This is a genomic window from Hahella sp. NS-SX17 (genome assembly GCF_057367735.1).
In genome coordinates this window covers 3,634,625-3,689,717 of the sequence record NZ_CM170632.1, presented here as the reverse complement: position 1 = coordinate 3,689,717, position 55,093 = coordinate 3,634,625, and the positions used below count along the sequence as shown (strand labels likewise).

The window sequence follows — 55,093 nt, the reverse complement described above, 5'->3', positions numbered from 1 at the left end:
CCAGCAAAACCGTCCTGCGGGAACAGGCGCAAGAGCGTTTTCGTCGCGGCGGCGCCCACGTCATCATAGGCAGCGTGGCGGATCTGCCCGCCGCAGTAGAGTATATCGAACGCTGGCTGGCGCAAGGCCACGGCCCGGACACGACCGGTCTGGCGGGCGTCACCTTAACCGCAGCGGGAGTTTCCCTAAGGTGACATGGACGGCTTTGGTTTTGGTGCTGATTTCCGCTGTCGCCCATGCGGGCTGGAACTTCTACGGTAAGAAGTCCAGCCCCACCATCGCCTTTTTCTTTCTGGTGACCCTGTTTGGTTTTCTGCTGTTCGCGCCGATTCTGTTCGCGCATACACAGCTGATCGCCGCCTTTGACGCCCGGATTCTGCTGCTGTTGCTGGCGACTGGCTTGTTCAGGCCGTGTATTTGAGCGCCCTGGCGGCGGCTTATCAGGCTGGGGATATGTCCATTGCGTACCCCATTGCGCGCTCGTCGCCGCTGATTATCGTCTGCCTGACCGCCTTCGCTCTCGGCCAACGCGATAGCATCAGCGCGCAGGCGATGGTCGGCGTGGCGTTGATTGTAGGTGGGTGTCTGTTTATCCCCATGACCCGTTTCAGCGACCTGCGCTGGTCCAATTACGGCAACCGCACCACCGCCTTCGCCCTGCTGGCGGCGTTGGCCACCGCCGGATACTCCATTGTCGACGACGCCGCCACCAGTCAGATGCGAGGACTGCTCGATCCCATCAGCGGACGGCCCTGGGCGGACCCGCTCCAGGTGTCTCTGGTCTACGTCACCTTGCAGTGCCTGAGCGCGGCGTTATGGATGTCCTTGTTAATCGCTGTCGTCAGCAAAGAACGAGAACGCCTGAAGCCGTTACTGCGTCACTCTTTGATGCGTTGCGCGGGTACCGCCGCCTTTATGACGGGGGCCTATGCGCTGGTGATTCTGGCTATGGCGTTCGCCAGCAACGTCAGCTACGTGGTGGCGTTTCGTCAAGTCAGCATTCCCTTGGGCGTGCTAATGGCGGTGGTGGGGTTCAAGGAAAAACTCTATCCCCCCAAAGTCGCGGGGGTCTTCACCACCGTATGCGGGCTGGTCGCAGTGGCGCTTGGGTAAGGGCTGTTAACGTGATCGATGAAAAATGATGAGTACCACAAACCGACATTTTGACGTCATTGTCATCGGCGCCGGCATCCTCGGATGCGCCAGCGCCGACTATTTAAGCGCGAAAGGACAGAAAGTCCTGTTGCTGGATCGACGCGCGCCCGCCAGCGCCACCACCAGTCAGGCTGCCGCCTTGTTGGGACGCGCCCGCGGCGACGCCACCGGGCTGGATATGGTCGACGAAACCTGGCGTGCGATTGAACGTCTGCAAACCAACCTGAAGGAAGACCTGGACCTGCGCGCCTGCGGCAGTCTGCACGCAGGCGTCAGCGCCGCCGCCAGCGCCAAAATTCACGCCCTGGCGGACGAGACGACCAAGCGTCACCGCGCCGCCCGTTATTTGGACACCCATGATTTGCAGGCGCGCCTCCCCTGGTTACAAGCGCCCAAGGACGCCGTGGCGGTATTCGTCGCCGGAGACGGCTATATCGACCCCTATCAACTGGCCAGCGCCTATCTGCGTCATGCTCGTCGCTGCGGCGCCAGGTTACAGCTCAATGCCGAGGTCGCGGAAATTCTGACGGACAGTCAAGGCGTCTGCGGCGTACGGTGCGCGGATAGCGTCAGCTATTATTCTCGACAGATTGTGGTGACGGGCGGTCCCTGGAGCGCACTGCTATTGCGCCCTTTAGGACTGGCGCCCGCCATGGCGCCGGTACGCAGTCAATATTGGATCTCAGCCCCGGACGCACACATCCAGGCGGATACGCCAGTTCTGGTTCTACCAGACGCCAACGCCTATGCGCGTCCAGAAGTTGGCGGACTGTTATTCGGACTGCGTGACCGCCAGCGTGTGCATTGTTCGCCGGAGCAACTACCGGAGGACATCCATCGCTTTAGTTTTGATCAGGACAGCGATGGTCTCGCCTCATTGGAAGACGGCTATGAAAGCCTCCAGCGTTGGCTGCCCATGCTGGACGAGTTAAGGGTCGCCGCCTATGTCAGCGGCGTATCCAGCTACACCCCGGACGGACGTTTCCTGATCGGCGCCTTGGAAATCCCTGGATTGTGGCTGGCGTCCGGATGCTGCGGCGGCGGTGTTGGCGCATCCGGCGGCTTTGGACGTCTGATCGCCGAACTCGTCAGCGGCGTCAGGCCCTTTACCAACGCCAGCCTGTATGACCCGAATCGTTTTGACGCCCACGACGTCAATCCATTTGATCCCGCCTTTCGACTGCGTTGCGCTTTAGCCCGTGAAGGCAAAATCTCAGGCTAATATTTGTTCTTTTTATGACTTACGATTTTAGGTTTTTCTATGCCCTTAGCGCTTTTTGATCTTGATAACACCCTGCTCGCCGGCGACAGCGCGCAAGCCTTTTCCGAATTTCTCGCCGCCCGGGACGACATCGTCACGCCGCCCAACTTCCTGGAGCGCAATCAGGCTTTTATGGATGACTACGAAGCCGGGGCCCTGGATTTCAACGCCTACATGTCCTACACCCTCGCGCCCCTGGTGGGAATGCCCCCTGCGCAGCTGCAAACGCTGATCCACGCTTATCTGGACACCCACATTAACGCCATGATCCCCTCACGCGCTCGCGCTCTTCTGGAAGAGCACCGCCGCGCCGGCGACCCTATCGCCATCGTTTCCGCCACCGGCGCGCATCTGGTGGAGCCAATCGCCGCGCGCCTTGGCGTGGAGCATGTGCTGGCGGTGGACATTGAGACTCGGGACGGCGTCATTACCGGAGCCCTTATCGGGACACCCACTTTTAGAGAAGGCAAAGTCACCCGGGTACAGGCATGGGCCGCCCAGCAGGGCTGGGAATATCACAGCGCCGCCTTTTACAGCGACTCCCATAACGACCTGCCGCTACTGGAGGCTGTCAGCCGCCCAGTGGCGGTTGATCCCGACCCGGTGCTGCGACGCATCGCCGCTGAGCGGAGCTGGGAAATCCTGTCGCTAAGAGATGACAAGGCGCATTCATGATAAGCCATCAATTTCTGACTGAACTGGAACGCCTGTTCAGGCTCTATGGAAACAGAAGCTACGGCGAACACTGCACACAATACGAACACATGGCGCAATGCGGCTGGTGGGCGCAGCAACAAGGCGGCTCAAACGCGCTCATCGGAGCCGCCTTTCTACACGATGTCGGACACCTGCTGGCGGAAGATCGCGACCTGCCCGGCCGGGATCAATGGGGCTATGTCCATCACGATAGTCTCGCTGAGTCCTGGCTGCGGGAACACGGACTACCGGAGAGCCTTGTCAGGCCTATCGGTATGCATGTGCAGGCGAAACGTTATCTGGTGGCGACCCGGCCTGATTACGCCAAAGGATTATCCATCGCCAGCCAGGCCACCTTGTCTCAACAAGGCGGTCCGTTCACCGAAGAGCAATGCCGCAAGTTTGAGGCTGACCCCGCCTTTCATGACGCCATTCGCCTGCGGGAACTGGATGAGTTAGGCAAGGCGGAAGAGTTTGAATTGCCGCCGCTGAAAGAGTGGGTGTCCTGGTTAGAGCGACATTTTAGTCACCAGGCGCAATGAACTATATTGGATAGTTTAAATCATTTATATTCAATAGATTAACAACACAACTTAAACCTATTTATAACAATAGATAAGACCCCTTTTTCTGGCTAATCGCTGGTATGGCTCGACTAGTCACCGCCACTTTAAGATGGGTGTCCGGATAAGCGTTAAGATGGGTGTCCTGATAAGCTGGGGTTACAGGTTGAGGTTCGTTAGCGTTCGATTTTTGAACAAATCGTCCTCGACCAATTTGCAGATCTTGCCCGATTGGACATTGAAATTGACGTAACCAACAGACTCCAGGGGCATCTTGATCCACCAGGCGATAACAAAGGTAGCGGCGTAGGCGTGGGTGGAGATGATGGTTTTGTCCCCCAGGGTCAGGCCGTCGAGAAAGTCATAGATGCGGGAGACGAAGTCTCGTTTGGTTTGGCCGCCCTCAATGACGGCATGATCCAGGCGATTGTCTCCCGCCACAGGAACGATTCGCTCATCCAGCCATTGTTGCGGTCGCCCTTCCGCCACGCCGTAGGACATTTCTCTCAGTTGTGAGGTCAGCTCAACGGTTGAGTTGGTCGCTGCGGCGATGCGGTCTGCGGTTTGCGCTGCTCGTTTCAGGTCCGATGAATAGATATCCGCCCTCTGCGCGCCCAAGAGTTGCAGGCGCTGTCCTAGCTCATCTGCATCCTTGCGCCCCTTCTCAGTCAGCTCTGAGTCGTACCAGCCTCCCACCCGTTTATCGACATGATGCTGGGACTCCGTGTGGGTGACGACATACAGTTCTTTCATTGTGAATCCATAAATATCATAGAGTTAGATGACAAATTGAAAGCCAGACTACGATAGTCCGCGCCCTTGTGAAAGTTTTTTTGAATCGAATGAACTAGAAATGCCGCCGATAGCTCAGTGAATAAAGCGCGACATAGAGCGCCGCGCGACTGGCTGAGTCAAGGCGTTGGCGGAGATTGCGGAGCAGCCATGGGGTTGTACTTAGCGAACAGGCCCTCCTCCCGCATCGCGGTCAACGTCGCCTCCAGTGCAGGGGCAAGGTCTTGGTTGCTCTTATGCAAATACAGATAGGAGGGCACGGTTTCCAGCACGCCGGCTTTGGTGACGCCAGTATGGGAAAACTTTTCTGCGTGCAGCAGCGGATCGACAACGAAGTCGAGATCAATGTACAGGTCCGCCCGCCCCGCCAATAGCCGACGCAAGCCCAGGTTAGCATTGGCGACAAATTCCAGCGCCCCTAAGCTTTCTATCTTTCTCGCCTTTTCCTCACAGTTACTCACTCCCAGACGACAGTCCACTCGCAGCCCACCAGCGATGCTGAGCCAGCCATCCACCTGCAACCGGGGGTTAGTCGTGTAGGCGATAAAGTTAACATCCCATAGCGGAGCATTAATTCTGATCAGATTTGGATACTCCGCCTCGTATCCCGCCGCACGACTGGGCAAACCATCCACTATGCCAGAGTTGGCCAGCGCGCCGCAGCGCTTGGACGGGAAGGTCTTCATTTCAAAATCCAGATTGAGCCGGCGAAAAACCTCGGAGTAAAACTGATGATAAAGGCGCCCCTGCTCCGTCTCCGCCACTTGCGTAGATTGCACCAATACGATTTTGCGGGCGGCGTAGGTTGGCTTAACGTCAAGTGAGGACAGACAGGCAATCAACAGCATCAGGCGCAGCGTAAGCAGACTGCCTGCGCGGCTTACATACATGGACATGGGTGATTCACTGCATAAGAACGACGAACAGACATACTTTCAGCATAGTTGGAAAATGGCCAGACGCCATCCCGACCGGCTGCTTTCTCATACGATATCCCGCCAGCGACGGGGCCAACTCCAGACTCCCAGCCCCGTCGCCACCAACAGCGACGAGGCGAGAATAAGCCTACGGCGGTTCATAAGATTCGTAGCAGCCCCTTCTCCCTAGGTCCCTCGCCAGCATGGCGAACATCTGCTGCAACCCCAGGAGGACACCCATTCTAGTTAAAGCCCTCAGTTCTATCCTGCACCGCCGCGCAAGTGTGAGGTCACTCATAAGGCGCCATCAGGCTGCGCTCAGGTTCAGCTCCTCCTCCGGCGCTTCAAATACGTGGTAGGCCTCCGGACTAAAAGGGTCGAGTGCGGTGTCCAGGTAACGGTATTCTTCCGGCACCGGCTCACCGGACATCACGACGTAAAACAGTCGGGGCTCAGAGGGAATTTCCACCGCCAGGGGCTCCTCTACCCAGATAAACACGGCTTTCTCCGTCACCAGGTATTCAGATCGGAGTATACGGCTCCCCTCTCTCAACATGATCCGATTGGCGGTTTGCGGTCCTTCGAGTTGATATTTATGGATAGCTTTCATCATAGCGTCTCCCTGTTGCTTGCTTCAGATTCAGTCTGACAAAGCCCAAGGTTCGATAAAAGCAGTTTTAAGCGTCGTTTCAGTACGCTTTTTTCGATGTTTACGAGGTTTTACCGGTTTCAGGAGGCCGTATACCGCAGACAAATCGCTTCAATCGCGGGGTTACCTGAACGGGCGCTGCGGGTGACCGCGTAGAGCCGCTCCGTCACCGCTTCAATGCGGCCCACCACTTCCACCTGATATTGCGCCAGAATTTCCTCACAGATAATGGTTGGCGCTGCGAACACTCCCAGCCCACGTGCGCCAAATACTTTGAGCAACGCACTATCGTCTATTTCCGCTTTAATCACTGGTTTGACCCCGTGATCTCCCAGCCAGCGCATGAGTTGTTGGAAATAAGGCGAGTCCAGGGTAGTCGCTAATAATGGCTGTCCATCCAGGCTCAACGGGAAGTTCTTGCGCAAGGTGCGGGCCAGATCAGGTCTCGCGAACAGGCTGATGCCGGAGCTTTCCAGTTCACGCCAGTGGGTCTGGCTGTCCCGCTGCAGGGGCGGTAGTCGATCCGCCAGCACGATGTCCAGGCGATAGCTGAGCAGCTCCTGCACCAAATGCTCAACCGTACCAGACCGGCACGAGAATTTTACCTCCCGATCCAGATGTAAAGCCGGCTCCAGCATGCGATACGCGAACAACTTATGGATAGAAGCGGAAATGCCCACCGCCAGACTGATCGCACGTCCACTGGTCACCAGCAGCGCGACTTGCTGTAGTTCTCCGGCGACCCGGAACATATCGTCGGCGTAGCTGAGCACCAACCGACCAAGCTGGGTCAGCGTCATGCGTCGCCCCTTGCGATTAAACAGCAGGCCGCCCAATGACTCCTCAAGAGAAGATAACTGTCCACTAAGCGTCTGCGGCGCCAGTTTCAGCTCTTTACTGGCGGCGACCAGCGAGCCTTCCCGCGCGATCACCCAGAAGTAATAAAGATGTTTGAAGTTCAGCGATTTCAGCATCAGAGCGGCTCTCCCTTACCTTGTCTGTCCCCTCTCTGTTTAGCAGAAGCGAGAGGTTGTTTAAACCAGGAGAGCCTTTTTACAGAACAGCCTTTGTTTCAGGCGCTTATGATGGGTGTCTTGTTAAGATGAGTCGGGCAGTGATGGCTCCTTAGAATTTGACGGCCGCCTCCAGAGCGATTTCCACCATGTCGTTGAAGCTGGTGCGTCTTTCTTCCGGGCTTAGCCTTTCGCCACTCAGCAGGTGATCGCTGACAGTGCAAAGCGCCAGGGCTTTGCCGCCGCACGCCGCAGCGACGCCGTAGAGGCCAGCGGCTTCCATCTCCACCGCTTTGACGCCATGTGCGGATAAGCGCTCTGTTAAACCGGGATCGGCGGCGTAGAACAAGTCTGTGGTGAACAATGCGCCGACATGGTAACGCACTTCCCGGCGGCGGGCGGTCGTCACCACTGGCTCCAGCAGGTCATAGTCAGCGATGGCGGCGAAGTCATAATGGTTCAAACGCACCCGGTTCACCAAAGAATCCGTCCCTGCTCCCATGCCGATGACGATATCGCGCACTTTTACTTCATCGCGAATGGAGCCGCAGGACCCGACGCGAACGATATTTTTCACGTTGAACTGAGTAAACAGCTCATGGGCGTAGATGGAAATGGACGGCACGCCCATGCCTGACCCCATGACCGACAGCCTGCGTCCATGGTATTCGCCGGTGTAACCCAACATGCCGCGTACATCGTTCACCAACACGGGATTAGCCAGGTAAGTCTCCGCGATGTGTTTGGCCCTGAGGGGGTCGCCAGGCATCAGAACGGTATCTGCGAAGTCGCCGGGATTAGCGGCGATATGAGGAGTAGCCATAATCGTCTTCCTTATGTGATGAGGTGTAGCAGATGGGCGCGTATCCCGGCGCCCAGAAGTTATCTATTAGCTAGGCAGTCAAATTGCGGCCTTCTATCTATTTGACTGCAACGACAGGGTCCGCCCAGGCCATGCCCTGTCTTCCGCGGCTCGCCGGTGCGAGAAAAGATTCGCCGAAATCCAGTCGGTCCAGCTGAAAGTATTCCGCCAGCGTCTGACCGATATCAGCAAAGGTCTTTCTGGCGCCGATAAAGCCATGTGGCGCGCGTTTGCCGTACATAAGAATGGGAATATGCTCCCGGGTGTGGTCGCTGCCGGGCCAAGTGGGATCACAGCCGTGATCCGCCGTTAGAATCAGCAGGTCGTCATTTCCCATGGCGCCGAGAATATCCGGCAACATCCCGTCGAAATCTTCCAGCGCCCGCGCATAGCCAGTGACATCGCGACGGTGGCCGTACAGCATGTCGAAGTCCACCAGGTTCGTGAAGATCAGGTTATCCTGATCAGATGGGGCCTCTTGAGTTTCGTTCATCGCCTCCAGCGTGGCTTCCACCAGCGCGCGCAGTCCGTCCGCTTTGATGGAGCGGCTGACGCCCTTGCCGGCATAGATATCGGAGATTTTACCAATGGCGACCACCTGCCCTCCGGCCCGTGTTAACTTATCCAGCAGCGTCGGCTTGTGAGGGGGAGTAGCGAAGTCGCGGCGGGCGCCGGTGCGGCGGAAGTCCTCCGACGATGCGCCAACAAACGGACGCGCAATAACGCGGGCGATGTTGTAGGGGTCAATGTGTTTGCGGGTGATTTGGCAAAGTTCATACAGCCGCTGCAGGCCAAACGATTCTTCATGGCAGGCGATCTGAACGACGCTATCCGCGCTGGTATAGAAAATCGGCTTGCCCGTCGCCATGTGTTCCCTACCCAGGTCCACGATAATCTGGGTGCCGGATGCATGAATGTTGCCCAGAACGCCTGGCAGGCCAGCTTCTTTAACAATCGCGTCGAGCAGCTCCTGCGGAAAACTTTGTTGCTTGTCGGTGAAGTACCCCCAATCGAACAGCACGGGAACGCCGGCGATTTCCCAGTGGCCAGAGGGCGTGTCTTTCCCCGAACTGAGCTCTTCCGCAAAGCCATAAGCGCCAATAAGCTCCCGCGTCTGCTCTAGTCCCGGCGCTGCAACGCCGCAACTGGCTTGTCCAGCCTTTCCCAGCCCCAGCCGATTCAAATTGGGAAGTCGCAATGGCCCTGCTCTCCCCTGGCTATCGCAAGCCCCGGCGGCGCAGGCTTCGGCGATATGTAACAAGGTATTGGCGCCCGTGTCGCCAAAGCGCTCCGCATCGGCGGTCGCGCCAACGCCAAAGCTGTCCAATACGATCAAAATTGCCCTGCTCACACTCTCTCCTTAAAAGTGACTTCTGTCTCCATGACGATTCGTTGTTATTGTGTTGTTGGCGCTAATCAGCGCTATCTGCGTCTTGCAGTGTAGATCAATATTCCAATGTGGCGTGGTCGGAGCCGTGTCCCAATAACATCAGCAGGTTATGCAGCAGACTGCTGGCGCCAAAACGGAAGTTTTCCGGGGACACCCAATCATCGCCCATGATATTCATCGCCAGGCTGAGGTAGAGCCGCGCCTGCTCCGGCGAACTGACTCCGCCAGCGGCTTTAAAACCTACCGGCGCGCGGGACTCGCGTATGCAGTTGAGCATGATTTCCGCCGCGTCCAGCGTCGCGTTAACCTTCACTTTTCCGGTGGATGTCTTCAGAAAATCCGCCCCCGCAGCAATGGCCAATTCACTGGCTCGCTGCACGTAATTCGGGGTTTTTAATTCGCCTGATTCAATGATGACCTTCAACGGCACAGCTTCGCCGCAGGCGGCTTTCACCGCCGCCACCAGTTTGCGTCCTGTGTTTTCATTTCCCGCTAACAAGGCTTTATAGGGGAACACCAAGTCTATTTCATCTGCGCCGGCGCGTATGGCTTCGGTCGTTTCCATGATCACCGCGTCGGCCGGTGATTCACCATGGGGGAAATTCACCACCGTCGCCACTTTCACGGGCGAATCGCTCAAATTCCGCTTCGCCAGCGCGACAAAACGGGGATACACGCACACCGTAGCCACCCAGCCTTCCGGGGTGCGCGCTTTCTGGCAAAGAGCGGTGATGCTGGCGTCCGTATCCGCTTCATTTAGCGAAGTCAGGTCCAACAATGGGATGGATAATCGGGCGGCTTCCTGTAGTGTCAAACGTCTCATTCCTGGTTCCTTGGTCACGTATAAAAATCCTAAAAGCGCAGTATTATGCGCAGATCTCCGTACTTCAAAACGGATATAAGTCAAATTTCATCGTAATGCCGCAATTCTCAGCCTCTGCCCCGAAGGCGGCTCACCCCGTATTGGTTTGCGCACCGCAGCATCCGACGTCTGATTGCTAATCGCTTACCAGGACACCCATGTTTGCTGGGGGCGAAGCTCTGCACCCTGAAGGCTCTCATATCAGGGAGTATGTCGCTGCCGTACAAACTACTATTAGTCTACAACAACAGAGCCTGCGCCTGTCAGGCCCTGTCTCCCGCGGCCAGCCGTCGCGCAGGCGCATCCACGCGCCAGGTTATTAACATGCCATCATCATTGCCATGTTAATAGGACACCCATTTTTAGCCAGTTAGACAGATGTAATAAATCCCTGTGCCCAATCAGGGATTCCACACCTTTGGACTAGATCCCTTTTAGCCACTTTGGGTAATCGTTTGGGAACAATTCCCAATCTAGACTCGAAAGCGCATCACATAAAAAGTACAGGCCCCGTTGGGCCAAACCGCCAATGAACTCAAACTTAATAAAAGCAATTAGGAAGGACACCCATGATTTCATCCCTCCGGCGCAAACAAATGCTCGCCCTCTCCATCTTTGCAGGCGCGACTTTCAGCCATTGTGCGCTCGCTGAAGAAAATCTGGCGCATATGCGTCCTGTCACCGCCTCTTCCGTCGAATCAAGCGCTCTCAGCGGATATATGGCCGTTGATGGCGATACTGGGACTCGCTGGGGCAGCGCCTATGGCGACTCTGCCTGGATCTATGTCGATCTGGGTCAAAAGAAATCCATATCCCGCGTCAGACTTTCATGGGAAGCGGCCTACGCGAAGGCTTATGACGTGCAGATATCCAACGACGCTGCTTCTTGGAAAACCATAGGTTCCGTTAGCGATGCCGATGGCGACGTTGACGATCTGACTGACCTGAACGCTTACGGCAGATACGTCCGCATAAAAGGCAAAGAGCGCGGAACTGAGTATGGGTACTCGTTGTGGGAGATAGAGGTATATGGCGCAGATTCTAACAGCGGCGGAGAAGCATCCGTCACGCTCTATGAAGACACCCACTTTAATGGCTACGCTGTGGAGCTCCCTGTAGGCGACTACAACCTGTCCAGTCTGATTTCCCGGGGGGCGTTAAATGACGACTTGTCTTCCGCGAGGGTTCCCAGCGGCCTCAAGCTGGAAGTATTCCAACACAATGATTTCAAAGGCGTACGAGATATTTACACCTCCGACGCAACAGAGTTAAGTCGTGACAACGACGCCTCATCAGTACGCATATCCAAAACGAAAACAACGGACGGAGGCGCTGATGATTATCCAGATTGGCTATCCGGGCATAACTATGAGGAAGGAGACATCGTCCGTTACAAGGGAAGACTGTACATCGCCGTCCACGCCAACCCTGGCTATGACCCGGTGATCAGCCATTGGTTCTGGGATGAGTATCAAAGCGGCGACGATGGAGACGACTCGGGCGATGACGACAATAATAATGGAGACAACGGAGACGACGCCGGGGCCAGCTGCTCCGCCGGGAATAATTGGAACGAAGCCAATCTGACCCACTATGAATCTTACCCAGACCCGAATAGTGATGAGTGCATCAAGTACAACGGTTGCAAATGGGCCGGACAATTCGCAGGCCTTGACGGCGTGCAGCCGGAAAGCTGGGTGAAGGCGAATAATATCGCTGCGGTTCACTCCAAAGACTTCAACTGGCTGAACGGTAAGACTCTGCGACTGCGTCAAGGAAGCAATGAAATAGATGTTGTCGTGTACGACATGTGCTCCGACGCCGACTGCAATGGCTGTTGCACTCAAAACCTGGGAAGCACGGATTATCTTATCGACATTGAAAAATACACCATGCAGCGCTTTGGAACGGGATCTGGCGCAGTGCAGTGGCAGGTGTGCGACTGATTACCTTCTCCTTCTGACTCTAATCCGGTGGACAGCCACCGGATTTACTTTTCGGCGCTTTCCCTTCGCTAAATAGCTGCTATCTTTTTACTCTCATATTATTAACACGGTATTGATATTGGCATGACAATAGTCAGGCGCATGGATGCGCCTGCGCGGCGGCTGGCCGCGGGAGAAAGGGCCTGCAGGCCTTATTCGTTGCAGACAACATAGAAGGAAGCTATTTGACTGCCTGATTAATAAACTGATGTGCTGTCCTCCAATCGCCGCCCGACTAGAACAAAAAGGATTTTTACGTGGTTGCCTACATTATTTTCGATTTTGATGGGACCATCGCCGACACTTATTCCTGGTTTCTCAAGAACATTCAGGAAATGTCACAAACCTACAACTTTCGCTATGTCACCGAAGAAGAAGGCGAAACGCTGAGAGATAAAACCTACGGCGAAATCATGGAGTTTCTGGGCATCAGCGCCTGGCGAACGCCGCAGTTGGCGAAGGAGTTCAGAAAGCGCGCCGCGGACAAAATGACCAGCGTCAAACCCTTTCCCCACATTAAAGAGACGCTGCGACGGTTAAGCGATCATGACTATAAACTGGGTATCGGCTCATCCAACTCTGAGAGCAATATCCGTCTGTTTCTCAAACACAATGATCTCGAAGTATTCGACTGTTTCAGTTGCGGCATGTCCTTGTCCGGCAAAGCGCATAAATTACGGGCGCTCCTTAGAAACGAAAAAATACAGGCTCACGAAGCGATTTACATTGGTGACGAGTTGAGAGACATCGAGGCCGCACGCAAAGCCGGCCTTAAATGCGGTTCCGTCGCCTGGGGCTATAACACCTTCACACGCCTGAAAGAAGAGCAGCCGGATTACTGTTTCGCAACGCCATTGGAGATTATAGAAAAGTTGGTCGACAACCGTTGACCGGGATCTCTATCGTGGGTGTCCTGTTAGCACGCTCACTTTATAAATTGACCGTTCCCCCGCCAAGGGACAGAGCGCCCTAGGCCGGAAGCAGTCTGGCGGCAGAACGCCCTGGAATCCGTTTGTACCCCAGCCTCATGCAAACTGCTTTCAACCGATAGAAATTTCCTACCCATCCACTAAACCGGCTCTCAAAATGTCGACTGACGATCAGCCAATGACGAGGCTCGAAATTCAGGCGCTGAAGAATTGGCGGGGTATCTTGATGAATATATCCAGATTTATCGTCTCTCGGCGCTCTTCCAGTCCAATCCACCAGCGCCAGATAGTCCTCAATAGAAAAAGGAATCCCAGAAAGGTCTTTCCTTTGGTTAGCGCCGATAAAAGGCATAAGTTTAGCCGGCTGATGCGGCTGCTCGCCTTTTAAAGCGAGAATTCGCTTTTGGATGGACGTATATGCGCTGTCTTCCGGCGTCCTGGCGACATTAGCCCGTACAGGATTCAAATCCACATAGGCGAGGCAAGCCAGTAATGACTTTTCATCCAGCAACGCCTGCGACTTAAACCTCCCCTCCCAAAACCGGCCTGTACAGCCATCTTCTTGGTTAGCCATTCTTGCGATGGGTTCGTTCAGACTCCGCATAAACCAACTGATACAAGCAAGACGCTGACGCCAAATATCAATCTGCTTTTTAAGGAGCCGAAAGTCAGCGTCGTCAATCGGCTCCCCACGCAAATAACGCCAACTCAGCTCAGTCCCGGCAAAAAGCTTATTCCAGCGACGGACTACTTCTCTATCGCCCCAAGACGCAATCTCTTTCTTATTCACATGCAGCACGACATGGTAGTGATTACTCATGACCGCATATGCGCATACGTCTATGGCGAATACGGTAGTGAGAAACAATATTCGCGACTCCACCCATTTCCGGCGGTGTGAATAATCCCGCCCATCTGTATCCTGACCACACAAATAGGCCTGACGCACACAACGGGAAATACAGTGATAAAAAGGCGTGGCTTCGATGGAAATCTGCGCTTTCCGTGGCTTTGGCATGGTTTTCTTCCTTGAATTAACGACTCAGAGTGCTGGCTATATAACCAGTATAATTCATATCCGTCAAGCTTGGCGATGGTACGCAACTCAATGGACACCCACTCTAACAGGGTGGGTGTCCTGATATGCATATGCGGTTATTCGAACGGTTTTTTAGGTAGTTTCAAAGTTTTACAACTCCTCGACGATGGACAGCAAATGCGCCGCGACCTCTACAGGCTGAGTCAGATTCGGGCAATGCCCAGTGGCCAGTGAATAAGTGCGTCGAACGCCTCCTTGTGCGGCCATTTGCCTCTGCGCCGCTAGCGGAATCGCATTGTCCTCTGTTGTTTCTATGTAGAACTTCGGAACGGAACCACACCGCTCATCAGTAACAGTCAACTTTTCAAACAACGGCGCAGCAGGCTCCGCCACCATGTATTTGGCGGCCTCACTAAAAGCTTCCGCGGACGCATCCTGAGCGAAAGCTGCATGCGCTTTATCGGCAGCCACATATGCTTCGGTCTTATCATCTGACAAATAGAAGTTATCCACCGCCAACGACCCCGTAACTCCAGACACTGCGTCGCCAAATGAGGCCCCATTCGGTAGTAGAAACGCCGTCAGATAGACCAGTCCGCTAACCTTCTCTGGCCGCACTTCTGCAACCTGGCTGATTATGACTCCAGCAAAGCTGTGGCCGACCAGAATAACGGGTTGCTCAGCGCGGTCCACCTCCTCCAGCACTCTCGCCACATAATCCTGTAGCCGGATGAGCTTAGCTGGCGTTTGATCCGCTCCATGCCCAGGCAAATCCGGCGCTACAACAGTATGTCCCTTCGCCGTCAGTTGCTCCGCCACCGGCTTCCACGCCCAAGCGCCCAGCCATGCGGCGTGCACTAGAATGTATGTGCTTTTCATAGATACCTCTGTTAAATGACAAACGTTGAAATGGGTGTCCGGTTATTAATGTGGGTGTCCAGCTAAGTTCAGGCGCTTTGCTGAGGGTTCAAACTCAACACGCTGAAGTCGTCCTGCGCCAGCTTCCATTCGCCACTGTCCTGCTTCACCCAAAGCTCCTTGCTGATGAATCCGCTGGCGATATTCATGCGCCAGTTGGCGGATAGGACTGCGTGTTTGGCGTCGATGACTTTCACGTTTACGTCCAGATACTCCAGTTGCGAAGGGTTGAGGTTGGCGAAGTCGCGCCAGAAAAGGGCGATAGCGCCAGCGCCTTTGAACTCTCCAACGGGGTCCACTCGCATGACCGCGTCAGGCAGGTAGCCGGACAGGCAAACTTCTACATCGCCACGGTTGAAGCTGGCGACCCATTCCCGGCTGGCGTTCATGACTTCTTCAATAACAATTTGAGACATTTCACTTTCCTCTCTACTTGCTGTTTTGGGGGCGAGAGGAATAATATTCGAATCCAATTCAGCGATAATTAGTCCGAATTAGAACTCAATGTTTAGAAATAATGAACAAAAGGCGCTTCCGTACCGCATGCTGGTGTTTAACGAAGTAGTGAAATGCGGCTCCTTTACTGGAGCGGCGGAAAACCTTGGGCATACCCGCTCAGCCATCAGCACCTATATCAGCCAACTGGAAGCGTTAGTGGGCGCGAAGCTGCTTAGTCGCAGCACTCGCCGACTGCATCTGACGCCCACCGGGCGCCAATTCGCATTGCGATGCGAGCAAATGGCGGAAACACTGCAGTTAGCGGTGGAAGAGTTACAGGATTTTGAGCAGGAGCCTCAAGGACGAATCGCAATTACCGCTCCTCACGCCTTTGAATCCTTGCTGGTGGAGTCCGTTATCGCGGATTTGTGTCGGCAATATCCCAAACTAATCGCTGACGTCACGTTTTCCGACCAAAAGCTTGATCTGCTGGAGCACAAACTGGACATGGCGATCACGGTCGGCCCCCAAAAAGACAGTGACTACCATGCGCTTAAACTGGGTGTCCTGCGTTCGTATCTGGTTGCTTCACCCGCTTATCAAGACACCCATGGCAAGCCTGATCCCCAGCAGTTGCAAAATCACACGCTGATTCTTCTGCCCTGGCAGCACAAAGCCTTTCTGCACCACAACGATGAGCGTATTCCTTTGCAGGCAGGTAAAACAATGCAGGTCAATACGTTGCCGGCGGCGATCAATTACGCCCGGCACGGTTTAGGTTTGCTGCTGGCGCCGTCCATATTCGTCGCAGACGCCATCGGGCGTGGAGAACTGGAAAGAGTGGCGCCAGACTGGCAGGCGGAAGACAGGGACGTGTACGCCCTGCACACATTCGGCAAGCGGCTCCCTTTCATCCTCAGGCAAGCGACGGAGCGGCTGAAATGGAAATTGGAGTCATTGAGATAACGCCATTATTTCCATTGTTTTCATCGCCGAGTTCTGTATGGACACCCACTTTTAGTTTTTACCGACGCGACAAACACAACCAAAGTTTCAAATCTCACCCATAACGCTTACGCCACTTAAACTAAACGGTATAGCGGATAGCCCTTTACGGATAACCCTAGAACTGACCGGACGAGTCGAATTTCTGCCGTTTTGCTGATTCCACAGAACCCTTCCTTCATACAGACTGCGCAAGATAACTCTAATACTTACAACTCAATCCCAAAGAGAAACCTCATGAAAAGGATGATCAAGTCTATCCTGACCTGCGCGTTAACCGCACTGCCGCTTTTCGCACAGGCCTACGATAGCGATGCAATTCCCGACGACCAGTTCATATATTCCTACGACGAAATGTTGAATTTCGACGTGGCCGCTTACCTTGAGGAGCATGCGCCGCACTTGAAGGATCAAGCGGATGTCATTACGCATTGGGCCGGTTACAGCTCTGTCAGCCCCAAGGTTCTGATAACTTTGATTGAGATGCAGAGCGGCTTGCTTAGCAATGGCGGGCGTCAGTTCGCAGCCATGCAGCAGCCTATGGGCGAGCTTTCTTCCGAGTCGGGCTTCAATGCTCAAGTACAGGACATCGCCACTCGCCTCGCCACCAACTACTACAGAACAGTAGGTCAAGAGCAACAAAACCTGTCGTTTGTAGGTCAGGGCATCGCTACGGAGTCTTTGTCCGATGAGCTGCGCAACAGCACCGAAGGCGATATTGAGGAGTTCCAAGAGGTCTACCATCGACTATTCCCAGAAGCCGCCCAATCCGCCACGCCTTCAGCCGCACCGGCTCTGAATCGTTTTTCCGCGTACACTCGCAACGCGGTTCCGCCGGATAACCTGTTACAGCTGCCCTTTCCTGTGGGCGAACAGTGGTATTTCGGCGGCGCACATACCTATACCGGCAGCGGCAGCTATCCACTTTCCTCGCTGGACTTGAACAACGGCGGTTACTGGGGTTCCAACACCTCCAACAAATGGGCGGCGGCGTCAGCGGGAGGCACTGCGATTCGTCACTCCTCCTGTTTTGTTGAAGTCCTGCACGAAGGCGGCTGGTCCACCACTTACTATCACCTGGACAATATTCAGTTCCAGAATCGCGCCACTGTTTCCAGAAACCAGAAACTGGCGAACTACGCCAACAACCGGTCTCAGGCGCTTTGCGACGGCGGCAGCTCTACGGGCCCCCACCAGCATTTCAGCTTGAAGTACAACGGCAGCTACTTCCATCTCGAAGGCGTTTCCTTATCCGGTTACAAAGTAAAAACCGGCCGTTGGAGCTATGACGGCGACTGCAACTACTTCTGGCTGAGCAAAGACAACTACCGCTACTGCGCCAACCGCTCCTTGAGTAACCCCGGCGTACCCAATGGCGGCGACCCGACAGACGGTGGCGATGACGACAACGGCGGCGACGATGGCGGGGATGACAACAATTCTGAAACCACGCTGCGCAACGGCCAGACGGTGCAGAACATGTCCGCCAATAAAGAAGATCTGAATTACTACGTGCTGGATGTCCCGGCAGGCTCTCGCAATCTGTACTTCAAGATCAGCGGCGGACGCGGCGACGTGGATATGTACGTTAAACGCGACGGTCGTCCCGGCTTTAACAACTACAACTGCCGCCCTTACACCACCACTCAGGACGAACTTTGTTATTACCGCACGCCCCAGGCCGGTAAGTACTACATCATGCTGCACGCGTTCTCCAACTACTCAGGGATCTCTCTGCAGGTCGGCTATGAGAACGACAACGATCAAGGCAATAACCGGGAAATGTCCAATGGGCAGGTATATCGCAACCTCTCCGGCGCACAGGGTGAAAAGTCATACTTCCGCCTGAACGTGCCAGCCGGTGCGACCGACCTGCGCATTGAGATGTCCGGCGGAACCGGCGACGCGGACATGCACGTCATGCACCAGTCCCAACCAACGCTGAGTAACTACCACTGCCGTCCTTATTCGACCAAGCAGATGGAATGGTGCTCCTGGCGTTATCCTTACGCAGGCACCTTCCACATCATGCTGCACGCCTTTAAGCCATATTCCGGCATACAGCTGGTGGCTACGTATAAGACAGGCTCTGGAGCCAGAGCCTCAATGAATTTGACGGAGCATATGGAGGAATAACATTTTCCGTCATCCGAAGCCCCCATGATGCCCTGGGGGCTTTTTTTGTTCAGCGCCAACCAAGTCCTACTTGCAGCCTTCGTTGATAATCCTCTTCTCAAGATCCTCCCTGCGGATCAAGCCTCCGTCATCCTCCTTTTCAAACATCCAGAATCGCTCTTTGATGATGACTACATCTTCAGAGACATCCATGCAACGCTCTCGCTCGGCATCGGTCATCAAAACAATGTGCAATGAAAAAGAGTCGCCATATTCAGTCGCCAAAAGCTCTAACGCTTTGTTCAGATCCAGCGTCATCAGCATTTTCAGGGAGTGATATTTAAGACAGGCTGTTTTTGTCATTTCATCCTTCTTCCGCCAGTAGTTTAAATCGCATCTCAAGACATGCCTCGCAGGTATCAACAGCCTCTGACAAAGATGAAGAGATAGCTCCATTCTTTACTGCTTCAACTAATATACATTCATGCTCCCCATCTCTGAATCTCCGGAGGCGTTTATGAATACGGATGAACTCAAAGCCCTGCAAGGTGGAAACCAGTAAAGCGATGGCGGAAGCGGGGCTGCATCCTGCGACAGGGGGCGACGGTTTATCATTGTGCTCCGGCGATATGCTGCTTGAAGCCCTAGTAGCTTGCGCTGGCGTTACTTTGCGCGCTGTCGCCACAGCGACCGGAGTGGATCTGCAGGATGCGGTGATTCGCGCGGAGGGAGACCTTGATTTCAGGGGCACGCTCGCCCTCTATTAGTGCTAGTTGCTCGACAATGTAGGCATCGTCACTATTCGTCATTCAGGGACACGTCTAAACAATGAAAAAACGCCTAGCTTCAAAGGTTTTGTACGCATCAGATTCCAAGGAAGAACATGAACGCATCATAGCTACAACTTTTCTCAATAGGTTAGGTTTGATGTATTCGGAAATTGACCACAAAGGAGAGAAACCAGACATTAGAGTTTCCTTTTCCAACCCTAGTGTCCGGCTGTTTATTGAAGAAACAAGGCTAACTTCAGACCGTAGTGAAACAAACACATCGTCAGCAGAGAAGAAGACATTCTCCGCCTGGAAAAAGGTTGCCCTGAATATCCAAGATATTCTCAACAAGCCTGACAGCCGGTTTCAGGATGTCTATGGCGTACTATTTTTTAAGGAATCGACTTCAGTCTCTATAAAGCGTATTAACAATACTAATTTTTATAATGAAGTCAGAGAAATACTTGAACTCAACATTCCCGCCTCAAGCAAAGAAAAAGGCGAGAAAAGCATGGAAATACGAGAATTTCCTTCAGGGCGATTCCCTCTATTCCACAAACTTGTAGATAAGCTCTATGTAAGAATAAATCTTGGCGACCGGGATATACTCTGGTGGTCGTCTGATCTTCAATCAGGCGAAGCCTCAGATCCTACAACAGCAATACAACAAATCGTTGCGGAAAAGAAAAAAAAGGGTCTGCAATACTCCTGGGAAAACGCAGATGAAAAATGGCTATTAATTTACGCAGAGGGTAATGGGCTAGAAGACCTTGCAGTTAATCTGAATGATCCAAAAGTTGGCGACCCTACCCCTTTCACTCAAATTTTCGTATGGGATAAGTTTAGCGAGACCATTTATCTGATCTCGCCTCACTTTTCGATAGTCGTTGAGAGTGGGCGTATTCTGTATAAAAAACAACTGCCCGAAACTCTGCATCCCTTCATTGAAGTAGAAGAAGGCGGTAGAGCTCTTGGCGACTGAATATGCCGACTCTTTTTCATTGGACATTGCTTTGACGATTCCGCGTTGGGGTGTGAAAAGTCCTGTTTCGAGGATACCTGATGGCGTGCTCATCTATAAGCGCTTTCCTGATATACGATAGCTCTATTCTGCTTGCCATCGCGCGTCTGTCTACAAAGATCGCTCCGGGCGGTTTTATCCATCTTCGCGCACTTGTTCGATTTCTATCTGAATCAATTCAAGCAAACGATTCGTGAAGATGTATTGAGGATAATAGTCGACAGTGGAAATACTGCTCATCAGAAGGGAAAACTGGTCTTTACAGTCGGCCAGATTGCTCAGCACGTCAGCGGACAAATCCTCGTCGTTCCTTATCTCGTCAAGCTGTCGCAACTTGCAAGTGATGTATGCAGTCGCCTGCTCTGGGCAACAGTCTGGCTTGCCAAGATTATGCCAGCCTTCGTCAACCAATATCGCCTTGCTCATGGTCCGCCATTCATTGGTACGCTATGAGATGCCTTTTCCGCTCTATCAGCCGCAGCCTGAGTCAAGTATATGCCTTTGCGCTTCCGAGGGGAAAGTCAGGGGACGCCAATTGTAATCTTTACAAGCTCCTTGGAAAAAGTGCCTGACGCTAAGCCCTGATTAACTGACGCCTGCGCCTTCATCCCCCTTTTCCCGTAAGGACTTAGCCATGGCAAGGAAATTGCCGCGCCTAACAGGACACCCATCGCAGCGTAAGCGCCAAGACCTGGAGCTACGCCGCCAATACGGACCTCAGAAAACGGAAGCATTCACTATGAATATCAATGAAGCCAAGATTCTCATCATCGCCACCCACGGATTCGAGCAATCTGAGCTGGAAGTCCCCCGGGATCGCCTGCGCGACGCGGGCGCCACAGTACATGTCGCATCTATCCAGCCTGGACGCATCAGAGGATGGAGCGGCAAGGACTGGGGCGAGGAAGCGCCCGTCGACAAGAACGTAGAAGACATAGACGTGGAGGATTACCACGCGGTGGTCTTTCCCGGAGGGCAGATCAACCCTGACTTACTCCGAGTAGAGAAAACAGTGATAGACCTGATCCATAAATTCAACATCGCCGAGAAGCCCATCGCCGCCATCTGTCACGGCCCCTGGCTATTAATCGAGGCGCAAATCGTCCGCGGCATTCGCGCCACCTCTTACAAGTCCATCATCACCGACATGAAAAACGCAGGCGCGGAATGGGTGGATGAAGCTACCGTGCGCGACCGCAATATCATCACCGCCCGCCACCCTGGCGACCTCGACGCCTTTGTGAGCGCCATCAAGGACGCTATCGCTGCACTATAGCCGCAGATCGCATTCATCCGTGAATACCTAACAGGGAGTCCGCTATGCAGGAACAAATTATCCGGTCAACATCGCCATTCTCTCCCTCAGTCGTCCATCGCGACCAATACCGGGCCCTGCATAGCCGCAACCTCTGGGCCCACTTCATGAACATGGCGCTGGCCCTCTGGCTTATCTGCTCTCCGGCGCTGCGGGACTACAGTGAGCCTGGAATGATATACAGCGACGTAGTCGCCGGCGCTGCGTTACTTGTGTTCGCCACGCTTTCCCTGTCCTGGCGCTGCAGGTGGGCGCGCTGGATATGCGCCATCGTGGGTCTGTGGCTGATGTCCGCGCCACTGCTATTCTGGACACCCAATGCAGCCGCCTATTTGAACGACACGCTGACGGGCATTCTGGTGATCGGCTTCGCCATTGCGCTGCCGCCTGCTCCTGGCGTTTCCTCGCGAGCCGAACTTGATGAAACCAACCTTCCCCCAGGCTGGGATTTCAACCCTTCCAGTTGGTTTCAACGTCTGCCGATCATCGCCCTGGCCATGGTCGGCCTGCTGATATCGACCTATTTATGCGCGTATCAGTTACAGCATATTCCCGATGTATGGGACCCATTCTTCGCCGGTTCGCGCACTGATCCCCAAAACGGCGCCGAGGAAATCATCACCTCTTATGTGTCCGAAGCCTGGCCGGTTCCCGACGCTGGCGTGGGCGCGGTGACTTACGCACTGGAGATCCTGTCCGGACTGATAGGGGCTCATAAGCGCTGGCGGACTATGCCCTGGCTGGTGGCGCTGTTTGGATTCATGATCGTCCCCTTGGGAATTGTGTCCATTACCTTCATCATCATTCAACCCATCCTGTTAGGAACCTGGTGCGCCCTCTGTCTGATCGCCGCCGCCGCGATGTTATTGCAGATCCCCTATTCACTGGACGAACTAGTGGCCACAGGGCAATTTCTGTATCGGCGCAAACGCGCTGGACGCTCGCTATGGAAAGTGTTTTTCCTGGGCGACGAAGACAAGGACGGCCGCGTTGCCCCGGAACCCAGCTTCGAGCAACGCCCCGTCGCGATCATGAAGGACATTGTCGGCGGCGGCGTGGGGCTGCCCTGGAATCTGGCGTTATGCATTTTCATCGGCATCGGGCTGATGTGCACGCGCCTGCTGTTCGGGACGGAGGGAGCCATGGCGGACTGGGACCACTTGATTGGGTCGTTGACCGTCACTGTAGGGGTGATTGCGTTGACGGAAGTAGCGCGTCCGGTCCGTTTTCTTCTGATCCCCCTTGGAATCTGTCTGTTGCTGACGCCATTCGCCTACGCCCCAGGCCTGGGCGCCTCCCTGGCCAGTCTGGCCGCAGGCCTGGCGCTGGCTTTGTTAAGTCTGCCGCGAGGCGCTGTTCGTAGACACTATGGAAACTGGAACCGCTGGATATTCTAATCTGACGTGAAGCAGGCTTTAAAAAGCGGGCTAACGCGCCCGCCTATTGAATCGGCTGTAAAGCGTCAGGGCTGGCGCTATTTAGGGCGCCAGTTACCGTCTCGCTTCACATACTTCTGTTTAACGGCAGACCATGCCACCCGGCGCGCAGTTTCATCCCGAGAGGCTTCACCGCGGCGGTCTTCGGGGTCTCTATATTGCTCCCAGGCATGATTGAACGCGGCCAGATAGATTTCCTGCGCGTGCTTTGGCAGCACATTCGCGACATTGTCGGGCAATTCGTTGAGGCGCTCATAAGGCATTCTCCATCCCCCTTGAAAATATTTGCAGGCGAGCTTCGCACTGGACGAAATATCAATGCGGGCGTCGCCGAGGATAAGACGCAAGACGTCCGTAGTCTTACAAGAATCAAAATCCGCGCCAGCTTCCTGTAAGGACACCCACCTTTGAGCCCACTTTCGGTTACAACTCTTACCGGGACACCCACTTTAGTTCTAGGCGCCCAGTTTATTTATCAAGACACCCACCTCAGGCTGGCACGGCCCTTGTATCGTTAATCAACATGGAGGTCGCCCGCGTCGTCGGTCAGTAACCGTCGCGCTGCTGCAGTCTGAAGCAGGAAGCGATCGCATCACTCATCAATAAAGGAAAGTTGGAAAGAGTCATGTCGGATACTACAAACACCTCAGCACGTCCGCTGGTCATCGTCACCGGTTCCGCCGGCGATATTGGCTCCAGCCTTATTCTTACCTTGGCGGGAAAGTATCAAGTCATTGGTATGGACCGTGAAGAAACACCCCTGGCCGACCACAGCTACATCCTGGACCTGACCTCCTGGGATGACGTCAAGAAAACCTTCGACGCCTTCCGGGAGGACTTCGGCCGCCACATCGCCGCGGTCTTTCACTTGGCGGCGTATTTCGATTTCTCGGGCGAAGACTCCCCGCTTTATGAGCAAGTCAACGTGGACGGCGCACGCAATCTCATGACTGCGTTACAGGACTTCTACGTCGAACGTTTCATCTACTCCAGCACCATGCTGGTCCATCGCGCCAGCGAGCCCGATGGCGATCCCATCACTGAGCAAACGCCGCTGGACCCGGATTGGGTGTATCCCGAGTACAAAACCAAAGCGGAAATCATCATCAAGGAGAATGCCGGCGCCATGCCTTACAGCATCCTGCGTCTCGCTGGCCTGTATGATGACAAACAGGCTGCGCCGGTCTTGTCGCAGCAGATCGCGCGCATCTACGAGAAGGATCTGAAGAGCCATTTGTATCCCGGCGACACCGACGCAGGCCAGGCTTATGTGCATCGTCAGGACCTGATGAGCGCATTTTTGAAAACACTACAGCGTCGCCGCGATCTGCCCAAGGAAAATATCATGTTGATTGGCGAAGAGCGCGCCGTGAGTTATGGCGATCTGCAGGATCGCATCGGCGAGCTGATTCATGGCGAGGACCACTGGCGCACCCTGCCCGTTCCCAAATCGCTCGCCAAGGCCGGAGCCTGGGCTGAAGGCAAAGCCGAGCCGATCATTCCAGACAGCATCGACAAAGGCGAAAAGCCGTTCATCAAGCCGTTTATGGTGGATATGTCTTCCGATCATTATGAATTGAATATCAGTCGCGCCTCCGAACTTCTGGATTGGCGCCCTCGGCACGCCCTGTATGACGATCTGGAGAAGTTAATCGCTAACTTAAAGAAAGACCCAAAAGGCTGGTACAAAACCAATGGCGTTACCCCGCCGGAATCCCTGAAGGCGTCTTAATCGATTAGGTAAATGTTTGATTACGCGATAAAAAAACCATCCCTCGTCGGCCGCTCCGGCGAGGTTTTCACTCATACCGACACTTGCGCCATATACAATTTTGCTTTCAATACAGGGTATCACTTATCCGCCTTTTGGCCGCCTCGCCTTGAAATGCAAGCCAATTACACTTGACATCGATCCCGTCATGACTTTTAATTCGACTTGCTTATACTTGCATTTCAGCCTAGGTGTTGCATATGGATACGCAGTCTCAAAAATCTCCCCGACAACTCGCCGAAGAAGCGATTCAGCGTTATCGCACTGAATATCTGACAGACCTCGAAAAATGGTCCGAAGAAGAGCTGATGATGTTAGGCGATACCCCAGTCTCCAAGGAACAGAGACGCTACAAAAAGCTGTCCTTGAAAGAGATCAGCCGCTTGATGGATCAGTCATCCATGGAATATCAACTCAAACGTATGAAATCCCGCGGATGGTGAAGGCGCTGGGTTCTCCGATTGCGCGCCAACGCCTTCCGTTTCAGTTCATCCCGTATTTTTGGGGATAGTGATGACAATTTCCTTGCCTTTGTTGTTAATCGTCATACCGGACTCAAGCACCGGATCGGATAACGTCATAGATTGAGAAAACCGGCTGGCGGACAGCGTTTTGCCCGCCCCCCCACCTGGGCCGCTCTCCCCTTCACTGCTAACCTTGCCGGAAATTCTCAATGTATCCCCATCCAGATCCGCGTTCAGCTCCACCTTCTCACCTTCGGGAACACTCAGGGTTATTTTGTATTCCTTGGCTGTCTCGTCCACGTCTATGCTGGGTCCAGGCGATGACAATCCAAAGCCTTGCATATTGAAAGTCGAATGACCTGGAAGCATTTGCTTCATCATCTCATCCATGCGCTTCTGCATTTCTGCAAATTGTCCGCGCGGGTCCCAATTTTCCCCCCAGGGGTCCCAGTTCCTGGGCCAGGGATCAGGCTTGGCGCTCAGGGGTAGATTAACCCTGGGCGTATTTTGCGCCTCCAGGGCCGTAACCTTTTGCTTCAGCTCCCAGGTGTAATAACCCAGGCTTGCAATCGCCGCTAAGCCCACGCCAGCAGCAACGCCGAGCAGTGTGTTTCTGGTTTTACTTTGCATGTTAGCAACCTCCCTCAATAACCAGAGGCCCTCACGCCTCGATCTTCATGGCGGCGGGCGGAGAGGCCGGGCCTCGTCGGCGGAGGCGGACCTCCTCAGCCCCGCCTCCGTATGGATTACAAATCAATCGCCAGACTATGAATGAATAGCGATGCGCTTTACCTTCCCGGCGTCCGGCTCGCGCCGTGGAATCTCCAGTTTGAGCACGCCGTTCTTGAGTTGCGCATGGATGTCTTCCGCATTAGCGTCGTCCGGCAACGACAGGGTGCGCTGGAACGCCCCGTAAGAACGTTCAATGCGATAGAACTGCTTGTCCTTGCTCTCGCTCTTCTCTTCTTTTTGTCCACGAATCAGCAGTTGATCGCCCTTTACTTCTATGGATAAATCCGACTCCGACAAGCCCGGAACATCCAGGGCGATTTCATAGCGCTTTTCATCGCCGGACACGTCGATCAAAGGCCGGTACTCCCGACTGGCGCCGAGCCGCTCAAGGGGCGACGCCCCGCGCCGGGAAAGCATGGACGGCATCCCAAAGGCGCTGAACGCATCATCGAATAAACGATCCATCTCCTGATGCAAACGCAGCAGCGAGTCCGCGCCGGACGCTGAAGCCGGCGGGTTCACGTCAGCGGCCGCGTCCTGACGGGAAACCGGCAGTTGCTCGCGCTGAGCATGGCGCACGTCTTCGTGTTTAAACCAGTTCCAGGGGTTGAGTTTATTCAGTTTCATCTTCCGCTCCTCCACATAGATTTATGCATCACAGGTAAACAGAAATATTGAAAATGCCTTTCACATGGCCGCCCGTGGCCGACACAGGCGAACGTCAGGCGCCGCTTGGACGTCAGGCCGCCTGGTTAGCCGCGTCAGAGCAATCTTCAGAGCCTGCCTCGCCTGCATGCTCCAGCAGGCGACCATCCTCGTTGATCGCAATCTGTTTAGGCTTCATCGCCTCTGGAATGTTCTGCTTCAACCTAATCGTCAGCAGGCCATTGCTGAGTGAAGCCTCTTGCACCTCTACGTACTGCGCCAGATTGAAAGTACGCTCGAATGTCCGTCCCGGAATTCCCTGATACAGGTAATTACGGGAAGCGTCTTGTTCCTTGCGACCGCGCACGGTTAACAGGTTTTTCTCCACCATAATTTCAAGCTCACTCCGTGCGAAGCCCGCCACCGCCAAAGTAATGGCGTATTGGTTCTCCTCCAGAGCTTCAATGTTATAGGGCGGATAAGCGGGTGCGTCGGTCTCGCCGGTAAGCGCACGATTGATCAGCGACGCCAGTCGGTCAAAGCCGACGCTGCTGCGATAAAGCGGGGTTAAGTCGATTGAGTTCATTGTATATCCTCCGGTTTGAAGCAATATAAATAAAGTCAAAGGACCAAGGGGCTATCCCTGGCGTTTACCAATTTATGGTCGGAAGCCGGCTTTTCAAGGGGGAGTTTTTCATAACAATTTGGACAGGTTTCAGGCAATGGCGAAGACGAATGCGAGACGCTGGACGAGGTTATTCCGCCAGCTTGAGATAATTGTCGGCGATGGCCTCATAGCGCCCGTTGTCCTTCAACGTCTGTAGCCGCTGATTGAATAGGTCGCGCAGCTCGGCGGACTTGAAAATAGCGTAACGAGGAGCGCTGTTGAACAAGGGATGAACGGTAAAGGGAGCTTCGTAAATCGGGCTGGTCAGCTGTAGTTGATTCAAATAGTAATGGAAGATTCGCTTATCAAGAATGATCGCATCAGCGCGCTTCAAAAACAGCATTTGCACCTGCGACCGTTGATCCACAACTTCTTCGATCTGCGAATTCTGCTCCGCCATTCTGCCGTATTCCGGAGGCAGATAAAGGGGCGCGTTCTGGAACACGACCAGCCGTTTATCCTTCAGATCCTCCACTTTAATAATCCCATCCGCGTGCTCTCGCAGCGTCACCACAATGTTCTGGTAGTAAACCACCGGATCGGAAAGATAGTAACCGCCATCCGAATAGCTTCCCGGAGGCAGATTGAAGGCGCCGTCGACGCGCTGATTTCTCAGCTCCGCAAAAAGCCTGCGATTTGTTGTATAAATGAAGTTAACTGCATATTCCTGCTCAGAAAAAGCCTCTCGAATAATATCCACCACCAGACCGCGATTTTCTTCGGCGATAACATACGGGGCGATGGAAGAAGACGTGATCAGCTCAAGCTGACGCCGAGGCGTCTGATCAGCGGCGTAACACTGACCAGCAAAAAGCGTCAGAAGACAAAAGACACTGAATACGACACAGCGAATCATGAGCGACGCCACATAATCAAACGATCACCGTCAAATCAATACACGCCAAACGCGCTCTCCAGCGAATGCTCCCTTATCAATCATAGACGCCCGCCGGGGTAGCGCAAGTCGCTACGCAGGTCCTGCGCCACCACACTCAGCACTCCCACCCAAGACCGTCACTCCCTTAGTACGACCGACTATCGCCCCCACCTAATAAGTACGTTAACTGGCGACTATTGGCCCTTAGCAAGTGCGCCTTGAGGCTTCTGCAAGTGTGTAGTGTTGGTTCGTTCAGGATGGGTTTAAGTGATATGACGTTTAAGCGCATTCCGACCAACAAGACAGAAGATGAAACAGATAGATTATATTCGCGGACTCAAGCTTACTCAGGGAAAGCGAACAATCCACTCTTAGCCAGTTCCCGCCATAAGTCGATATACTTCTGCTGGCCACTGACATTCTCTGAACATATCTTGAGGGTAGCGGACATCTTGTCGGCGAATATATTTCCCCCTTCCTTTCCTAAAGCCTCTGCGTCAGCAAGTATCATATTTCTTTTCGCTTCTGGAAGAGTTTCCATCAATACTTTGGAGTATCGCCACAGAGAATTGAACTCTTCCTGCGTCACGTTTGAATTCAGGCCATTTATGACATGCGTCATGATAACAGCTACGTCTGCTCCATTACTGAGGTCATTTAATGACCTTGCTCGTGCTGGGGCTGATGACTCTATCAACATGGCCAAGACCTCATATGCCGCAGAGCATGTCGCCCACGCGTCGGCTTGGCGGTTGACGTCTTCTATCAGAATAAAAGGCTTGCTTCCGTCTACATAAGAAAGATTCTCAGCGCATAAAGCTACTTGCCCTTGAAGGAAATATACAGCAGCTACAACCAGCAGCGTCTGGCTTTTCATTCCTCACCTATTAGGTTTTGGCCCAGAAAGCTAACGTGATAAGTTCGCTAAGCTGACCTTAGCAGCCAAACAAACTGGTTAAAAAAGTGCTAAAGGCCTACTGTATTAATCATAGACGACTTAACTTTTTCCGACGACTGTTTGGAATAAGTGGTTTACTATTAATAACTTATACCGGATTATCCCCCTAACCAAGCCAATCCCGACATGGAGACACAGGCATGAGCGCCGCACTTTTGATTATCGATATGCAAGTTGGATTATGCACAGGCGAAGAAGCCGCGTTCGATGTCGACAACCTGATTGCGCGCATTAATGACCTTGCCGCAAAGGCGCGAAAGGCCAAGGCGCCGGTTATTTTTATGCTGCATGAAGAATCTGTGGGAGCGCTAGTGTATGAAACGGAAGGCTGGCGTTTGAGTCCGGACCTTACTTCCGCACCTGAAGATATCCACTTGCGCAAGAAGACACCCAACTCTTTCCACCAAACCGATTTACACGCCCTGCTCCAACAGCACGGCGTGACGCGCCTGATCGTTTGTGGCCAGCAGACCGAACTTTGCCTTGACACCACCGTACGCCAGGCGCTTCCTTTGGGTTACCAGGTTACCCTGGTGAAAGACGGCCACTCCACCTGCGACAACGGCGTTCTTACCGCACAACAGGTCATTGCGCATCACAATCAATTGCTGCGGTACATGGGTGGATTCGACGTGGGAGTTGAGGTAGTTTCAGCATCCGCAGTAACGTTCCAATAAACCACGCCTTGAGTGAGCGCCATTTAGCCGTCGCGCTCACTCCTCACAAGCGCTTTCCCCTATCTCCAGCAACTGAAACTCATACCCGCCATAGCCTTTGTGTAAGGGGCGGAGGTAATCAATGGGGAACTGGTGCGGCACGCCTTTCATACACACGGAAATCTGGCTGTCTGAAAGCAGATTCGCCATGCGTGTGGCGACTTCGTCTTGCGCTTCCGAGTCGCTGTAGGGATAGATCAGTTTGTTGACGTACTGCTGATATTTTTCTGCGCTGACGGACTCGACATCAAAAGCAATGCAGTTTCCTCTCGCGCAATTGTAGGTGACGGGGATGGCCTTAAGGGCGACGGCTTCATCGCTTTTAATTTGCCGCAAATAGGGCCCCAGCACTCGAAAAACAAGGAGCGCCAAAATAACGATAACAACCAGAGATATTGCCGTTTTCTTAATCATATCTACTACTAAAAATCTGTATTTCGCCGGGTTAACGCATTCCCTGCCATGACTCAAATCCAACAACGCCATCACGCAAGAGCAGCTTTCCAAGTGCTTGGTTTCAGGCGAAATCGAGTCAGTTTGTTATGTCTGTTCAAGTGGAGTTAACTAAGTAAACTCAGTGGCGAAACAGTAACAGATGCGATCTCTTTCACAATATCGCAAACGGACTACGCCCCGATCAGGGGGCGCAATATTGGCTGAATTTTGTGCGTATTGTGGATGATAACAGGAAGCTAAAGCCCCTGATGTTTTCGCCATTCCCCTGGCGAGCATCCAACACAGACCTCGCCGCCGTGATCGAAACACTGGATTTGAAAGATGTCACTCTGGTGGGATTCTCCACAGGCGGCGGCGAAGTGGCGCGCTACATAAGTCGACACGGAACGCAGCGAGTCAAAAAGGCGGCGTTGATCTCCGCAGTAACGCCCCTGATGCTGAAGACGGATAACAATCCCATCGGTTTGCCGCTGCAAGTGTTTGACGATATCCGCAATGCGTCTCTCAAAGACCGCTCTCAGCTCTATCTGAATATCGCATCGGGTCCTTTCTTCGGCTTCAATCTCCCGCGCGCATATTCCTGCCGGGTATACGCCACTTAGAAGATTGAGTACGCTTTCATACACAGAAGCGTCTTTTTCATCCGTTAACAAATTCAATAGATTAGCGACTACAGACTCTATCTGCGCACCATTTAGCAGCCCTGCTTCGATGTCATCTCCCAACTCATCGATCAGTAAATCCCTGGCGTCATTACGACTGTCGCAAATTCTGCTTATTAGTGAGCGCCACACACAACTCTCCCGACAATGACCAACCCTTTTTTATTGCAAAAACGCCACAAAAGTTTCACCAAATATTCTACAAACACAACATCGCCGACTTCTAGAATTAGCAGGGTTAGCGGTAGACCTTTTGTGTAAGTAACACCTCGGAATCAGGTGGCGTCTTTCGCCATCTTGCTAGAAGGGAAGTCCAGGATAGACGGGGTTCAAGCTAACCTGGAATTACCTCCGCATAAATGCTGAAGACTGAACGAACACCTCTTGGGGGCGGCCCAGCCCCCGTTTTTAATTTCTCCAGCTCGTATCCATTATCTGAGAGAAGCCGCCCTCAACGCTGAACTGTCGATACAATCCCCCGCTTCCGGTTTAAGCGACGGTAGCTGTTCAAGCGATAAGGGTTCTCACTCCGGTAGACGTCCAGGGGCGCGAGCATTGCTCCGTCCCGATTCAAGGTGTTGTCGATGACTTCAACGATACGTCTGTTTGGCCAGGGTTTGCAGGTTAGGCTCAACAGCTCAGCGAAGGCTTCACGCTCTTTTCCAGCGCCATGGATCAACGCCAGAGCGCCATACCCCAATGCGGTGGAGCGACTGACTCCTGCATGGCAGTGGATGACCAAACGACTATCAGGGTCGTCAATAATCGTCTGCACTGTTTTCAGCGTTTCACTGATCACCGTATCAAAGTGTTGAGTGGCCTCCGCCCGCTCTTGATCAAAGACGCTTACGATGTGATGCGCCTCGACATGAGAGGCCAGGTCCGGGATGGCATGGTCACTGATATCCGGGTCAAGCAAAGAAATTACGTGGGTTGCAGGCCAGGCTTTCGCCACTGCTTCGACGTTATATAGGCATGAAATTCTTAAAAGCCCGGTGGAAACGCGTCCTGTCATATCAAGTCCTTAATGGCCAATTTGCTTGTACGATCCCAGAGCCTACCAGTCGCGACAGTAATTGGACAGCCTCCGCATCCGGCCGTCGCCAACCGAATGCGGATTGTTCAGGTTCAGACTGACAACAACAACGCCCCCGCCGTCTGCCCGCTTTGCAGCAACGTGTGCGCCTCTGCGACGCTTTCCAGAGGAAACTTACCGGCGATTTCAACAGCCATCCCGTTGGTTAACTGCTCCATCACAGCCTGGCCGCTGGCTCGATAATGCTTTAAGTCCATCATATGCAATAGCACGCTGGGGCGGGTGAACTGAATTGCGCGCGCCATCGCATCCATCGGCAGACTTTCCAGCATGCCGGAAGGCTGTCCAATACAGGCGACAGTTCCAAAGGCCTTGACGCTCTCCATGCTCTTCAGCAAGGTATCGGCGCCAACGCCATCTATCACATAATCCACGCCGACGCCCCCGGTGAGCGCTTTTGTCTCTTCCGCAAAATCCTGCTCCCGATACAGAATCACGTCGTCATAGCCTTTGCTTTGCGCAATCACCGCTTTCTCCGCACTTCCGACCGTTCCAATCAAACGTAAGCCCAGCTTATTCGCCCACTGACCCAGCACCTGCCCGAGCCCGCCAGCCGCAGCCTGCACCAGCATGACGTCGCCAGGGGCGACAGGCCGTACCCGATACAGCAACATATGAGCTGTCATGCCTCGCAATAAGGCTGACGCCGCCGCGTCATCCGAAACCGCATCAGGGACCGACAATAACCTCTCCGCCGCGAGATTGCGATGACTGCAATATCCGCCTAGAGGGAGTCCCGCGTAGGCCACGCGCTGCCCGACTTGCAGGCCGCTAACGCCCTGCCCCAGCGCCTCGACGATGCCCACAGCCTCTACGCCCAGCACTCGCGGCTCGTCCGCCACAGGATAGAGGCCGCAGCGGAAATAAATATCCACGAAATTGACGCCCACCATGGTGTGACGGATGCGAACTTCCCCCGGCGCTGGCGGATCGAGCTGAAATTCCTTGGCCTGCAATACCGACGGCTCGCCAATCTGGGTCATTTCAATACGAATAGGCGTACTCATTTTTGTCTCCTTAGTTCAATAGGCCCACAAGCGCTGATGAATCGCTGGGGTGGGTGTCCTGCTAACCTTAACGCCAACCGCTTCTGCACATAATTCCCCAAAAACAATCAGCTTTTGTGCATAATTGCACAATGAAATCGATTAACTGGGATGACATTCGTTATTTCCTCGCGCTGGCGGATGCGGGCAGCCTTTCCGCGGCAGCGCGCGCACTATCCGTGGAGCACAGTACGGTAAGTCGCCGGGTGGAAGCGCTGGAGCGCGAGTTAGGGATACAACTTTTCAATCGTCTGCCGCGACGCTGGCGCCTCACCGAGGACGGACAAATTTTACTGGAGCCAGCGCGCCGCATAGCGGCGCAAGCGCAAGGGCTGCTCCGTATCGCTGACGGCATGTCCGCACTGTCCGGTCGGGTGCGGGTCTCAGCGCCGCCCTTACTGGCCAGCCTGATATTGGCCCCGCGTTTAAACGAACTGCGCGAACAGCTACCGCAGATTGAGTTGGAGTTAGTGGGCGACCTGCAGAACGCAGACCTGCATGAGCGTGAAGCGGATATCGCCCTACGCATGCGCCGCCCGGAACAGCAGGATCTGGCGGCGCGCCCTCTGGCCAGGTTGGGTTACAACCTTTACGCCAGCAAAGACTACCTGGCGCAACACGCAAAGGAGACATGGCGATACGTGGGCTATGAACGCAGCATGCAATCCGCGCCGCAGCAGCAATGGTTGGATTCTTTGCCACGCCAAACGCCAATTATGTTTCGCTCGAATGACTTGAACGTACTGGCCAGTGCGATCGTCAACGGAGCCGGTGTTGGAGTGCTGCCTGGGTTCATGGGACGGCTTTATCCGCAATTAGAGCAAATTGAAGACCCAGCCTGCCCTGTAGTGCGGGAACTGTGGCTGGTTATCCACCCAGACCTGCGACGATCGCCGCGGGTGCGCAAGGTCGCGGACGTCCTGATCGCCTTATTTGAGACCGGCGTCATATAAGGCTCTCCTTCTTGTCGCCGGGCTTTATCTTTACCGTCGGCCGTTCTATATTCGCTATCAGGACGTTGAGCTGTTGTTGATGCAGTCATTTCATGCCGCAGCTACTCACTCAAACACCACAAGGAGGCTTCCAAAATGGTAACTCAAGCAGACATCACCGCTCCGGAAAAGGTGATCAAATCCTCTACTTCCACCATCCAGCGTGGCGTCGCCAAAGCCGACGGCAAGTTGTGGATGACCGCCGAAACCCTACACTTCGCTCCCTACAACGAAGACATTGGACCAGGCCCTTACAACATTCCCCTCACCGATATCGCAAAAGTGGAAAAGCACAGCCTTCCGCCCTTATTGCCCGAGGGCTTTAAAGTAACGCTGATGAACGACCACACCTACCAGTTCATCGTGGCCAATTCAGAAACCTGGATCGAACTGATCGAGAAATACCGCGACGCGCTCGGCGTTAACGTGATCGAATAAACGGACAAGGCTGGCTTGAGTTCGTCTGAGAAGAGTCAGCCTGTCAAAGTCGCCAGCAAGCCGAGAAATCAAGGCTAGACTTACGTAGTTTTCCTCGCCACCAAAAAATACACATCTTTTGAGGTTTCAGGGACCCACTTATAAGCCATTTCAAACCCAGCGCTTTCCATACTGGCTTCAAGGCCCTTACGGGACAGGAATTTCACATAAGGCATGAGTCGCAGAAGTTTGCCCAGCGGAGTGATAAGCCTCAGATAAGGCCTCGTGTCAGACAGGCAGGCAGTATTGCTGATAAACACGCCACCGGGCTTTAACAGTCTGTACGCCTGTCGCACCGCCTGATCGGGATCACGCAATAAATGCAGAATATTCAGCCCTAGAATCGCATCATAGGCCTCTGACTGCCCACTAAAATCGTCCAACGTCGCCACTTCGAATCTCAATCCTGAGATGGGTTGGGCGCTTAGCTTAGATCTGGCGATGTCTATCATCTGTGCGGATACGTCTGTGGCCAGATATTCGGCCACTCGGGGCGCATGCGCGATCGCCGTAGATCCAGTCCCACAACCAAATTCCAGCACTCGCATATCCTCGCGAAGGAATTGTTGGGTAACGGCGAGCTTTTTCTCGTAGGCGCCAAGATCGGACACAGGTCTTCTGGCGTATTTTTCAGCGACTTTGTCCCAGAATTTGATTGAGTAGTCCATCCGGAGCCTCTTGGTAGTTGACGGTTAGAGATTAGGATTTTACCTATGCGCAGTTATTGCTAACATTCCTGAATATGAATTTAGGTTATGCATATTTGTATGGAATGGCGTCCAATAATCTTTGACTGGAACCGGGCGCGGGCTTTTCTGGTTACCGCAGAGGAGGGTTCGCTGTCGGCAGCTGCCCGCGCATTAGGCATTTCCCAGCCAACGTTGAGCCGACAGGTTTCTGCGTTAGAAAAAGAGCTTAGTGTCGCACTCTTCGAGCGAGGCTCAAAAGGACTTGAACTTACGCCTAACGGATTGGCGTTGTTAGGCTATGTCCGCGCAATGGGAGAGGCGGCGGGCGGATTATCCATGGCCGCTTCCGGTCATGCCCAGTCAGTGGAAGGAACTATTGTCATCTCCGCTACAGAAGTGACCGCCGCCTTTATCCTGCCGTCAATCATTATGAAGTTGAGAGAGTCTTATCCCGGCCTCCATATCGACATCATTGCTTCCAACACAGCCAGCGATTTAAAACGCCGGGAAGCGGACATCGCCATCCGCGCGTTCCGCCCTACTCAACCGGATTTAATCGCCAGAAAACTCAGCGATATGAAAGCAACGCTTTACGCTACGCCAAGCTATCTCGACAACTTAGGCCGCCCTATAACTCCAAAGAACTTCGGTAACGCCCGCTTTCTAGGTTTCAGCACCAACAATGACGCTTATATGAAAGCACTGATAGAGCATGGATTTGAATTAAGCGACAAAAACTTTCCCGTGAAGACAGATGGACACTTAGCGCACTGGGAAATGACCAAACAAGGCCTCGGCATCGGCGCCATGCCAATTGAAATTGGCGATATGGAGCCATCGGTCGAAAGAATCCTTCCTGATCGCGAGGTATTCAAAGGCGAAAACTGGCTCGTATCCCATCGCGAACTGAAAATGAACCTGAGGGTCAGAACCGTTTTTGACTTTTTGGTGGGAGAGTTGTCTTGATATTTTCACTTCACTTTATGAAAGCCTGAAACTGTTACTTTATAAGTGTAATAATTTACTTATAAAGCGTCATCTAACACATTGAAGATATGACATTTAAAGATTAAAAATAGTGTTGACGCATCGCTATCTCTCTTTTAAAAAGTAAAGCCATAGCGCCGGCTATCTTTTGGCCGATAGGGGAACTACTAGATGGCGTACATATGTCACTTTATAAATAATGTCCCTCCATAATTCATGGCGTTCAACTCTCAGTCCTCGCCTCAGCAGGAAAAATACATAACTTACAGGAGCTTATGAATGAAAGTCACGGCCAAGGGCATTTCCAGATATGCTCTCATGCTTGCACTCGTGTTGAGTAACACTAGCTGTGCAAAGACTCCGGAACCTAGCTCCACAGCAGCTACCACACAGGTTAAAGCAAGCACACCTGAAAGGAGCGACAAAGAGGAAGAGTCCAAAAAAGAATCTTTCTCTGAGTTCTATGATGCTTTTTCTATAGCAATCGACAAGAGCGACTGGAGGTCGTTAGCTGAGCTTACAAAATTTCCATTTATATTTCAGGGTCAACTCGATATGGAAGGGAGACTAAGCATCGATAAAGAAGCATTTATTAAGTTAATGCCTTTATTTCTAGAGCAGGAAACCTTTATTAACTTAGACGGCGATATGTTTCCAACAACTTACCGAGTCATCGCAGTAACGCCACTAGAAGAAAGCATGCGCGTTCAGACAGATCAAGCGGATGTTCATGACTTTCACTTTTCTAAAGTCAATGGACATTGGCGACTGATAAGAATTTATACCGACTTAAATAATATCGAGACAATCAGGGAGTAGAACATATGTTGACGGTAAAGTTGGGCAGTAAAGGTAAAGACGTAACAAAACTTCCTTTGTGAACTGGGTTATGAATCAGGCTGGCATTAAGGGTACAAATAATGCTCTGGCAAAAAGTTGGGCTACTTGGGGTATTGAAGTTAAAGCTCCTTTCAAAGGCGCTATCACCGTTATTAAGCGAAAGAATAAAAGTTCTGATGCAAGCACAGGAAGTTCAACCGGATACCATGTCGGCTTTTATGAGTCCTCGACGACAGCAGCGTTAACACTTTTGGGCGGAAATCAAAGTAATAAAGTAAAATCTTCTTCCTTTCTATTGCGCTCATACGAAGTGGTCGCTTATCGAAAGCCGTTTCAAATCTACGTTGACTATCCGATTCTCAATAGCGCGAGGCTCAATAATTACTGCTAGACTGCTAGCGCCCCCAAACACTGACTTTCAGGAAAATGGGGTACATAATCTTACATAACAGGCAGGTTAAGCTAAATAGCGATAGAAAGCCTTTACACTTGGCGGCTTGTTAATCCCCAACCACCATCTACACTCCTTTAACAGCCATTTGATATGGCGTAGCGGGTATCTGATTAACCAAAGGGAGTGTGTTATGACGAACAGCAGCAAATCCGACGACCAGATTGTTTACGCCAAGATTCATCCCTCCATCGGCATCGCTCGTGTTGGTAATTCCCTCGCAGAAGACGGTTTTTATATTGGGCCGCAGGTGTCGAACCCGCCTCCCAAGGAACCCGGTGAATATCGTGACGCCTCCGGCGCTTTGAAGCGCGAAGTGGCGGAGTTCCGTATCTATGGTTATGACGGCAACGGTCAGGTGGTGCGGGAGTTGTCGATTGATGATGAGACCCAGATTGAATGGACGGTGGAGCTGGCCAATCATAAGGCGGCCTGGTACAACTTTGAACTGGCGCTGGATATTCCCGAGGCTGCGACGGCGACGCCCAGTAAATTACGCAACGCCAGCGTGAAAGACCGCAGCGAGCTCTCTATTACTCCTGGCCCCCGTTCTATCGACACCCCTTCCAGCTATGGCCCGGAATATCAATTTCGGGGCGGAAAGTTCATGGGAACGGACGTACCACTCGGAGAATTGCGAACAGACGCGACCGGTCGTTTGCTGGTGTTTGGCGGTCATGGCAAGTCCGCTTCATACGATGGCAAGCCGCCCACTACCTTCGCCAATAACGACGGCTGGTATGACGACACCAGCGATGGCCCTATCACCGCCAAGGTTGTTTTCAACGGCAGGAAACTGGATGTGGCGCCGGCCTGGGTAGTAGTCGCGCCCCCCAATTATGGGCCGCAGCAAAAGTCCGTGCGCACCATGTACGCATTGATGACGGACCTGGCGATCAACGCCGGCATGGCGCCCGCCCCCACCTGCCCTTCATTTCAGAACGACATCCTGCCCGTCCTCAAGGCCATGTGCGACTTGCAGTGGATGAATGCGGGATTCGCAGCGGGCTTCGGGTTCGGCATGCCGCAACATTTTCTCGACCCTGACTACCTGCGCAAACTCTCCATGCCCGGCGATGATTATGCCGAGCTGCGCCGAACTGTCGCCAACGCTTTCCGCCATCCCGGCCGCAATGACATATCCATGAACCTCTGGCCTTGGGTATACGGCGACGCCATGAACATCCCAATGCCGCCGGTCACCAACGCTATGAACGCGTTGACCGAAACTCAGTTGGCCATGCTGGGTTACTGGGCGCAGGGACAGTTTGAGTCTGATTACGACCCGGACGCCAACCCGCCCTGCTCTATCGACGATGTGCCGATAAGCGAACAACCCGCCTGTCTGGACAAAGCCGCGCTGGAATTCTGCCTGGCGGACGCCTTCCATCCCGGTTGTGAGATGACCTGGCCAGTGCGCCACGCCACCATGTATAGCGAACCCTATCGGTGGCGTCACCGTGCGCCCAATAATCCCGAGCCGAACTACGGAAGCACGCTCACTCCGGCGGAAGCCTTGTCCTATAACGGGCCGCTGTATGCTCAGTTCCCCGGCTCCATTACCCGCTGGATGGCGATTCCCTGGCAAACCGATACCGCAAGTTGCCGTTCTGGCTACGATGCGCAATACGACCCTTATTTACCCACCTTCTGGCCTGCACGAGTGCCGAATCAGGTCTTGAGTGAAGAGAACTACAGCAAGGTGATGGACACCGGCCTGACGCGCCAGGAACGTATCGCCGCCTATCAAGAGCGCTCCGACTGGGATCGCACCCTTGGCGTCGGTTACGACAACCAGCTGGCCAATATGATTGATCGTTTCCCGGAAATGGGCATTGTGGAAGTGCGTCCCGGCGTGCCCAATGACCCGGACTTTCCGCCGGTCATGCAGGTCGAGGATCGCGGCGGCCCGGCTATGACCAAAGAAGAGCGCCGTCTCACCGACCACGCCATGCGTCATGAACTGATGCGGCAGAAAGCGCCGCGGCGATAATCGCTCATGACGAAGGCGACAGGGAGCGTCCAGATGGAACGGCGTTGGGATGTCGTCATACTCGGCGCCGGTCCCGCTGGCTCGGCTCTGGCCAGGCTCCTGAGCCCATCTCATGACGTACTGGTGATTGAGCGACGCGAACAGGGAGATAGCGGCCTCCGCATTGGAGAGTCGCTTCCCGGCGCCGCCAGCGTACTGTTGCGCAAGCTGGGTCTGTGGGAGCGCTTCCTGCAAGGCTCCCACTTGCAACGGGGCTCCGCCTTATCGGTCTGGGACACGGAATTTCCAGTTTGGCGGGACGCGCTGTTAGATCCTTCCGGTCCTGGTTGGCTACTGGATCGTCGGGCCTTTGATCAGCTGCTATATCAAGGCGCTATCGATGCAGGCGCCACTATCATTACAGGGTGTCGCCAGATTGAGGTCGACAGGCGCGATAGTTTCTGGCGGATTCAATCTCCTCACTTGGACTCGCCCCATACCGCTCAAGTATTAATAGACGCCACCGGCCGCTCCGGCGCCATTTCCCGTCGATTGGGGCTCCCCCGCCAAGCCGATGACGACCTGCTTTGCGCCTTCGCCTTTTTGCCTTGCCTTCCCAACGATCAGGAAGCAACGCTTCGCACCTGTGCGGACGCAAACGGCTGGTGGTACAGCGCCCGCATTCCTCATGGAAAAAGAGTACTCGCCTATCATTTTGACGCCCATGATCCGTTGCGACATCAATGGCGGGAACCCCGCGCTTTTTTGGAGCTCGCTCGCCGTCACGACATTCTGCGGGAAGTCATTGCGGGTTCAGTGCCGGAATCCCTGCGTTATCATCCCGCCGGAGCCGCGATACTGGACCTCACCGCTTCACAGACGCAGACGTTCGCCCAACAGGGATATCTGGCCATCGGCGACGCCCTGATCGCTTTCGACCCGATCTCTTCTCAGGGCCTGTTTCACTGTCTGGCGAGCGCCGTCAGCGCGGCTAACGCAATGAACAGGGGGTTTCCTTTTAAACCTGACGCCGGGGAAGCCTATCGTGCAGAAATGCTGCGCGTCGCCGAACGCTATCAAACCCACCTGCGACTCACCTACGCCGGCCCCAAAAGGTTCGCGCAGTCTCCTTTCTGGGCTAAGCGGCGAGTTGGCGCCGAACATTTATCGGATGGCGCAAGAGAGTCCATGCTGACGATAGAATAAGGAAGAACCACTAAGGTTGAGATTTAGGGTTGCATAAGCCAAATGTAAAAAGTATAAGTCACCTTTTGAGCGTCCGAGCGCGCTCAACTACACTTCGAGTTCGAGACTATCCCCCCTTAAGGAGTAACTTTTCCATGAAGGCCTTTAAAAATGCAGCGTTGGTTGCGCTGACCATTATGGTTTCCGCTTGCGCCACTGAAAGCCACCGCGCCATCGAACCCCAGAAAGTCGCCTCTTACGGCACCTCCTACAACGGCGAGCGCACCACCATGGTGGTCGGCAATTTCCAGAACCGCTCCAATTATATGCAAGGGCTGTTTTCATCGGATACGGACCGTCTGGGCAGTCAGGCCAAATCTATCCTGAAAACCCATATGCAGCAGACCCAGCGCTTCAATCTGGTGGACCGCGACAACATGCAGGAGCTGCAACAAGAAGCGCAGATCGCAGGCGTTAAACAGAAAATCGCCGGCGCGCGCTACGTTATTTCCGGCAGCGTCACCGAATTCGGCCGCAAAGAAGTGGGCGATAGACAGCTGTTCGGCATCCTGGGCCGCGGTAAGCAACAAATCGCTTATGCGAAAGTCGCCTTGTCTGTGGTTGACGTAGAAACCTCCGCGATCATTTATTCCACCCAGGGCGCTGGCGAATACGAACTGAGCAACCGCGAAATCGTCGGTTTCGGCGGCACCGCAGGCTATGACGCCACATTGAACGGCAAAGTGCTGAACTTCGCTATTACCGAAGTGGTCAACAATCTGGTTCGTGACCTGGACTCAGGCTCATTGAGACTGAAATAACCGCTTACATTCGCTGTCAGGTAATGCTGGAATGAAGAAAACTTTACGCCTTATTGCGCCGGCTCTGGCTCTCGCCTTGTTGGCCGGGTGCGCAAACCAACCGCGCGGCCTCTATTATTGGGGGTCTTATCAGGACGTTTTGCTGGACATGTACACCAAGCCCGGCGAAGCGGACAACAATACGCAGATCGAGAAGCTCACAGTCACCATCGAGCAGGCCAACAACCACGGCCAACAGGTCCCTCCCGGCTTGTACGCGCATCTGGGCATGATCTACGCCAGCGCGGGAGAGCCAGGCATGGCGGTGGAGGCGTTCAACCAGGAGAAAGCGCTCTACCCTGAATCCGCGACATTTATCGACGGAATTCTGGAGAGAGCAAAAAAGGGGGCGGCTAAATGAGATCTTTACGACTTTGGAAGCTTCTTAGCCTGTTATCACTAACTGTGTTGTTGAGCACCGGCTGCGCCACACAGCAGCCCTATGACTACTCAGCGCTGCTGGCCAGCGAGCCACGCTCGATTCTGGTTATTCCACCGCAGAACAACACGGTGGAAGTGAATGCGCCCTACATCTTTCTGTCCACGATTTCTGCGCCGCTGGCGGAAAAAGGCTACTACGTCTTCCCTGTCGCGGTGATAGATCAGTTCCTGAAGGACAATGGTCTGCCAACGCCTGCGGAAATGAACAGCGTGCCCCTGGACAAGTTACGCGAGCATATCGGTCCTGACGCGGTGTTGTACGTCACCATCGACGACTGGGGACAGCAATACCAGATCATCTCCTCCGTCGCGGTGGTGTCTTCGTCCTGGCGCCTGGTTGACGCCCGATCCGGCGAAACCCTGTGGCAAGGCCGCGCCTACGCGCAGCAGTCCTCCGGCGACGGCGGCGGTAACGGCCTGGCGGGCATGCTGGTGGCCGCGGTGGTTGAGCAGGTAGTGAACTCCGTAAGCGACAAGACCCCGGGGCTCTCCGCCAACGCCAACTACAGAACCATCAACTCGACTAACAACGGCCTGTTGCCAGGCCCCTATCTGAAACTGGAGACGCAGGGTCAGTAAGACAGAGAAAGCTCTGCTGCTCTGGCGCTATCTATTGTAGAAGATGCGTCCGTGGACGTTCTGTCGCTATTGGGGCAACTGGAAAAAGTCTGATTTCAGCGCGGGGCGGCTCAGTGCCGCCCCAGTTTTAACCCTATCGCCGTGATGTCTCCCGACTTCACCTCTCTCACCACAAACTGCACCGGACCGAGTTGAACCCGGTCGCCAACCACCGGTTTGCCGTGAAACTGACTGAGGACAAAGTCGGCGACCGTCAGCGCCGGGTCCTTGTCACTGACATCAAAACAATACAGTTGCGCCAGCTCCGTCAGCTTGGCGTTGGGGAGAATGGCGAATTCCCCAAAAAACAGACTGGCCTCCAAATTCCGGGGCTGTTCCGGGGCGAAATAACGACCCAAAGCACTGCCGCCCCCTCCCCCCGCCAGGGCCATCACGTAATCGTCCAGCGCCAGCTTCTGTTCCGCCGGGGCTTTCAACAGGACCCCCTGACGAATGACGCCAACCAGTTGCGCGCCTTCCGTCAGCGGCAATTGTTTCCCTTGTAACCCGAGTGCGCGACAGCTTGCCGACACCTGATATAACAACACCTCTTTCTCCTGGGCGTCGGGAATCTTCAGCGTCAGATGCTCTGGATCCCGCACCGGCGGCGGTAACTCCACGCGCAGCCATCTGGCGACAGGGCTAATGGTCCAGCCTTGTACAATCAGCGAAATCAGCACAACGAAAAACACCAGCTCGAAGTAGATGCGGGTATGTTCCAACCCCGCCAAAGAGGGGAACAACGCCAGGATAATCGGCACCGCGCCGCGCAAGCCGCACCAACTGATGAAAGCCTGCTCGCGCCACGGAAAACGAAAGGGAGCCAGAGACAGCAACACCGCCAAAGGCCTGGCGACAAAGATAAGCACAAATGCGATAGCGATCGCAGGCGCGATAATCGGGGTCATTTTGCTGGGCGTAATCAGCAGCCCCAGCATCAGAAACATGATGATCTGGCTAAGCCAGGCCAGCCCGTCATGAAAGCGATGTATATCTCCGCCGTAGGGCAGTGACTTGGCGCCGATCATCACGCCGACAATATAAATGGCGAGAAAACCGCTGCCGCCCAGCAGGTTGGTCACGCCGAAGATGCTTAGTGCGCCGGTCAGGGCCATTAGCGGATACAGGGAGGCGGATAATTGCAAACGACCGAGCAGTTTCGTCAATAAGCGGCCGCCAGCGCTCCCGGCGGCCAGCCCCAGCCCCATCTGAATCAGCAGTTCGCTCAGTACGGACCAGCCGAAGCCGTCCTCGGGAGCGCTCAAGATCTGCACAAGCGTGATGGTCAGGAATATCGCCATAGGGTCATTGGAGCCAGATTCAAGCTCCAGCGTAGCGCCAGTGCGCTCTTTCAATTCCAGTCCCGCGCTACGCAGCAGACCAAAGACAGCCGCAGCGTCCGTGGAACCCACGATGGCGCCGATCAGCAGGGCCTCCTGCCAGGACAGACTCAAGATCCAGTGCGCGGCCAGCCCGGTCACGCCGGCCGTCACCAGAACGCCCAGAGTGGCCAGCGATAACGCTGGTCGCAGGCTGACCCGGAAGGTGTCGCGACGGGCTCCCAGACCGCCATCAAATATGATGATCGCCAGCGCCAGGTTGCCAACCAGAAACGCCAGGCCGAAGTCATCGAACTTAACGCCTCCCGGGCCGTCTTCGCCCGCCAGCATTCCCAACACCAAAAACACCAGCAAAAGCGGCGCCCCGAGCCGACGGGACAGCACGCTGGTGAAAACGCATAACAACGCCAGCAAAGCGCTGCCAAAAATAAACTGATATGTGGTTTCTATCGTCATCAGCGCTCAATATGTCGTCTTTATCGTCCAATTCCCTGCAAACGGAAGGCTGGGCTTATTAGCTTTAACTTAAAGCCGCGCGCAGCCCCTGTTTTCTCCGGTTGCTAATTCCCATGACTGTACTAAGATACCCAACTCGCGACCGCTGTCTCTGAGTGGACGGTTTCCCCCGCCGTACTGATCAAGCTTGTTTCTGATTAGGAAACACCCGCCTTAATATCGCGATTACCTCAACATTGCACGCTAAGCACAATAAAACGGAGACCCGTAATGGAAATGACTTCCCCAAGAAGGAAATTTGTCTCACGCGATGTTCTAAAACAAGTTAAATCCCATTTAAAACAAGGCCTGATCGGCGCGCCCTTACTGGATGACACCTCCATCGCCGGCTGGTTTATGGGCACGAAAGGCGAGAATCTTGAAGTAGTGAAGAAGTTGCTGAGCGCTGTTGTCGACAAAACTCTGGAAGGACGCAGCAACTTGTTTCCGGAAGATCCCGGATACATCACCGATAAAGTAAAATCTTCCGACGCGTATATTCAGGCGCTGCAAAATGTTGAGCAGCGCAGCGACAGTCTGCTTAGTTTGCTCACGCAATATTCCGTCCCCTTCTCCAGCCTGCGCTATCAAGGACACATGACCTGGGACATCACCTTACCGGCGATTATCGGCTACCTGTCCGGGATGTTGCAGAACCAGAATAATGTCACGCCACAAGCCTCACCGGCAACCACCCTTCTGGAAATCGTCGCCGCCAACGATGTCGCGCAGATGGCCGGCTTCAACGTACGTCCACTGGAAGACGATAGCGAAGGCGGAGCGCCTCGCTCCTGGTCGCACATCACCTGCGACGGCACGGTCTCGAATATTGAAAGCGTGTGGGCGACCCGCGAACTCAAGTACATGCCTTTGGGCATCAAATACTCGCTGGAGGATGGTCAAGCCTATGCGTCAATCCGCGACTCCCTCACCCTGCCCGACGGCCAGCGACTGACTCAGGCGAGCGCCTGGCGACTGCTCAATCTGTCCCAGGACGACACCTTGAATCTGCCTGGAAAAATGGCTTCTCTGCTTAAAGTAGACGAAGCGGACATCTGGAAAACCCTGGGCGGCTCTTATTCCCTCAACGCCCGGGGCATGACCTTCTTCCAGAACAAATATCTGGCGGCGGAAAACATCAAAGCGCCAGCGATCGTTGTACCCTCCACCAAGCACTACTCCTGGGTGAAGTCCGCATCCCTGCTGGGCCTGGGCGGTGGGCAGCAAGGCCTGACCGAAGCGCAAATGACCGACATCAACGTCATCGGCGATGATGCGGTGCTGAACGTTTACGTGGACGCGGAAGGCCGCGTGAAGACGGATCTGCTGCAAAGCGTGCTTAATACCTGCAAGCAGAACAAAAAGCCAATTCTACTTAATGTCGCCGTGGTGGGCTCCACCGAGGAAGGCGCCGTGGACCCGGTTGAAAAACTGTTGGCGATTCGGGAAAACTTCCGTCGGGATGCAGAGCCGTTTGAGTATTCCGTGCATACTGACGGCGCCTGGGGAGGCTATTTCATGGCCTGTATTCGCAAACCCTTTGAGATGGGTTCTGAGCCGCAACAAGGCAAGCTGGCCACAGATCAGTTCGACAACAGCGACACCTGGTTCAGAGCGTCTGTGTACGAAAGCATGGCCCATGTCCATCGTTGCGACAGCGCCACTATCGATCCGCACAAAATGGGCTACATCCCCTATCCGGCGGGCAGTCTGACTTATCGAAATGAAAAAATGATCAATCTGTTGAGCTTCAGCGCGCCCTACATCAGCTCCGAGGGCGACAGCGACAGCATCAACACCCGCAATATTGGCGAGTCAGGCATTGAAGGCTCCAAACCCGGCGCGGCGGCGACAGCGGTTTACCTTAGCCATCAGACCATCCGTCCGGACAAGCGCGGCTATGGTCATATCATTAACCAGAGCATGCTGAACTCGAAGCTGTTCTACCTGTATCTGGCGACCATGGACATCGCTTTCCCGGACGATAAATTCGATCTGGTGCTGGTTACCCCGCTGTCCGAAGATCAGGAAATGCAGCGCAAAGCTATCGCCGAAATGCTTTGGAAGCGTCAGGTCTCCAAGCAGGACCTGCTGCAGCACAAGGAAATCACTGCGTTCCTACGAAAAGTCTCCGGCGATCAGAACATCGTGGACTATGTGTTCGTCGACAAGAACAACCGCTCTCCTGAGCGCACCGTACAACTCAATAACGATCTCTTCGAAAAACTCAGCGTGCCGCCGGGACAGCCGGTATCTCCGGACCAGGTATTCGTGTCCATGACGACCTTCAACCGGGACGATTACGGCAATGATTTTATGAACGCCCTGGGCGAGCGCCTGTTCGAGAATCCCGAGCAAGTGGACGCTATCCCCTGCATCCGCTCTGTGATCCTGGACCCATGGGCGATCTATACCCACGAGCACGATCAAATGGGACTGTATAACTTCTTTACCGATATCTTCCTGCCGAAGTTGAGAAAAGAAGTGAATCTGTTGTGTGGGCAATAAAAGGCTGAAGAAACCGATGTAACGGACCTTTTTTCACGCGGCCGCGCCTTCCCGGCCGCGTGTTTTTCTCCCACCCGTCTTTTATGCGTACCCGTAATTATTCTTGCCCTGGCGCTTTATCTGATACATCGCCGCATCCGCATTGCGCAACAGCGCTTCAGGATCATCGCCGTTCTGGGGATACGAAGCTACGCCAATACTCGCCCCTATGTACACTTCCACTTCGCTGCCGTCGTTTGAAGTCACCGTCACCGGCATAGAGAGCGTCTTGATAATCTGGTGGGCGACTACGCCGGCATGCTCGCGCTGCTGTAGATCCGGGATCAAAACGATAAACTCATCGCCGCCGATTCTGCCTACAGTATCGGAGGCGCGTACGGAGGATTGCAGGCGCAACGCGACTTCCTTCAACAAACAGTCGCCGGCGTCATGGCCGTGCTGGTCATTCACTGCTTTGAAGCCGTCCAGATCGATGAACAGCAGGGCTGCGACAGCCTCATTACGTTTAGCCGCGGCAATCATGCGTTCTAGCCGGTCCTTGCACAAGCGCACAGTAGGAACGCCAGTCAACGCATCGTAATGGGCCAGCTTTTTCAGGTCCGCCTTGGCTTTTTCCGATTCATCCAGCGCGTTCTGCAGCGCGCTGATATCGTATTCTGTCACCAGCATCAGGTATTCGCCGCTGACGGGATGACGGCTGGATCGCATATCCACGGTGTGTTTGCGAACGCCGCGCCGCGTAATCATCAAGTGATCCTGGGAGCTGTCCAGCAGAGCCTTCCCCTGACGCAGCCTCTCTCGTCCTTCTTCCAGGTCATGGAAGCGACTCTCAAACACAGAGACGTTGGGGGGCGCGCCATCTCTTACGGCGTATCCATAGAGTTCTGTGGCGATGGGGTTTTCAAATAATGGCTGTCCGTCCAGAGAGAAACTGGTTACCGCAACCGAAGTATAGTGAATCGCTTCCGTAAACAAGCATTGCTCGGGATTATTCCCTGGCGGCCCACCGTCGGAGATGAAAGCAATAGTGCCGCGATGCCGCTCCGGCCCCAACAAAACCGCTTTATGGCGTATGTGCAGCTGGCGAGGCCTATTGTCCGGATAGGCGGTCCAGGGATCAGTGGAGACGCCTTCCGTCGCCGCCTTCTCGAAGGTCTGTCGCATACGCCGACGGACGCTGGCGGTGTCGCCGGACATGTCCTTGTCGACCACCTGTTGCACAGTGTCCAACCCCCAAAAAGCTACACCCGCCGCATTAGCCCACCAGAAAGCGTGAACATCCAGATCCAGGATGAAAATGACGTCAGGGTGCAGGTCAAACAGCGCAACGTCAGCGTGAGACTCCAATACCGGCAGACGACTGATATCCACGTCTTTATACAAAGGACTCTCCTTCCGGCCGCCAACGACCAGGGCTCAGCTTTATTATTAACATGGCGATGAGATTGCCATGTTAATCAGGCGCACGAATGCGTCTTCGCGGCGGCTAGCCGCGACAGACAAATAGAAAGACGCTATTTGTCTGCCTGATTTATATTGTCGTGGAAGTCCAAACTCCCTGTCTGCTCATCCTTGTGACTGACTATGTATAAGAATTGGCCAGAATCGTCTGAACTTCCAGTGGCGGTCTCCAGATCACTGCTTTTACTGGGGGCGCGCGCGGACCGTCTGTGCTCCTGGAGGAGGAACCTGAAATTTCTTACGGTAGCTGCTTGGCGTCGTCCCTACCCGCTCACTGAACAGGCGACGAAAGGAATTACTGTCTTCGTACCCGACTTCATAGGTAATGCTTTCAATGCTCATGCGAGTGGTTTCTATCAGTCTTTTCGCGGTCTCAATCCTTAAGTTCTGCAAATAGTTGATCGGTGTCTGCCCGGTCGCATCTTTGAAGCGTCGTTTGAAGTTGCGCACGCCGAAGCCGAACTGCTTGGCCAGTTCTTCGATATTGATCGAACTGGCGTAGTGATGATCCAGCCAGTCCTGGACCTTGAGTATCTCTCTGTCTTCATGGTTTTTGTTGAAGGACAGCATCACATAAGGCGTCTGCTCTCTGCGGGTAGTGTCAATAAGCAGTTTTTTGGAGCACTCCGCAGCTATTTCCGGAGCGGCGTAGCGACGAATGATATGGAGCAGTAGATCGATGGCGGCGGAGGCTCCGCCAGAGCAGATAATGCGGTTATCCTCGGTAATGATGTGCTGCCTGCTCACTTTCACTTTGGGATAGCGTTGAGCGAATGCATTGACGTAATACCAATGAGTGGTCGCCGCCATGTCGTCCAATAAGCCCGATTCAGCCAGTAGAAAAGCGCCCGTGCAGATGGTGGCGATAGCCGCCTGCTCTCCAAACCGCGCTCTGAGCCAGGGAGCGAAATCCTTAAAGGTCGGCAGCGTCGACATGAGATTGAACAGGAAACCCGGAATGACAATCAGGTCTGTTCTTGTAATCTGCTCTAACGAAACATTCGGCGTCAGTGTGAGGTCGCCTGAACAAAAGACAGGATGACCATCCAGCGAGGCGGTCTGAATCTCGAAAAGAGGCTCCTCCGCCCGATTCCGATAAGCATGAAACTGATTCGCGCACTTAAGCGTCTCCAGCGTAATCGCGATGCTGGAGGATGAACATTGATTCACCATCAGAACTGTTACATGCATATCATCCTCTTATTTATCAAAGTATTACATTGCTTATTTAATTCTATTTTGAGGTTTTTCGGCCTTAAAAAACGTTTGTCAGTCATTACTCAAACCGCATTATTAGCGCCATTTACGCACTGACGCAACGCCGTCGTTAAGTGTTTGCGCCTCACTTGTTAATCATTTCAAAGATATGGCGAGAGCTACCGCCACTTGCGCTTTTCGCATGAAAAATGTCATTTCTGCATGTATCGCCTAAAACGATCTCCCACTATCGTAGCTTCCTACCGGCAGCCTTTTTATTCCCCGATGGAGTTAGACAATGAATTTGTGGTTTCGTCTGATTAAAGCGCTATTCATGGCGATGCTAAGAAAACCTGCGCAACCGTTCGATACGACCGTAGTTAAGATGCGCGTCTGGCCTAATGACCTGGACCTCAACCTTCATGTCAATAACGGCCGTTACTTCACCATGGCGGATGTTGGGCGCATAGACTACATACTGCGCAGCGGGGTCGGCAAAGTCGCGCTGAAACACCGCGCGCTGCCGATCGTCGCGGAAGCAACCGCCAAATTCCGCAAGGAACTCCGGCTTTTCGAACGTTTCGAAATCCACTCCCGTCTGGTGGGATGGGATGATAAGTGGTCCTATATGGAACACCGCTTTGTCCGCAAAGGCCGTGTGGCGGGCATCGTGTTTATGCGAGGATTCTTCAAAGGGGCTCAGGGCGCCATAAAACCGGAAGACCTGGCCGAATATCTAGGCGTACCGTCCATGTCTCCCCTTTTACCGGAGTGGGTCACCATATGGGCGGAAAGCTGCGACGGCCTGACAGAATCCATCCGCCTGGAAGAATCAATCGCCGCCTCACAGGAACAGCCCGTATACGCATCTCATTCTTAATCGGCGGCAGATGGCCGGTATATAAATCTTTGATTGAGACCATGTAGGTTGGAAAAGCGCAGCGCCTTCCAACGTTCCGGACAATAGAAGGCCCCGGGGCGCCCTGTCATAGAGCATCCGCCCAATACATTAACAACTTCCCATTGTGTTATCGTCCAACGTCGATTGTCGGATGGCGCCTTGCTTATCCGACTTACCTTCTTACAGCCGTTCTTGCACAGCTAGCCAGGCTCAATCGGATACCTTTCGCGCGAAGTTTTATATGATTAAATTCAAATGTAACGTTCAAACAATGATCATTAGCGGAGTCTTGGCGATCTGCTGCGCCAGCTCAAACGCCACGCCTCAATCTTCACGTCAGATGCATGTCATCGAAGCTTCCGCAATCTGTGAAATTTACAATCCTGAATACTGGGATTTTAAAAATATTAACTTTATTGAGTACAACAATGCTTTGAGCGAGAAGCTTAACCAGGCCATATTGACGGACGAGTTGCGTGAAAAGCTCTCGGAAATTGTTGAGTTAAGTTATGACGACTTCAAAAAGCTATACGGTGGCAACATCCACCGCTTCAATAAAACAAAAATCCGGGAAGTGTTGAACGATCCTTCGTGGGATTGTCCGGATATGGATCTGCATCCTTACCTGCAGCTGGATTGAACCAGAGCCCGTTGGAGGTTCAGAACCTAAATATGCGAATGAGTGTCGGTAGGTTGGAAAAGCGCAGCGCCTTCCGACACGCCAAGTCAGCAGATCACGCATTGCTTTCTGTCGCCAGCTATTGGGCGATATCCCGTAGCTTGTAACGTTTTGCCCTAAGCTGATTGTCATGCCCATGTTGGATGGCGCTTTGCTTATCCAACCTACATAGTTTCAGAAGATGGTAGCCAGAGGAGATGGCGCTAAGCGCTTTGAGGCACAGTCACCAATATAGGCTGTCCATTGGTGATCACCATGGTGTGCTCAAACTGTGCGGATAAGTTGCCCGCGACGCCGACCAGAGTCCAGCCGTCGCGGGCTTCCGTTACATGTTTGCTCTTGGTGGACAGGAAAGGTTCGATGGTGATGACCAGCCCTTTGTGCAAACGCCGCTCTTCACGTGGGTCGTAGTAGCCGAGGATCTCTTTGGGCTCTTCATGCAAACTGCGCCCTACGCCATGGCTGCACAGATTTCTGATGATCTTAAAGCCTTTGTCCTTGGCGACTTTCTGGATTTCCTTGCCGATGACATTCAGATTCTCTCCCGCCCGCGCTTTCGCCGCGGCATTGCGCAACGCCAACTTGGTAGCATGTAACAACCGGTCTTTTTGCGGTGTGGATGGCGGTACGATAAAGGTGCCGCCCGTGTCAGCGAAATAACCGTTCTTTTCGCCTGAAACATCAATATTGACGATATCTCCGGGACGAATGACGCGATCGCCCGGAATGCCGTGCGCGGCTTCTTCATTTACGCTGATGCAGGTATAACCGGGAAAGTTATAGGAGACTAACGGAGCCGACTGAGCCTCATATTTTTCAAACAACGCCTTGCCAATGGCATCCAGTTCCCCTGTCGTCATCCCCGGCTCGGTAAGCGTTATCATCTCCTGCAGAATCGTCGCAACAATGCCGCCGATATGTTTCAGGTGTAGTAAATCTTGCTCTGTTTCTATGGTCATTGTTGACTCCCATGGGTCGCGTTGTCCGGTGAATTAAAGCATATCCAGCTCATACGCTTTGATAGTCTCCACCGCCTCTTTCAAATCGCAGGTTTTCGTAAATCGTTTACTATTATCGCCTGTGTGATGATAGGTCACTTCGTACTTATCTGTTGGCGCGCCGTCAATTTCCACTCGCTCTATCATCAAGGTGTTTTCACCAACAAGAATCGGCTCGCTCTTAGACAATAGCAGCCCTCTTGTCGGCCAGGAACTGGAACAGTAACTACTTTTCAGAAGCTCCGCCGACGCTTCTACAAGCGGGCGAATGGTATTACTAATCGCGCCAGGCTCGTCGATATTTTCCGCTGCGCTTTTTAGAAATAGAGATTGGCTACCACCAAAACACCAACGGCAAATGCGGCCGGAAGTCATGATGTTTTCCCTCTTTTTCATGATCAAAACCAATTTCCAGTAGGCTCTCATCCCCCGTCGACACCTCAAATCCGCTCACAGTGTTCGCCTGAGTGGCGGCGTCGGAGAATGCTTCTCTATCGGGGGATGTCACACGCACTCGTGTGATGTCTCTGAAGCCGGTGGCGTGCGTTAGTGGCTGTGCGCGTTCTGAGGCGGCTTGATCTGGCCTGCCGGCAAACCCCAGGTAAAACCACATGGGTTCGCTTAATGGCGATTCGCCGACTTCCACGCGCAGGGTTTCCGGCAGGTATTGGGGTCGATAGTCCCAGCTTTTGAACGGCGCAGGGCTACGTTCCTTGCCCGTCTCAGGTCGAAAGCAAAAGCCAAATGGCGAAACGGCAGCGCCACGTTGGCGCAGCCTTTCCAGCAGCATCGTCGGCCGCGTCAACGCACTGCCAGCTTCTTTCGGGTCGTTTAAATACAACAGCTCGATAAATGCGTTGTGAAAGAAAAAGCGACGATTGGCTGTGCCCTGGCCTGGGTGAGTATTCGCGGAGCCTTCCGTCAAACCAAAGGCGGTCAGCAAATCTCCTTCCGGGGCTTCTTCTGATGCGCAGATAAAAATATGGTCCAATTCCATAGCCTTCCCTTTATTTGGAGAAAATACCCGGGACTACTGAGCAGGTGCGCCCTTATGTGATCTGGAGCGCAGCGTTTTCAAGAGCTTCCTGAACATATGAATGATCACGAAATACGCCAGATATTGAGCCAGTAATCCCGTGGGTATCAGTAACCAGTCAGGGTAGTAATCGCCACCCAGAAGTGAAAGAAGCAACCCTCCTGGCGCAAGCAAGACGACAAGAAAAGCCAGCGACCCGTGCGTCAGCGCATAGCTGAAGTAGCCCGCTAAAAGCGTAACAGGAATACTGATTAGCGCCCACAGGGCGGATTTTCGGACATCCTTCATTCTTCTTCCCTATCAACATGGTAGGATAGCGTTATAAAGCTTTTTAAGGGGTATCGCCAATAAGCGCAGGCCGTCGTTTAACTGTCGCAACCTGTTATCCAAATATGTACCTTTCAGGATCTCCATTGACCCATTATATGCGGCAAGGTAACAAGTCCGACTTCATTTATTGACGCCGTGTTTCAGTTTTATCACCCACAAATGCAGTAACGGAACAAGCGCTGGCGCGCCAATCCAGAGTGGGGGAAACAAGGGGTTTGTAGCCATCAGCACCCAGATGACTGAGACCAGAGCGACCACGCCTCCCATATTGGCGGATACCCACCAGAACTTGTGGGCGGAAACTAAACCGCCGGCGCCATAAACCAAATATCGGGACAGCAAAACAAAGAGGCTGGATATGGCCAGTAAACATATCAGCGTAGTGACAGTAACCAGGATATGAGCCAGATTAAAACTCTCAGCCCGCAATGACGCAAAGACGCCGACAAAAATGGCTGCGCCAGAGGACCATGAGATCAATAACACCGGGACGGCTATCAGAACTGTTTCAATAATCGCCATTGCCCGTGATGCTTTTGTGTCTATGTTGTTACCCCCAGGAGACTTCATATTAAGAGCGCAAAGAGTAACGGCTATATTGCGCGGGATCTACGACCAGGACGGCCTCCCTCTGTCACGCCAGAACAAATAAATCATGAATTAATCCTTTGAAATCTGCTCCGAATAAGCAGCAGCCGGCGCCTCACATGACGATTGATAACGTAAAAGCGCATTAGGCGCTCCCTACTTAGTAACTTTTCCCCTGCGGTCGTTACTCATTAGGATTAAATTCTATTAAACGCGCTCTTGCAATTATCACAATAACTTGATTTCCTTAGCTAATTCTCAATTAACTTTTTTTCATTTCGCTTTGTCGAAAATCGCATTCGCTGTTCGACAAGGTGTAAATCCCCACTCTATTCCAGGCTTCCACTTGCCTGCCGGAGTCCATAGATGACCGCCGGGACACAGGGATTTGACAGGTTAATGATCATATTTTCGCGACAGAGTTTGATATTTGGCGGAAGTGATCCGACGCTTTAACTCACTTTGCAGAGGAAGTGCATATGCTTAAAAAGCTCCTATGGGTGTTCGCTGGCCTTGTCGTCGTGGCGCTCATCGTCGGGGGAATCATCCAAGTCAAGATGCAGCAGTTCGATACGATGGGGGCGGCTGCGGCGCAAATGACCATGCCGCCGACGCCCGTAAACACCTACACCGTCGAACAGTCGCAATGGCGACCGCGCATTTCATTGGTGGGTTCCGTCAAACCTGTACAGGGAACGGTGATCAACACTGAGATCGAAGGAACCGTAAAGGAAATCAAATTCTCCGCCGGCGCGGACGTGAAAGCCGGCGATATTCTGGTCCTGTTCGACGACCAGATCGAGCGGGCGGAGTTACGGGAAGCGGAA

The 55,093-nt window shown here is 53.6% G+C and carries 62 protein-coding genes (2 of these 62 cut by a window edge); 32 read left to right on the top strand and 30 right to left on the bottom strand.

Annotated elements, in window-relative coordinates; genetic code table 11:
* The 6 genes in view from phnX to AC2IBB_RS16505 are tightly spaced (at most 39 nt apart) and all read left to right on the top strand, a layout consistent with a single transcriptional unit that may run on beyond the window.
* On the top strand, nt 1-194 hold the 3' portion of the coding sequence (phnX, locus tag AC2IBB_RS16530; protein WP_486327876.1) for a phosphonoacetaldehyde hydrolase. It extends 691 nt beyond the left edge of the window; the window shows 194 of its 885 coding nt (coding positions 692-885); its start codon lies off the left edge, out of view; it ends in the stop codon at nt 192-194.
* Entirely contained in the window at nt 191-421 is a 231-nt protein-coding gene (locus AC2IBB_RS16525; protein WP_486327875.1) for a hypothetical protein, read from the top strand. The genes phnX and AC2IBB_RS16525 overlap by 4 nt, the downstream gene beginning before the upstream one ends.
* 32 nt (nt 422-453) lie before the next feature.
* Entirely contained in the window at nt 454-1,113 is a 660-nt protein-coding gene (locus AC2IBB_RS16520; RefSeq protein WP_486327874.1) for an EamA family transporter, read from the top strand.
* Between the two features lie 25 nt (nt 1,114-1,138).
* Nucleotides 1,139-2,377: an NAD(P)/FAD-dependent oxidoreductase gene (locus tag AC2IBB_RS16515; protein ID WP_486327873.1), complete on the top strand. Its 1,239-nt coding sequence runs from the start codon at nt 1,139-1,141 to the stop codon at nt 2,375-2,377.
* A 39-nt stretch (nt 2,378-2,416) separates the two neighbouring features.
* Complete coding sequence (locus AC2IBB_RS16510; protein ID WP_486327872.1) at nt 2,417-3,091, top strand: HAD family hydrolase; 675 nt, start codon at nt 2,417-2,419, stop codon at nt 3,089-3,091.
* Nucleotides 3,088-3,654, top strand: coding sequence for a phosphonate degradation HD-domain oxygenase (locus AC2IBB_RS16505; RefSeq protein WP_486327871.1), 567 nt, complete (start codon nt 3,088-3,090; stop codon nt 3,652-3,654). The genes AC2IBB_RS16510 and AC2IBB_RS16505 overlap by 4 nt, the downstream gene beginning before the upstream one ends.
* Before the next feature lie 180 nt (nt 3,655-3,834).
* On the opposite strand, the gene AC2IBB_RS16500 is transcribed toward AC2IBB_RS16505, so the two are convergent.
* From AC2IBB_RS16500 to deoC, 7 genes are all read right to left on the bottom strand, one after another.
* A complete protein-coding gene (locus tag AC2IBB_RS16500) occupies nt 3,835-4,428 on the bottom strand; it encodes a histidine phosphatase family protein (protein ID WP_486327870.1) in 594 nt (197 codons plus the stop codon).
* A gap of 158 nt (nt 4,429-4,586) precedes the next feature.
* On the bottom strand, nt 4,587-5,363 hold the full coding sequence (locus AC2IBB_RS16495; RefSeq protein ID WP_486327869.1) for a substrate-binding periplasmic protein: 777 nt from the start codon (nt 5,361-5,363) through the stop codon (nt 4,587-4,589).
* 328 nt (nt 5,364-5,691) lie between these two features.
* Nucleotides 5,692-5,997 carry a DUF7352 domain-containing protein gene (locus tag AC2IBB_RS16490; RefSeq protein WP_486327868.1) on the bottom strand — a complete coding sequence of 102 codons (306 nt, stop codon included), beginning with the start codon at nt 5,995-5,997 and terminating at the stop codon, nt 5,692-5,694.
* Between the two features lie 116 nt (nt 5,998-6,113).
* Entirely contained in the window at nt 6,114-7,007 is an 894-nt protein-coding gene (locus tag AC2IBB_RS16485; protein ID WP_486327867.1) for a LysR family transcriptional regulator, read from the bottom strand.
* Nucleotides 7,008-7,158: 151 nt separating this feature from the next.
* Nucleotides 7,159-7,869, bottom strand: a complete 711-nt coding sequence (gene deoD / locus AC2IBB_RS16480; protein ID WP_486327866.1) for a purine-nucleoside phosphorylase — start codon at nt 7,867-7,869, stop codon at nt 7,159-7,161.
* A 97-nt stretch (nt 7,870-7,966) separates the two neighbouring features.
* Nucleotides 7,967-9,259 carry a phosphopentomutase gene (locus tag AC2IBB_RS16475; protein ID WP_486327865.1) on the bottom strand — a complete coding sequence of 431 codons (1,293 nt, stop codon included), beginning with the start codon at nt 9,257-9,259 and terminating at the stop codon, nt 7,967-7,969.
* A gap of 94 nt (nt 9,260-9,353) precedes the next feature.
* Nucleotides 9,354-10,121 (bottom strand): deoxyribose-phosphate aldolase, encoded by a 768-nt coding sequence (deoC, locus tag AC2IBB_RS16470; protein WP_486327864.1) that lies wholly within the window; start codon nt 10,119-10,121, stop codon nt 9,354-9,356.
* A 608-nt stretch (nt 10,122-10,729) separates the two neighbouring features.
* Between deoC and AC2IBB_RS16465 the strand changes: the two genes are divergently transcribed.
* A complete protein-coding gene (locus AC2IBB_RS16465; RefSeq protein WP_486327863.1) occupies nt 10,730-12,106 on the top strand; it encodes a discoidin domain-containing protein in 1,377 nt (458 codons plus the stop codon).
* 296 nt (nt 12,107-12,402) lie between these two features.
* Nucleotides 12,403-13,035, top strand: coding sequence for an HAD-IA family hydrolase (locus AC2IBB_RS16460; RefSeq protein WP_486327862.1), 633 nt, complete (start codon nt 12,403-12,405; stop codon nt 13,033-13,035).
* Between the two features lie 79 nt (nt 13,036-13,114).
* Here the strand turns inward: AC2IBB_RS16460 and AC2IBB_RS16455 are convergent, their stop codons facing one another.
* The 3 genes from AC2IBB_RS16455 to AC2IBB_RS16445 all read right to left on the bottom strand — a co-directional run bounded on the left by AC2IBB_RS16455 (nt 13,115) and on the right by AC2IBB_RS16445 (nt 15,447).
* Complete coding sequence (locus AC2IBB_RS16455) at nt 13,115-14,092, bottom strand: transposase (protein WP_486327861.1); 978 nt, start codon at nt 14,090-14,092, stop codon at nt 13,115-13,117.
* A 171-nt stretch (nt 14,093-14,263) separates the two neighbouring features.
* Entirely contained in the window at nt 14,264-14,992 is a 729-nt protein-coding gene (locus tag AC2IBB_RS16450) for an alpha/beta fold hydrolase (protein WP_486327860.1), read from the bottom strand.
* A 68-nt stretch (nt 14,993-15,060) separates the two neighbouring features.
* The gene (locus AC2IBB_RS16445; RefSeq protein WP_486327859.1) at nt 15,061-15,447 is read right to left on the bottom strand and encodes a YybH family protein; all 387 of its coding nucleotides are present in this window, start codon (nt 15,445-15,447) and stop codon (nt 15,061-15,063) included.
* Between the two features lie 88 nt (nt 15,448-15,535).
* Between AC2IBB_RS16445 and AC2IBB_RS16440 the strand changes: the two genes are divergently transcribed.
* Together AC2IBB_RS16440 and AC2IBB_RS16435 are read left to right on the top strand one after the other, a co-directional pair.
* Nucleotides 15,536-16,435, top strand: coding sequence for a LysR family transcriptional regulator (locus AC2IBB_RS16440; RefSeq protein WP_486327858.1), 900 nt, complete (start codon nt 15,536-15,538; stop codon nt 16,433-16,435).
* 276 nt (nt 16,436-16,711) lie between these two features.
* Nucleotides 16,712-18,610, top strand: a complete 1,899-nt coding sequence (locus tag AC2IBB_RS16435; RefSeq protein ID WP_486327857.1) for a pre-peptidase C-terminal domain-containing protein — start codon at nt 16,712-16,714, stop codon at nt 18,608-18,610.
* Nucleotides 18,611-18,676: 66 nt separating this feature from the next.
* On the opposite strand, the gene AC2IBB_RS16430 is transcribed toward AC2IBB_RS16435, so the two are convergent.
* Nucleotides 18,677-18,952, bottom strand: a complete 276-nt coding sequence (locus AC2IBB_RS16430; protein WP_486327856.1) for a hypothetical protein — start codon at nt 18,950-18,952, stop codon at nt 18,677-18,679.
* 164 nt (nt 18,953-19,116) lie between these two features.
* Between AC2IBB_RS16430 and AC2IBB_RS16425 the strand changes: the two genes are divergently transcribed.
* Both AC2IBB_RS16425 and AC2IBB_RS16420 read left to right on the top strand, forming a co-directional pair.
* A complete protein-coding gene (locus AC2IBB_RS16425) occupies nt 19,117-19,356 on the top strand; it encodes an OsmC family protein (RefSeq protein ID WP_486327855.1) in 240 nt (79 codons plus the stop codon).
* 61 nt (nt 19,357-19,417) lie between these two features.
* Nucleotides 19,418-20,341 carry a hypothetical protein gene (locus AC2IBB_RS16420; protein WP_486327854.1) on the top strand — a complete coding sequence of 308 codons (924 nt, stop codon included), beginning with the start codon at nt 19,418-19,420 and terminating at the stop codon, nt 20,339-20,341.
* A 174-nt stretch (nt 20,342-20,515) separates the two neighbouring features.
* On the opposite strand, the gene AC2IBB_RS16415 is transcribed toward AC2IBB_RS16420, so the two are convergent.
* On the bottom strand, nt 20,516-20,806 hold the full coding sequence (locus tag AC2IBB_RS16415; RefSeq protein ID WP_486327853.1) for a hypothetical protein: 291 nt from the start codon (nt 20,804-20,806) through the stop codon (nt 20,516-20,518).
* Between the two features lie 208 nt (nt 20,807-21,014).
* Between AC2IBB_RS16415 and AC2IBB_RS16410 the strand changes: the two genes are divergently transcribed.
* Together AC2IBB_RS16410 and AC2IBB_RS16405 are read left to right on the top strand one after the other, a co-directional pair.
* Nucleotides 21,015-21,656 (top strand): type 1 glutamine amidotransferase domain-containing protein, encoded by a 642-nt coding sequence (locus AC2IBB_RS16410; RefSeq protein WP_486327852.1) that lies wholly within the window; start codon nt 21,015-21,017, stop codon nt 21,654-21,656.
* Nucleotides 21,657-21,700: 44 nt separating this feature from the next.
* A complete protein-coding gene (locus AC2IBB_RS16405) occupies nt 21,701-23,092 on the top strand; it encodes a vitamin K epoxide reductase family protein (protein ID WP_486333909.1) in 1,392 nt (463 codons plus the stop codon).
* A gap of 77 nt (nt 23,093-23,169) precedes the next feature.
* Here the strand turns inward: AC2IBB_RS16405 and AC2IBB_RS16400 are convergent, their stop codons facing one another.
* Nucleotides 23,170-23,394 (bottom strand): ChaB family protein, encoded by a 225-nt coding sequence (locus AC2IBB_RS16400; protein ID WP_486333908.1) that lies wholly within the window; start codon nt 23,392-23,394, stop codon nt 23,170-23,172.
* A 362-nt stretch (nt 23,395-23,756) separates the two neighbouring features.
* Here AC2IBB_RS16400 and AC2IBB_RS16395 point away from each other — a divergent pair, with 362 nt between their 5' ends.
* Together AC2IBB_RS16395 and AC2IBB_RS16390 are read left to right on the top strand one after the other, a co-directional pair.
* The gene (locus AC2IBB_RS16395) at nt 23,757-24,863 is read left to right on the top strand and encodes an NAD-dependent epimerase/dehydratase family protein (RefSeq protein ID WP_486333907.1); all 1,107 of its coding nucleotides are present in this window, start codon (nt 23,757-23,759) and stop codon (nt 24,861-24,863) included.
* Between the two features lie 239 nt (nt 24,864-25,102).
* Nucleotides 25,103-25,345 carry a hypothetical protein gene (locus tag AC2IBB_RS16390; protein ID WP_486333906.1) on the top strand — a complete coding sequence of 81 codons (243 nt, stop codon included), beginning with the start codon at nt 25,103-25,105 and terminating at the stop codon, nt 25,343-25,345.
* A gap of 45 nt (nt 25,346-25,390) precedes the next feature.
* Here AC2IBB_RS16390 and AC2IBB_RS16385 read toward each other — a convergent pair whose 3' ends face one another.
* From AC2IBB_RS16385 to AC2IBB_RS16365, 5 genes are all read right to left on the bottom strand, one after another.
* Nucleotides 25,391-25,996, bottom strand: a complete 606-nt coding sequence (locus tag AC2IBB_RS16385) for an Hsp20/alpha crystallin family protein (RefSeq protein ID WP_486333905.1) — start codon at nt 25,994-25,996, stop codon at nt 25,391-25,393.
* A 135-nt stretch (nt 25,997-26,131) separates the two neighbouring features.
* Entirely contained in the window at nt 26,132-26,725 is a 594-nt protein-coding gene (locus AC2IBB_RS16380; protein ID WP_486333904.1) for an Hsp20/alpha crystallin family protein, read from the bottom strand.
* A 112-nt stretch (nt 26,726-26,837) separates the two neighbouring features.
* Nucleotides 26,838-27,329 (bottom strand): Hsp20 family protein, encoded by a 492-nt coding sequence (locus AC2IBB_RS16375; RefSeq protein WP_486333903.1) that lies wholly within the window; start codon nt 27,327-27,329, stop codon nt 26,838-26,840.
* 169 nt (nt 27,330-27,498) lie between these two features.
* Nucleotides 27,499-28,266 carry a substrate-binding periplasmic protein gene (locus AC2IBB_RS16370; RefSeq protein ID WP_486333902.1) on the bottom strand — a complete coding sequence of 256 codons (768 nt, stop codon included), beginning with the start codon at nt 28,264-28,266 and terminating at the stop codon, nt 27,499-27,501.
* Between the two features lie 364 nt (nt 28,267-28,630).
* Complete coding sequence (locus AC2IBB_RS16365; protein ID WP_486333901.1) at nt 28,631-29,164, bottom strand: hypothetical protein; 534 nt, start codon at nt 29,162-29,164, stop codon at nt 28,631-28,633.
* A gap of 221 nt (nt 29,165-29,385) precedes the next feature.
* Between AC2IBB_RS16365 and AC2IBB_RS16360 the strand changes: the two genes are divergently transcribed.
* Nucleotides 29,386-29,922, top strand: coding sequence for a cysteine hydrolase family protein (locus AC2IBB_RS16360; protein ID WP_486333900.1), 537 nt, complete (start codon nt 29,386-29,388; stop codon nt 29,920-29,922).
* 36 nt (nt 29,923-29,958) lie between these two features.
* Here AC2IBB_RS16360 and AC2IBB_RS16355 read toward each other — a convergent pair whose 3' ends face one another.
* On the bottom strand, nt 29,959-30,375 hold the full coding sequence (locus tag AC2IBB_RS16355; RefSeq protein WP_486333899.1) for a hypothetical protein: 417 nt from the start codon (nt 30,373-30,375) through the stop codon (nt 29,959-29,961).
* A 200-nt stretch (nt 30,376-30,575) separates the two neighbouring features.
* Between AC2IBB_RS16355 and AC2IBB_RS16350 the strand changes: the two genes are divergently transcribed.
* Nucleotides 30,576-31,019: an alpha/beta fold hydrolase gene (locus tag AC2IBB_RS16350; RefSeq protein ID WP_486333969.1), complete on the top strand. Its 444-nt coding sequence runs from the start codon at nt 30,576-30,578 to the stop codon at nt 31,017-31,019.
* A gap of 511 nt (nt 31,020-31,530) precedes the next feature.
* Here AC2IBB_RS16350 and AC2IBB_RS16345 read toward each other — a convergent pair.
* The gene (locus tag AC2IBB_RS16345) at nt 31,531-32,094 is read right to left on the bottom strand and encodes a protein tyrosine phosphatase (RefSeq protein WP_486333898.1); all 564 of its coding nucleotides are present in this window, start codon (nt 32,092-32,094) and stop codon (nt 31,531-31,533) included.
* Nucleotides 32,095-32,207: 113 nt separating this feature from the next.
* The gene (locus tag AC2IBB_RS16340; protein WP_486333897.1) at nt 32,208-33,182 is read right to left on the bottom strand and encodes a quinone oxidoreductase family protein; all 975 of its coding nucleotides are present in this window, start codon (nt 33,180-33,182) and stop codon (nt 32,208-32,210) included.
* Between the two features lie 131 nt (nt 33,183-33,313).
* Here AC2IBB_RS16340 and AC2IBB_RS16335 point away from each other — a divergent pair, with 131 nt between their 5' ends.
* Entirely contained in the window at nt 33,314-34,174 is an 861-nt protein-coding gene (locus AC2IBB_RS16335; RefSeq protein WP_486333896.1) for a LysR family transcriptional regulator, read from the top strand.
* Between the two features lie 135 nt (nt 34,175-34,309).
* Complete coding sequence (locus tag AC2IBB_RS16330) at nt 34,310-34,651, top strand: hypothetical protein (protein ID WP_486333895.1); 342 nt, start codon at nt 34,310-34,312, stop codon at nt 34,649-34,651.
* Nucleotides 34,652-34,731: 80 nt separating this feature from the next.
* Here the strand turns inward: AC2IBB_RS16330 and AC2IBB_RS16325 are convergent, their stop codons facing one another.
* On the bottom strand, nt 34,732-35,358 hold the full coding sequence (locus AC2IBB_RS16325) for a class I SAM-dependent methyltransferase (RefSeq protein WP_486333894.1): 627 nt from the start codon (nt 35,356-35,358) through the stop codon (nt 34,732-34,734).
* A gap of 87 nt (nt 35,359-35,445) precedes the next feature.
* Between AC2IBB_RS16325 and AC2IBB_RS16320 the strand changes: the two genes are divergently transcribed.
* The 8 genes from AC2IBB_RS16320 to AC2IBB_RS16285 all read left to right on the top strand — a co-directional run bounded on the left by AC2IBB_RS16320 (nt 35,446) and on the right by AC2IBB_RS16285 (nt 42,694).
* A complete protein-coding gene (locus AC2IBB_RS16320) occupies nt 35,446-36,345 on the top strand; it encodes a LysR family transcriptional regulator (RefSeq protein ID WP_486333893.1) in 900 nt (299 codons plus the stop codon).
* 300 nt (nt 36,346-36,645) lie between these two features.
* Complete coding sequence (locus AC2IBB_RS16315) at nt 36,646-37,185, top strand: hypothetical protein (protein ID WP_486333892.1); 540 nt, start codon at nt 36,646-36,648, stop codon at nt 37,183-37,185.
* A 70-nt stretch (nt 37,186-37,255) separates the two neighbouring features.
* On the top strand, nt 37,256-37,597 hold the full coding sequence (locus AC2IBB_RS16310; RefSeq protein ID WP_486333891.1) for a C40 family peptidase: 342 nt from the start codon (nt 37,256-37,258) through the stop codon (nt 37,595-37,597).
* 193 nt (nt 37,598-37,790) lie between these two features.
* On the top strand, nt 37,791-39,650 hold the full coding sequence (locus AC2IBB_RS16305) for a LodA/GoxA family CTQ-dependent oxidase (RefSeq protein ID WP_486333890.1): 1,860 nt from the start codon (nt 37,791-37,793) through the stop codon (nt 39,648-39,650).
* Nucleotides 39,651-39,683: 33 nt separating this feature from the next.
* Entirely contained in the window at nt 39,684-40,835 is a 1,152-nt protein-coding gene (locus AC2IBB_RS16300) for an NAD(P)/FAD-dependent oxidoreductase (protein WP_486333889.1), read from the top strand.
* A gap of 134 nt (nt 40,836-40,969) precedes the next feature.
* A complete protein-coding gene (locus AC2IBB_RS16295) occupies nt 40,970-41,635 on the top strand; it encodes a CsgG/HfaB family protein (RefSeq protein WP_486333888.1) in 666 nt (221 codons plus the stop codon).
* Nucleotides 41,636-41,666: 31 nt separating this feature from the next.
* Entirely contained in the window at nt 41,667-42,035 is a 369-nt protein-coding gene (locus tag AC2IBB_RS16290; protein ID WP_486333887.1) for a DUF4810 domain-containing protein, read from the top strand.
* Nucleotides 42,032-42,694, top strand: a complete 663-nt coding sequence (locus AC2IBB_RS16285; RefSeq protein ID WP_486333886.1) for a DUF799 domain-containing protein — start codon at nt 42,032-42,034, stop codon at nt 42,692-42,694. Before AC2IBB_RS16290 ends, AC2IBB_RS16285 begins: the two co-directional genes overlap by 4 nt.
* A 110-nt stretch (nt 42,695-42,804) precedes the next feature.
* On the opposite strand, the gene AC2IBB_RS16280 is transcribed toward AC2IBB_RS16285, so the two are convergent.
* Entirely contained in the window at nt 42,805-44,529 is a 1,725-nt protein-coding gene (locus AC2IBB_RS16280) for a potassium/proton antiporter (RefSeq protein WP_486333885.1), read from the bottom strand.
* Between the two features lie 270 nt (nt 44,530-44,799).
* On the opposite strand from AC2IBB_RS16280, the gene AC2IBB_RS16275 reads away from it, so the two are divergent.
* On the top strand, nt 44,800-47,076 hold the full coding sequence (locus AC2IBB_RS16275) for a pyridoxal-dependent decarboxylase (protein WP_486333884.1): 2,277 nt from the start codon (nt 44,800-44,802) through the stop codon (nt 47,074-47,076).
* A gap of 81 nt (nt 47,077-47,157) precedes the next feature.
* Here AC2IBB_RS16275 and AC2IBB_RS16270 read toward each other — a convergent pair whose 3' ends face one another.
* Both AC2IBB_RS16270 and AC2IBB_RS16265 read right to left on the bottom strand, forming a co-directional pair.
* A complete protein-coding gene (locus tag AC2IBB_RS16270; RefSeq protein WP_486333883.1) occupies nt 47,158-48,459 on the bottom strand; it encodes a diguanylate cyclase domain-containing protein in 1,302 nt (433 codons plus the stop codon).
* Between the two features lie 261 nt (nt 48,460-48,720).
* A complete protein-coding gene (locus tag AC2IBB_RS16265) occupies nt 48,721-49,728 on the bottom strand; it encodes a GlxA family transcriptional regulator (RefSeq protein WP_486333882.1) in 1,008 nt (335 codons plus the stop codon).
* 304 nt (nt 49,729-50,032) lie between these two features.
* On the opposite strand from AC2IBB_RS16265, the gene AC2IBB_RS16260 reads away from it, so the two are divergent.
* Together AC2IBB_RS16260 and AC2IBB_RS16255 are read left to right on the top strand one after the other, a co-directional pair.
* Nucleotides 50,033-50,614: a thioesterase family protein gene (locus AC2IBB_RS16260; RefSeq protein ID WP_486333881.1), complete on the top strand. Its 582-nt coding sequence runs from the start codon at nt 50,033-50,035 to the stop codon at nt 50,612-50,614.
* A gap of 262 nt (nt 50,615-50,876) precedes the next feature.
* Nucleotides 50,877-51,275: a hypothetical protein gene (locus AC2IBB_RS16255; RefSeq protein ID WP_486333880.1), complete on the top strand. Its 399-nt coding sequence runs from the start codon at nt 50,877-50,879 to the stop codon at nt 51,273-51,275.
* Between the two features lie 242 nt (nt 51,276-51,517).
* Here the strand turns inward: AC2IBB_RS16255 and map are convergent, their stop codons facing one another.
* The 5 genes from map to AC2IBB_RS16230 form a co-directional block, all read right to left on the bottom strand.
* Nucleotides 51,518-52,273 carry a type I methionyl aminopeptidase gene (gene map / locus AC2IBB_RS16250; protein ID WP_486333879.1) on the bottom strand — a complete coding sequence of 252 codons (756 nt, stop codon included), beginning with the start codon at nt 52,271-52,273 and terminating at the stop codon, nt 51,518-51,520.
* Nucleotides 52,274-52,306: 33 nt separating this feature from the next.
* A complete protein-coding gene (locus AC2IBB_RS16245) occupies nt 52,307-52,687 on the bottom strand; it encodes a hypothetical protein (RefSeq protein WP_486333878.1) in 381 nt (126 codons plus the stop codon).
* Nucleotides 52,647-53,309 carry a VOC family protein gene (locus AC2IBB_RS16240; RefSeq protein WP_486333877.1) on the bottom strand — a complete coding sequence of 221 codons (663 nt, stop codon included), beginning with the start codon at nt 53,307-53,309 and terminating at the stop codon, nt 52,647-52,649. Before AC2IBB_RS16240 ends, AC2IBB_RS16245 begins: the two co-directional genes overlap by 41 nt.
* Nucleotides 53,310-53,342: 33 nt before the next feature.
* Entirely contained in the window at nt 53,343-53,636 is a 294-nt protein-coding gene (locus AC2IBB_RS16235; RefSeq protein WP_486333876.1) for a hypothetical protein, read from the bottom strand.
* Nucleotides 53,637-53,798: 162 nt separating this feature from the next.
* Nucleotides 53,799-54,200 carry a hypothetical protein gene (locus AC2IBB_RS16230; RefSeq protein ID WP_486333875.1) on the bottom strand — a complete coding sequence of 134 codons (402 nt, stop codon included), beginning with the start codon at nt 54,198-54,200 and terminating at the stop codon, nt 53,799-53,801.
* 545 nt (nt 54,201-54,745) lie between these two features.
* On the opposite strand from AC2IBB_RS16230, the gene AC2IBB_RS16225 reads away from it, so the two are divergent.
* Nucleotides 54,746-55,093: the start of an efflux RND transporter periplasmic adaptor subunit gene (locus tag AC2IBB_RS16225; RefSeq protein ID WP_486333874.1), read on the top strand. The gene runs 792 nt beyond the window's last position; the window shows 348 of its 1,140 coding nt (coding positions 1-348); its start codon is at nt 54,746-54,748; its stop codon lies off the right edge, out of view.

Excerpts from the sequence above, each read along its gene's own strand:
- AC2IBB_RS16520 (WP_486327874.1), top strand. The coding sequence starts at position 454 with ATGTCCATTGCGTACCCCATTGCGCGCTCGTCGCCGCTGATTATCGTC.
- AC2IBB_RS16515 (WP_486327873.1), top strand. The coding sequence starts at position 1,139 with ATGATGAGTACCACAAACCGACATTTTGACGTCATTGTCATCGGCGCC.
- AC2IBB_RS16510 (WP_486327872.1), top strand. The coding sequence starts at position 2,417 with ATGCCCTTAGCGCTTTTTGATCTTGATAACACCCTGCTCGCCGGCGAC.
- AC2IBB_RS16505 (WP_486327871.1), top strand. The coding sequence starts at position 3,088 with ATGATAAGCCATCAATTTCTGACTGAACTGGAACGCCTGTTCAGGCTC.
- AC2IBB_RS16500 (WP_486327870.1), bottom strand. The coding sequence starts at position 4,428 with ATGAAAGAACTGTATGTCGTCACCCACACGGAGTCCCAGCATCATGTC.
- AC2IBB_RS16495 (WP_486327869.1), bottom strand. The coding sequence starts at position 5,363 with ATGTCCATGTATGTAAGCCGCGCAGGCAGTCTGCTTACGCTGCGCCTG.
- AC2IBB_RS16490 (WP_486327868.1), bottom strand. The coding sequence starts at position 5,997 with ATGATGAAAGCTATCCATAAATATCAACTCGAAGGACCGCAAACCGCC.
- AC2IBB_RS16485 (WP_486327867.1), bottom strand. The coding sequence starts at position 7,007 with ATGCTGAAATCGCTGAACTTCAAACATCTTTATTACTTCTGGGTGATC.
- deoD (WP_486327866.1), bottom strand. The coding sequence starts at position 7,869 with ATGGCTACTCCTCATATCGCCGCTAATCCCGGCGACTTCGCAGATACC.
- deoC (WP_486327864.1), bottom strand. The coding sequence starts at position 10,121 with ATGAGACGTTTGACACTACAGGAAGCCGCCCGATTATCCATCCCATTG.
- AC2IBB_RS16465 (WP_486327863.1), top strand. The coding sequence starts at position 10,730 with ATGATTTCATCCCTCCGGCGCAAACAAATGCTCGCCCTCTCCATCTTT.
- AC2IBB_RS16455 (WP_486327861.1), bottom strand. The coding sequence starts at position 14,092 with ATGCCAAAGCCACGGAAAGCGCAGATTTCCATCGAAGCCACGCCTTTT.
- AC2IBB_RS16450 (WP_486327860.1), bottom strand. The coding sequence starts at position 14,992 with ATGAAAAGCACATACATTCTAGTGCACGCCGCATGGCTGGGCGCTTGG.
- AC2IBB_RS16445 (WP_486327859.1), bottom strand. The coding sequence starts at position 15,447 with ATGTCTCAAATTGTTATTGAAGAAGTCATGAACGCCAGCCGGGAATGG.
- AC2IBB_RS16440 (WP_486327858.1), top strand. The coding sequence starts at position 15,536 with ATGTTTAGAAATAATGAACAAAAGGCGCTTCCGTACCGCATGCTGGTG.
- AC2IBB_RS16435 (WP_486327857.1), top strand. The coding sequence starts at position 16,712 with ATGAAAAGGATGATCAAGTCTATCCTGACCTGCGCGTTAACCGCACTG.
- AC2IBB_RS16430 (WP_486327856.1), bottom strand. The coding sequence starts at position 18,952 with ATGACAAAAACAGCCTGTCTTAAATATCACTCCCTGAAAATGCTGATG.
- AC2IBB_RS16425 (WP_486327855.1), top strand. The coding sequence starts at position 19,117 with ATGAACTCAAAGCCCTGCAAGGTGGAAACCAGTAAAGCGATGGCGGAA.
- AC2IBB_RS16420 (WP_486327854.1), top strand. The coding sequence starts at position 19,418 with ATGAAAAAACGCCTAGCTTCAAAGGTTTTGTACGCATCAGATTCCAAG.
- AC2IBB_RS16415 (WP_486327853.1), bottom strand. The coding sequence starts at position 20,806 with ATGAGCAAGGCGATATTGGTTGACGAAGGCTGGCATAATCTTGGCAAG.
- AC2IBB_RS16410 (WP_486327852.1), top strand. The coding sequence starts at position 21,015 with ATGGCAAGGAAATTGCCGCGCCTAACAGGACACCCATCGCAGCGTAAG.
- AC2IBB_RS16405 (WP_486333909.1), top strand. The coding sequence starts at position 21,701 with ATGCAGGAACAAATTATCCGGTCAACATCGCCATTCTCTCCCTCAGTC.
- AC2IBB_RS16400 (WP_486333908.1), bottom strand. The coding sequence starts at position 23,394 with ATGCCTTATGAGCGCCTCAACGAATTGCCCGACAATGTCGCGAATGTG.
- AC2IBB_RS16395 (WP_486333907.1), top strand. The coding sequence starts at position 23,757 with ATGTCGGATACTACAAACACCTCAGCACGTCCGCTGGTCATCGTCACC.
- AC2IBB_RS16390 (WP_486333906.1), top strand. The coding sequence starts at position 25,103 with ATGGATACGCAGTCTCAAAAATCTCCCCGACAACTCGCCGAAGAAGCG.
- AC2IBB_RS16385 (WP_486333905.1), bottom strand. The coding sequence starts at position 25,996 with ATGCAAAGTAAAACCAGAAACACACTGCTCGGCGTTGCTGCTGGCGTG.
- AC2IBB_RS16380 (WP_486333904.1), bottom strand. The coding sequence starts at position 26,725 with ATGAAACTGAATAAACTCAACCCCTGGAACTGGTTTAAACACGAAGAC.
- AC2IBB_RS16375 (WP_486333903.1), bottom strand. The coding sequence starts at position 27,329 with ATGAACTCAATCGACTTAACCCCGCTTTATCGCAGCAGCGTCGGCTTT.
- AC2IBB_RS16370 (WP_486333902.1), bottom strand. The coding sequence starts at position 28,266 with ATGATTCGCTGTGTCGTATTCAGTGTCTTTTGTCTTCTGACGCTTTTT.
- AC2IBB_RS16365 (WP_486333901.1), bottom strand. The coding sequence starts at position 29,164 with ATGAAAAGCCAGACGCTGCTGGTTGTAGCTGCTGTATATTTCCTTCAA.
- AC2IBB_RS16360 (WP_486333900.1), top strand. The coding sequence starts at position 29,386 with ATGAGCGCCGCACTTTTGATTATCGATATGCAAGTTGGATTATGCACA.
- AC2IBB_RS16355 (WP_486333899.1), bottom strand. The coding sequence starts at position 30,375 with ATGATTAAGAAAACGGCAATATCTCTGGTTGTTATCGTTATTTTGGCG.
- AC2IBB_RS16345 (WP_486333898.1), bottom strand. The coding sequence starts at position 32,094 with ATGACAGGACGCGTTTCCACCGGGCTTTTAAGAATTTCATGCCTATAT.
- AC2IBB_RS16340 (WP_486333897.1), bottom strand. The coding sequence starts at position 33,182 with ATGAGTACGCCTATTCGTATTGAAATGACCCAGATTGGCGAGCCGTCG.
- AC2IBB_RS16335 (WP_486333896.1), top strand. The coding sequence starts at position 33,314 with ATGAAATCGATTAACTGGGATGACATTCGTTATTTCCTCGCGCTGGCG.
- AC2IBB_RS16330 (WP_486333895.1), top strand. The coding sequence starts at position 34,310 with ATGGTAACTCAAGCAGACATCACCGCTCCGGAAAAGGTGATCAAATCC.
- AC2IBB_RS16325 (WP_486333894.1), bottom strand. The coding sequence starts at position 35,358 with ATGGACTACTCAATCAAATTCTGGGACAAAGTCGCTGAAAAATACGCC.
- AC2IBB_RS16320 (WP_486333893.1), top strand. The coding sequence starts at position 35,446 with ATGCATATTTGTATGGAATGGCGTCCAATAATCTTTGACTGGAACCGG.
- AC2IBB_RS16315 (WP_486333892.1), top strand. The coding sequence starts at position 36,646 with ATGAAAGTCACGGCCAAGGGCATTTCCAGATATGCTCTCATGCTTGCA.
- AC2IBB_RS16310 (WP_486333891.1), top strand. The coding sequence starts at position 37,256 with ATGAATCAGGCTGGCATTAAGGGTACAAATAATGCTCTGGCAAAAAGT.
- AC2IBB_RS16305 (WP_486333890.1), top strand. The coding sequence starts at position 37,791 with ATGACGAACAGCAGCAAATCCGACGACCAGATTGTTTACGCCAAGATT.
- AC2IBB_RS16300 (WP_486333889.1), top strand. The coding sequence starts at position 39,684 with ATGGAACGGCGTTGGGATGTCGTCATACTCGGCGCCGGTCCCGCTGGC.
- AC2IBB_RS16295 (WP_486333888.1), top strand. The coding sequence starts at position 40,970 with ATGAAGGCCTTTAAAAATGCAGCGTTGGTTGCGCTGACCATTATGGTT.
- AC2IBB_RS16290 (WP_486333887.1), top strand. The coding sequence starts at position 41,667 with ATGAAGAAAACTTTACGCCTTATTGCGCCGGCTCTGGCTCTCGCCTTG.
- AC2IBB_RS16285 (WP_486333886.1), top strand. The coding sequence starts at position 42,032 with ATGAGATCTTTACGACTTTGGAAGCTTCTTAGCCTGTTATCACTAACT.
- AC2IBB_RS16280 (WP_486333885.1), bottom strand. The coding sequence starts at position 44,529 with ATGACGATAGAAACCACATATCAGTTTATTTTTGGCAGCGCTTTGCTG.
- AC2IBB_RS16275 (WP_486333884.1), top strand. The coding sequence starts at position 44,800 with ATGGAAATGACTTCCCCAAGAAGGAAATTTGTCTCACGCGATGTTCTA.
- AC2IBB_RS16265 (WP_486333882.1), bottom strand. The coding sequence starts at position 49,728 with ATGCATGTAACAGTTCTGATGGTGAATCAATGTTCATCCTCCAGCATC.
- AC2IBB_RS16260 (WP_486333881.1), top strand. The coding sequence starts at position 50,033 with ATGAATTTGTGGTTTCGTCTGATTAAAGCGCTATTCATGGCGATGCTA.
- AC2IBB_RS16255 (WP_486333880.1), top strand. The coding sequence starts at position 50,877 with ATGATTAAATTCAAATGTAACGTTCAAACAATGATCATTAGCGGAGTC.
- map (WP_486333879.1), bottom strand. The coding sequence starts at position 52,273 with ATGACCATAGAAACAGAGCAAGATTTACTACACCTGAAACATATCGGC.
- AC2IBB_RS16245 (WP_486333878.1), bottom strand. The coding sequence starts at position 52,687 with ATGACTTCCGGCCGCATTTGCCGTTGGTGTTTTGGTGGTAGCCAATCT.
- AC2IBB_RS16240 (WP_486333877.1), bottom strand. The coding sequence starts at position 53,309 with ATGGAATTGGACCATATTTTTATCTGCGCATCAGAAGAAGCCCCGGAA.
- AC2IBB_RS16235 (WP_486333876.1), bottom strand. The coding sequence starts at position 53,636 with ATGAAGGATGTCCGAAAATCCGCCCTGTGGGCGCTAATCAGTATTCCT.
- AC2IBB_RS16230 (WP_486333875.1), bottom strand. The coding sequence starts at position 54,200 with ATGGCGATTATTGAAACAGTTCTGATAGCCGTCCCGGTGTTATTGATC.